This is a genomic window from Variovorax ureilyticus (genome assembly GCF_037889935.1).
Lineage (GTDB): Bacteria > Pseudomonadota > Gammaproteobacteria > Burkholderiales > Burkholderiaceae_C > Variovorax > Variovorax ureilyticus.
Genome location: NZ_JBBKZU010000001.1, coordinates 841,736 through 897,543, shown reverse-complemented (window position 1 = coordinate 897,543; position 55,808 = coordinate 841,736). Strand labels below are relative to the sequence as shown.

At 67.4% G+C, this 55,808-nt stretch carries 54 protein-coding genes (2 of these 54 running past the window's edge); 40 read left to right on the top strand and 14 right to left on the bottom strand.

Translation table 11 applies throughout. The annotated features are described in order from the left end of the window. On the bottom strand, window positions 1-172 hold the 5' portion of the coding sequence (locus WKW77_RS04300) for a glycosyltransferase family 4 protein (RefSeq protein WP_340355567.1). 932 nt of this gene lie to the left of the window's left edge; the window shows 172 of its 1,104 coding nt (coding positions 1-172); it begins with the start codon at window positions 170-172; its stop codon lies beyond the left edge, outside the window. Window positions 173-335: 163 nt separating this feature from the next. Between WKW77_RS04300 and cydD the strand changes: the two genes are divergently transcribed. From cydD to cydX, 5 genes are read left to right on the top strand one after another with little or no spacing between them, the layout of a single operon-like run. Next, complete coding sequence (gene cydD, locus WKW77_RS04295; protein WP_422823123.1) at window positions 336-2,021, top strand: thiol reductant ABC exporter subunit CydD; 1,686 nt, start codon at window positions 336-338, stop codon at window positions 2,019-2,021. Further along, the gene (cydC, locus tag WKW77_RS04290) at window positions 2,018-3,706 is read left to right on the top strand and encodes a thiol reductant ABC exporter subunit CydC (RefSeq protein WP_340355565.1); all 1,689 of its coding nucleotides are present in this window, start codon (window positions 2,018-2,020) and stop codon (window positions 3,704-3,706) included. Before cydD ends, cydC begins: the two co-directional genes overlap by 4 nt. A 34-nt stretch (window positions 3,707-3,740) precedes the next feature. Continuing rightward, a complete protein-coding gene (locus tag WKW77_RS04285; protein WP_340355564.1) occupies window positions 3,741-5,342 on the top strand; it encodes a cytochrome ubiquinol oxidase subunit I in 1,602 nt (533 codons plus the stop codon). A gap of 16 nt (window positions 5,343-5,358) precedes the next feature. Then, window positions 5,359-6,513 carry a cytochrome d ubiquinol oxidase subunit II gene (gene cydB / locus WKW77_RS04280; RefSeq protein ID WP_340355563.1) on the top strand — a complete coding sequence of 385 codons (1,155 nt, stop codon included), beginning with the start codon at window positions 5,359-5,361 and terminating at the stop codon, window positions 6,511-6,513. 32 nt (window positions 6,514-6,545) lie between these two features. Continuing rightward, on the top strand, window positions 6,546-6,677 hold the full coding sequence (gene cydX, locus WKW77_RS04275; RefSeq protein WP_340355562.1) for a cytochrome bd-I oxidase subunit CydX: 132 nt from the start codon (window positions 6,546-6,548) through the stop codon (window positions 6,675-6,677). Here cydX and WKW77_RS04270 read toward each other — a convergent pair. Continuing rightward, window positions 6,674-7,246: a GbsR/MarR family transcriptional regulator gene (locus tag WKW77_RS04270; RefSeq protein WP_340355561.1), complete on the bottom strand. Its 573-nt coding sequence runs from the start codon at window positions 7,244-7,246 to the stop codon at window positions 6,674-6,676. The genes cydX and WKW77_RS04270 overlap by 4 nt on opposite strands. Before the next feature lie 49 nt (window positions 7,247-7,295). Then, a complete protein-coding gene (locus WKW77_RS04265; RefSeq protein ID WP_340355560.1) occupies window positions 7,296-7,715 on the bottom strand; it encodes a cupin domain-containing protein in 420 nt (139 codons plus the stop codon). Between the two features lie 99 nt (window positions 7,716-7,814). Between WKW77_RS04265 and aroC the strand changes: the two genes are divergently transcribed. The 3 genes from aroC (at window position 7,815) to WKW77_RS04250 (ending at window position 11,792) form a co-directional block, all read left to right on the top strand. Continuing rightward, a complete protein-coding gene (aroC, locus tag WKW77_RS04260) occupies window positions 7,815-8,936 on the top strand; it encodes a chorismate synthase (protein WP_340355559.1) in 1,122 nt (373 codons plus the stop codon). Beyond that, on the top strand, window positions 8,936-10,102 hold the full coding sequence (locus WKW77_RS04255) for an MFS transporter (RefSeq protein WP_340355558.1): 1,167 nt from the start codon (window positions 8,936-8,938) through the stop codon (window positions 10,100-10,102). The genes aroC and WKW77_RS04255 overlap by 1 nt, the downstream gene beginning before the upstream one ends. A gap of 280 nt (window positions 10,103-10,382) precedes the next feature. Continuing rightward, window positions 10,383-11,792, top strand: coding sequence for an MFS transporter (locus WKW77_RS04250; protein ID WP_340355557.1), 1,410 nt, complete (start codon window positions 10,383-10,385; stop codon window positions 11,790-11,792). Window positions 11,793-11,991: 199 nt separating this feature from the next. Here the strand turns inward: WKW77_RS04250 and WKW77_RS04245 are convergent, their stop codons facing one another. Then, on the bottom strand, window positions 11,992-12,777 hold the full coding sequence (locus WKW77_RS04245; RefSeq protein ID WP_340355556.1) for an IclR family transcriptional regulator domain-containing protein: 786 nt from the start codon (window positions 12,775-12,777) through the stop codon (window positions 11,992-11,994). Between the two features lie 167 nt (window positions 12,778-12,944). Between WKW77_RS04245 and WKW77_RS04240 the strand changes: the two genes are divergently transcribed. The 10 genes from WKW77_RS04240 to WKW77_RS04195 all read left to right on the top strand — a co-directional run bounded on the left by WKW77_RS04240 (window position 12,945) and on the right by WKW77_RS04195 (window position 22,811). After that, a complete protein-coding gene (locus WKW77_RS04240; protein ID WP_340355555.1) occupies window positions 12,945-13,868 on the top strand; it encodes a shikimate dehydrogenase family protein in 924 nt (307 codons plus the stop codon). 30 nt (window positions 13,869-13,898) lie between these two features. Beyond that, window positions 13,899-14,780, top strand: a complete 882-nt coding sequence (locus WKW77_RS04235) for a sugar phosphate isomerase/epimerase family protein (RefSeq protein ID WP_340355554.1) — start codon at window positions 13,899-13,901, stop codon at window positions 14,778-14,780. Between the two features lie 67 nt (window positions 14,781-14,847). Further along, entirely contained in the window at window positions 14,848-16,011 is a 1,164-nt protein-coding gene (locus tag WKW77_RS04230; RefSeq protein ID WP_340355553.1) for an ABC transporter substrate-binding protein, read from the top strand. 22 nt (window positions 16,012-16,033) lie between these two features. Continuing rightward, window positions 16,034-16,909 carry a branched-chain amino acid ABC transporter permease gene (locus WKW77_RS04225; RefSeq protein WP_340355552.1) on the top strand — a complete coding sequence of 292 codons (876 nt, stop codon included), beginning with the start codon at window positions 16,034-16,036 and terminating at the stop codon, window positions 16,907-16,909. Beyond that, window positions 16,906-17,901: a branched-chain amino acid ABC transporter permease gene (locus tag WKW77_RS04220; RefSeq protein ID WP_340355551.1), complete on the top strand. Its 996-nt coding sequence runs from the start codon at window positions 16,906-16,908 to the stop codon at window positions 17,899-17,901. The genes WKW77_RS04225 and WKW77_RS04220 overlap by 4 nt, the downstream gene beginning before the upstream one ends. A 58-nt stretch (window positions 17,902-17,959) precedes the next feature. Continuing rightward, window positions 17,960-18,706, top strand: coding sequence for an ABC transporter ATP-binding protein (locus WKW77_RS04215; RefSeq protein ID WP_340355550.1), 747 nt, complete (start codon window positions 17,960-17,962; stop codon window positions 18,704-18,706). 74 nt (window positions 18,707-18,780) lie between these two features. After that, window positions 18,781-19,470 (top strand): ABC transporter ATP-binding protein, encoded by a 690-nt coding sequence (locus WKW77_RS04210; RefSeq protein ID WP_340355605.1) that lies wholly within the window; start codon window positions 18,781-18,783, stop codon window positions 19,468-19,470. A gap of 21 nt (window positions 19,471-19,491) precedes the next feature. Then, window positions 19,492-20,325 (top strand): shikimate dehydrogenase family protein, encoded by an 834-nt coding sequence (locus tag WKW77_RS04205; protein ID WP_340355549.1) that lies wholly within the window; start codon window positions 19,492-19,494, stop codon window positions 20,323-20,325. Window positions 20,326-20,338: 13 nt separating this feature from the next. After that, on the top strand, window positions 20,339-21,550 hold the full coding sequence (locus tag WKW77_RS04200) for a lyase family protein (RefSeq protein ID WP_340355548.1): 1,212 nt from the start codon (window positions 20,339-20,341) through the stop codon (window positions 21,548-21,550). A gap of 34 nt (window positions 21,551-21,584) precedes the next feature. After that, window positions 21,585-22,811, top strand: a complete 1,227-nt coding sequence (locus WKW77_RS04195) for a multidrug effflux MFS transporter (protein ID WP_340355547.1) — start codon at window positions 21,585-21,587, stop codon at window positions 22,809-22,811. On the opposite strand, the gene uraH (WKW77_RS04190) is transcribed toward WKW77_RS04195, so the two are convergent. The 4 genes from uraH (WKW77_RS04190) to WKW77_RS04175 form a co-directional block, all read right to left on the bottom strand. Then, a complete protein-coding gene (gene uraH, locus WKW77_RS04190) occupies window positions 22,808-23,161 on the bottom strand; it encodes a hydroxyisourate hydrolase (protein ID WP_340355546.1) in 354 nt (117 codons plus the stop codon). The genes WKW77_RS04195 and uraH (WKW77_RS04190) overlap by 4 nt on opposite strands. Window positions 23,162-23,311: 150 nt before the next feature. After that, entirely contained in the window at window positions 23,312-23,800 is a 489-nt protein-coding gene (gene uraH / locus WKW77_RS04185; RefSeq protein WP_340355545.1) for a hydroxyisourate hydrolase, read from the bottom strand. Between the two features lie 12 nt (window positions 23,801-23,812). After that, window positions 23,813-24,343, bottom strand: coding sequence for a 2-oxo-4-hydroxy-4-carboxy-5-ureidoimidazoline decarboxylase (uraD, locus tag WKW77_RS04180; protein ID WP_340355544.1), 531 nt, complete (start codon window positions 24,341-24,343; stop codon window positions 23,813-23,815). Then, a complete protein-coding gene (locus WKW77_RS04175) occupies window positions 24,343-25,680 on the bottom strand; it encodes an MFS transporter (RefSeq protein WP_340355543.1) in 1,338 nt (445 codons plus the stop codon). Before WKW77_RS04175 ends, uraD begins: the two co-directional genes overlap by 1 nt. A 145-nt stretch (window positions 25,681-25,825) precedes the next feature. On the opposite strand from WKW77_RS04175, the gene WKW77_RS04170 reads away from it, so the two are divergent. Further along, complete coding sequence (locus WKW77_RS04170) at window positions 25,826-26,764, top strand: LysR family transcriptional regulator (RefSeq protein ID WP_340355542.1); 939 nt, start codon at window positions 25,826-25,828, stop codon at window positions 26,762-26,764. A gap of 58 nt (window positions 26,765-26,822) precedes the next feature. Then, window positions 26,823-27,506: a DsbA family oxidoreductase gene (locus WKW77_RS04165; RefSeq protein ID WP_340355604.1), complete on the top strand. Its 684-nt coding sequence runs from the start codon at window positions 26,823-26,825 to the stop codon at window positions 27,504-27,506. Window positions 27,507-27,521: 15 nt separating this feature from the next. On the opposite strand, the gene WKW77_RS04160 is transcribed toward WKW77_RS04165, so the two are convergent. The 5 genes from WKW77_RS04160 to WKW77_RS04140 all read right to left on the bottom strand — a co-directional run bounded on the left by WKW77_RS04160 (window position 27,522) and on the right by WKW77_RS04140 (window position 31,365). Further along, a complete protein-coding gene (locus WKW77_RS04160; protein ID WP_340355541.1) occupies window positions 27,522-27,887 on the bottom strand; it encodes a hypothetical protein in 366 nt (121 codons plus the stop codon). A 46-nt stretch (window positions 27,888-27,933) separates the two neighbouring features. Then, window positions 27,934-28,923: a M35 family metalloendopeptidase gene (locus tag WKW77_RS04155; protein ID WP_340355540.1), complete on the bottom strand. Its 990-nt coding sequence runs from the start codon at window positions 28,921-28,923 to the stop codon at window positions 27,934-27,936. A gap of 157 nt (window positions 28,924-29,080) precedes the next feature. After that, complete coding sequence (locus tag WKW77_RS04150; RefSeq protein WP_340355539.1) at window positions 29,081-29,566, bottom strand: RidA family protein; 486 nt, start codon at window positions 29,564-29,566, stop codon at window positions 29,081-29,083. Window positions 29,567-29,572: 6 nt separating this feature from the next. After that, window positions 29,573-30,019, bottom strand: a complete 447-nt coding sequence (locus WKW77_RS04145; protein ID WP_340355538.1) for an SRPBCC family protein — start codon at window positions 30,017-30,019, stop codon at window positions 29,573-29,575. Next, window positions 30,016-31,365: an NAD(P)/FAD-dependent oxidoreductase gene (locus WKW77_RS04140; protein ID WP_340355537.1), complete on the bottom strand. Its 1,350-nt coding sequence runs from the start codon at window positions 31,363-31,365 to the stop codon at window positions 30,016-30,018. Before WKW77_RS04140 ends, WKW77_RS04145 begins: the two co-directional genes overlap by 4 nt. Before the next feature lie 170 nt (window positions 31,366-31,535). On the opposite strand from WKW77_RS04140, the gene egtB reads away from it, so the two are divergent. The 19 genes from egtB (at window position 31,536) to WKW77_RS04045 (ending at window position 54,867) form a co-directional block, all read left to right on the top strand. Continuing rightward, on the top strand, window positions 31,536-32,783 hold the full coding sequence (gene egtB, locus WKW77_RS04135) for an ergothioneine biosynthesis protein EgtB (protein ID WP_340355536.1): 1,248 nt from the start codon (window positions 31,536-31,538) through the stop codon (window positions 32,781-32,783). Next, the gene (gene egtD, locus WKW77_RS04130; protein WP_340355535.1) at window positions 32,783-33,763 is read left to right on the top strand and encodes an L-histidine N(alpha)-methyltransferase; all 981 of its coding nucleotides are present in this window, start codon (window positions 32,783-32,785) and stop codon (window positions 33,761-33,763) included. The genes egtB and egtD overlap by 1 nt, the downstream gene beginning before the upstream one ends. 66 nt (window positions 33,764-33,829) lie before the next feature. After that, window positions 33,830-35,362 (top strand): DUF3300 domain-containing protein, encoded by a 1,533-nt coding sequence (locus WKW77_RS04125; RefSeq protein ID WP_340355534.1) that lies wholly within the window; start codon window positions 33,830-33,832, stop codon window positions 35,360-35,362. Between the two features lie 128 nt (window positions 35,363-35,490). Further along, on the top strand, window positions 35,491-35,670 hold the full coding sequence (locus WKW77_RS04120; RefSeq protein ID WP_340355533.1) for a hypothetical protein: 180 nt from the start codon (window positions 35,491-35,493) through the stop codon (window positions 35,668-35,670). Further along, the gene (locus WKW77_RS04115; RefSeq protein ID WP_340355532.1) at window positions 35,657-36,772 is read left to right on the top strand and encodes an AraC family transcriptional regulator; all 1,116 of its coding nucleotides are present in this window, start codon (window positions 35,657-35,659) and stop codon (window positions 36,770-36,772) included. The genes WKW77_RS04120 and WKW77_RS04115 overlap by 14 nt, the downstream gene beginning before the upstream one ends. 171 nt (window positions 36,773-36,943) lie before the next feature. After that, entirely contained in the window at window positions 36,944-38,308 is a 1,365-nt protein-coding gene (locus WKW77_RS04110; protein WP_340355531.1) for a DcaP family trimeric outer membrane transporter, read from the top strand. Window positions 38,309-38,339: 31 nt separating this feature from the next. Then, window positions 38,340-40,604, top strand: coding sequence for an Orn/Lys/Arg family decarboxylase (locus tag WKW77_RS04105; protein WP_340355530.1), 2,265 nt, complete (start codon window positions 38,340-38,342; stop codon window positions 40,602-40,604). Window positions 40,605-40,607: 3 nt separating this feature from the next. Next, the gene (gene speC, locus WKW77_RS04100) at window positions 40,608-42,983 is read left to right on the top strand and encodes an ornithine decarboxylase (protein ID WP_340355529.1); all 2,376 of its coding nucleotides are present in this window, start codon (window positions 40,608-40,610) and stop codon (window positions 42,981-42,983) included. 50 nt (window positions 42,984-43,033) lie between these two features. After that, complete coding sequence (gene potE / locus WKW77_RS04095) at window positions 43,034-44,365, top strand: putrescine-ornithine antiporter (protein ID WP_340355528.1); 1,332 nt, start codon at window positions 43,034-43,036, stop codon at window positions 44,363-44,365. A gap of 15 nt (window positions 44,366-44,380) precedes the next feature. Continuing rightward, window positions 44,381-45,286, top strand: a complete 906-nt coding sequence (locus WKW77_RS04090) for an amino acid ABC transporter substrate-binding protein (RefSeq protein ID WP_340355527.1) — start codon at window positions 44,381-44,383, stop codon at window positions 45,284-45,286. Window positions 45,287-45,305: 19 nt separating this feature from the next. Further along, complete coding sequence (locus tag WKW77_RS04085) at window positions 45,306-46,529, top strand: arginine deiminase (RefSeq protein WP_340355526.1); 1,224 nt, start codon at window positions 45,306-45,308, stop codon at window positions 46,527-46,529. Window positions 46,530-46,898: 369 nt separating this feature from the next. After that, the gene (locus WKW77_RS04080) at window positions 46,899-47,903 is read left to right on the top strand and encodes an ornithine carbamoyltransferase (protein ID WP_340355525.1); all 1,005 of its coding nucleotides are present in this window, start codon (window positions 46,899-46,901) and stop codon (window positions 47,901-47,903) included. Window positions 47,904-47,905: 2 nt separating this feature from the next. After that, window positions 47,906-48,859 (top strand): carbamate kinase, encoded by a 954-nt coding sequence (gene arcC, locus WKW77_RS04075; protein WP_340355524.1) that lies wholly within the window; start codon window positions 47,906-47,908, stop codon window positions 48,857-48,859. Window positions 48,860-48,910: 51 nt separating this feature from the next. Further along, window positions 48,911-49,552: a VIT1/CCC1 transporter family protein gene (locus tag WKW77_RS04070; RefSeq protein ID WP_340355523.1), complete on the top strand. Its 642-nt coding sequence runs from the start codon at window positions 48,911-48,913 to the stop codon at window positions 49,550-49,552. A gap of 16 nt (window positions 49,553-49,568) precedes the next feature. After that, on the top strand, window positions 49,569-50,705 hold the full coding sequence (locus tag WKW77_RS04065; RefSeq protein WP_340355522.1) for an AI-2E family transporter: 1,137 nt from the start codon (window positions 49,569-49,571) through the stop codon (window positions 50,703-50,705). Window positions 50,706-50,709: 4 nt separating this feature from the next. Next, on the top strand, window positions 50,710-52,272 hold the full coding sequence (locus WKW77_RS04060) for an efflux transporter outer membrane subunit (protein ID WP_340355521.1): 1,563 nt from the start codon (window positions 50,710-50,712) through the stop codon (window positions 52,270-52,272). A gap of 115 nt (window positions 52,273-52,387) precedes the next feature. Beyond that, entirely contained in the window at window positions 52,388-53,494 is a 1,107-nt protein-coding gene (locus WKW77_RS04055) for an HlyD family secretion protein (RefSeq protein WP_340355520.1), read from the top strand. A 9-nt stretch (window positions 53,495-53,503) separates the two neighbouring features. Then, a complete protein-coding gene (locus WKW77_RS04050; protein ID WP_340355519.1) occupies window positions 53,504-54,538 on the top strand; it encodes a DUF2955 domain-containing protein in 1,035 nt (344 codons plus the stop codon). Continuing rightward, a complete protein-coding gene (locus WKW77_RS04045) occupies window positions 54,535-54,867 on the top strand; it encodes a potassium channel family protein (RefSeq protein WP_340355518.1) in 333 nt (110 codons plus the stop codon). Before WKW77_RS04050 ends, WKW77_RS04045 begins: the two co-directional genes overlap by 4 nt. Before the next feature lie 33 nt (window positions 54,868-54,900). Here WKW77_RS04045 and WKW77_RS04040 read toward each other — a convergent pair whose 3' ends face one another. Next, window positions 54,901-55,269, bottom strand: a complete 369-nt coding sequence (locus WKW77_RS04040) for a YXWGXW repeat-containing protein (protein ID WP_340355517.1) — start codon at window positions 55,267-55,269, stop codon at window positions 54,901-54,903. 74 nt (window positions 55,270-55,343) lie between these two features. Here WKW77_RS04040 and WKW77_RS04035 point away from each other — a divergent pair, with 74 nt between their 5' ends. Further along, window positions 55,344-55,808, top strand: partial view of a DUF6502 family protein gene (locus WKW77_RS04035; RefSeq protein WP_340355516.1) — the 5' portion only. It continues 393 nt past the right edge of the window; 465 of the gene's 858 nt are visible here — the first part of the coding sequence; the start codon lies at window positions 55,344-55,346; its stop codon lies beyond the right edge, outside the window.

The following is a 55,808-nucleotide window of genomic DNA, read 5'->3' as shown; positions in this document are numbered from 1 at the left end:
AGACGTCGATGCCGTCGATGCGGTTCACGGAGAAGGCCGCGTGCTTCGGCGACACGTAGGCCACGTCCACCTGCATGCCATGGGCGGAAATGCGGGTGGCCAGCTCTCGGACCACGGACTCGATCCCGCCCACTTCAGGGAAGTACGTGGGCGTGATGGAAAGGACCTTCATTGCGTTTTCTCCGTCGATAGCGCCTGGGGTGAACACGCTAGCTTAGCCGTTGCGTCATGGGGATTTGTCATCCTGCAGGCCGACTTTGGCTTCAAGATCTGCGCTGCAGAGCGACTTCTCTTATGATTGCCGAGTTTTCAGTAATTACTGAAATTGCAAAATAATCGTGAAATCACCTGTTCCGCCAACCACCGGCTTGCGTTCGATCGACACCGATGGGGTCGGGAATCTGGTTCAAGGCGTCGCCGCGCTGTTCTGGCTGCCGCAGGCGGCGTTGCTGGCATGGGCGGTGCAGCGCCTGGGTGATGGAGAAGGATTCCCGGCGGTCGTGGTGCCGGCCGCGGGCATCCTGCTGCTGGGCCTGTTGCGTGCCGCATGCGAGGCCTGGGGGGCGCGGCGGGTGTACGCGGCGGCGCGTCGCGGGCTGTCCGCAGTGCGCACGGACGTGGCGGCCGCGCTTGCCGCACGCTCGCCGATCGACCGCGCGCGCCCGGCCTCGGGCCTGGCCGCCAGCGTGATCGCCGAGCAGGCCGAGGCGATGGTGCCTTATCTCGTGCGGTACGGGCCCGCCCGGTGGCGCGCCATGGTGGTGCCCGTCGTGATCGTCATCGCGGTGGCGAGCCAGTCGTGGATCGCCGCGCTGATCCTGCTGATCGCGGCCCCGCTGATCCCTGTCTTCATGGCGATCGTCGGCTGGCGTGCGCAGGCGGCAAGCGAAGCGCAGATGGTGGAGGTGGGCGGCATGAACGCCTTCCTGCTCGACAGGCTTCGCGGGCTCGCGACCCTGCGCGCTCTCGATGCGGTCGACGCCACGGGCAAGCGCATTGGCGAAGCCGCGGAGAGTCTGCGCGTGCGCACGATGGCGGTCTTGCGCATCGCCTTCCTTTCGTCGGCCGTGCTCGAACTGTTCTCGGCGCTGGGCGTCGCGATGGTGGCCGCCTACGTGGGGTTCCATCTGCTCGGCATCTTCGAATTCGGCATCTGGGGCCGGCGCCTGACCCTCGGCGAAGGGATGTTCGTTCTGCTGCTCGCGCCGGCGTTCTTCGAGCCTTTGCGCGAACTCTCCGCCGTATGGCACGACCGGGCGGCGGGCGAGGCGGCCCTGCGTTCGCTCGATGAGCTTTCGGCGGAAGGCGTGCCCTTGCCCGGAGCGACAGCGTCTGCGCCATCGCAGCCGAGGGCCGTCGATGCTGCCCCGTCGCTGCGCATCCGCGATCTGCACTACGCGCAACCGGGCGGCGATGTCCTCTTTGAAAGCTACGACCTGCGCGTGGCCGCAGGCGAGCACGTCGCATTGATGGGCCCGAGCGGTTCCGGCAAGACAGCGCTGCTGAGCCTCATCGCCGGGCTGGTGCAGCCGCAGAACGGAGAGATCGCGATCGGCGGCACGCCGCTGACCGACCGCACCGCGGCGGCATTGCGCACCCGCATCGCCTGGATGGGCCAGAAGCCGCATGTATTCGCCGGCTCGGTGCATGCCAACGTCGCCCTGGGACGTGCCGGCGTGGATGCAAGGGATGTCGATGCCGCGATGCAGTTCGCCGTTCTGCAGGATGTGGCGCAGGCCCATCCGGGCATGTCGCTCGGCGAAGGCGGCAGCGGACTCTCCGGGGGCGAGGCGGTGCGACTGGCGCTCGCGCGCGTCGCCGTGCATGCGCGGGCCGATCTGCTGCTGGTGGACGAGCCGACCGCGCACCTCGATACCCGGACCGCCGAGCGCGTCGCCGATGCGCTCATCGAACTTGCGCGCGGCAAGACGCTCATCGCCGCCACGCACGATCCCATCCTGGCGGCGCGCATGCATCGCACGATCCGGCTGGACGCCGCGCCCCGCCAGGAGGCCGCATGAAGCTCTGGCGCGACCTTCGCCCGGCCCTGGTGCCGTTCCTCACGGCGCAGCCGAAGCGGCTTGCACTGGGGGCCGCTCTCGCCGCGCTCACCGTGCTGATGGGCATGGCGCTGCTCGGCCTCTCGGGCTGGTTCATCACCGCCACCGCGCTGGCAGGGCTGAATGCGGCGACCGCGATCCGCTTCGATGTGTTCATGCCTTCGGCCGGCATCCGCCTTCTGGCGCTGGGGCGGACCGCTTCGCGCTACGGCGAACGGCTGGTGACCCACGATGCGACCTTCGGTGTGCTGGCGACGTTGCGCGAGCGACTGTTCCGCGGCTGGGCGCAGCCGGGCGCTGCGAGGCAACTGCTCGCGCGGCCGTCGCGCCTGCTGTTTCGCCTGACGGCGGACATCGATGCGCTGGAAGCGTTCTACCTGCGCATGCTGGTGCCCGCGGGTGCGGCGCTCGCGGCCGCGATGCTCGCAGGCGTGGTGCTCGGCGCGACGCGCGCGTGGATGGGCATCGTGCTGGCACTGTGGCTGGTCGCCGCGGGCTGGGGAATCGCTGCCGTGACCGCCGCGCGCGCACGTCCCGCCGCGGTCCGCCGGGCGCAGGCGATGGAGGCCTTGCGCGCCCGTACGGTGGACCTGGTGGCGGGCCAGACCGAACTGGTCATGGCTGGCCGGATCGATGCGCAGCGCGAGTCGCTGGCCGCTGCCGATCGCCATCTCGCACAGGCCGACATGCGGCTCAACCGGCTCGAAGCCGGCGCCGGTGCGGCCTACGGCATTGCGGGCACGCTGACGCTTGTCATGGTGTTGCTCGCTGTGGGTTGGCTGGCGGGTGAGGGCGTCATCGGTGCGCCCGGTGCGGCGCTGGCGCTGCTGGTCGCGCTCACCGCGATGGAGCCTTTTGCCGCATTGCGCCGCGGTGCGCTCGATGCCGGGCGCGCATGGCTGGCCGGGCGCCGTCTCGCGCCTCGCATGGCGATGCCCGATACGGACACGCCGGTTCACGCCCGCGACGACGAAGCGGCGCTCCGGCTGCAGGACGTGCATGCAACCCATGCCGGCAGCCGCGTGCCCGCGCTCGATGGCGTCTCGCTGAGCGTCGCACCTGGCGAGCGCATCGCGCTGGTCGGCGCATCCGGCGCCGGCAAGTCGACGCTGCTGTCCGTCATCGCAGGCGACCTCGCGCCCGAGACGGGGGAGGTGCATGCGCAGGCTCACTGCCTCCTGACCCAGCGCACAGAACTCTTCCAGGACAGCCTGCGGGACAACCTGCGCCTCGCCGATCCTGCCGCGAACGACGCGCGCCTTCTTGCTGCCTTATGGGCAGCCGGCCTTGCGCAGGACGTGCGCGCGATGAAGGGCGGCCTCGACACGCGGCTCGGCGAAGGCGGACTCGGACTTTCCGGCGGCCAGTCGCGCCGCCTCGCGCTGGCCCGGCTTTTGCTGCGCAACGTGCCCATCTGGCTGCTCGACGAACCGACGGAAGCATTGGACACCGCGACCGCGCACGACGTATTGCAGCGCCTCGAAGCCCAGGCCAAGGGCCGCGTTCTCCTGATCGCGACCCACCTGCGCCGCGAGGCAGCGCTCGCGGATCGATTGATCTGCATGCAGCAAGGCCGCGTCGTGGCCGACCTCGCGCGCGGCACGCCGGCATTCGACGCGGCGCTGCGCGCGCTGCGGCCCGACTGAGTTCAAGGCTTCGCAAGAACACGAAAGGAACCCCATGGACCTCGACATCGTCGCTCTCTCGCGATTGCAGTTCGCCTTGACGGCGCTGTATCACTTTCTCTTCGTTCCCTTGACGCTCGGACTGTCCATCCTCGTCGCGATCATGGAGACGGTGTATGTGATGACCGGCCGCACGATCTGGCGCGACATGACGAAGTTCTGGGGCCTGCTCTTCGGCATCAACTTCGCGATGGGCGTGGCGACGGGCATCGTCATGGAGTTCCAGTTCGGCATGAACTGGAGCTACTACAGCCACTATGTCGGCGACGTGTTCGGCGCGCCGCTCGCCATCGAAGGGCTGATGGCCTTCTTCCTCGAAGCGAGCTTCGTCGGCCTGTTCTTCTTCGGCTGGGAGCGCCTGTCCAAGGTGGCGCACCTGATCGTCGCGTGGCTGGTCGCGATCGGCTCGAACTTCTCGGCGCTGTGGATCCTGATCGCGAACGGCTGGATGCAGAACCCGGTCGGCGCTTCGTTCAATCCGCAGACGATGCGCATGGAGGTGACCGACTTCTTCGCGGTGCTGACCAACCCGGTCGCGCAGGCCAAGTTCGTGCACACGGTGTCGGCGGGCTACGTGGTGGCCTCGATCTTCGTGCTCGGCGTGTCGGCGTGGTACGTGCTCAAGGGCCGGCACCTGCAGTTGGCCAAGCGCTCGATGACCGTCGCCGCCTCGTTCGGTCTCGCGGCCTCGCTGTCAGTGGTGCTGCTCGGCGACGAATCGGGCTATCTCTCCACCGAACACCAGAAGATGAAGGTCGCCGCGCTCGAAGCGATGTGGAAGACCGAGCCCGCGCCGGCCGCGTTCACCGCCTTCGGCTTCCCCGACCAGCGCACCCGCGAGACGCACTTCGCGGTGCATATCCCCTGGCTGCTGGGACTGATCGGCACGCGCTCGCTGACCACCGAGATCCCCGGCATCGACGATCTCGTTCACCGTGCGGAGCTCAACATCCGCGTCGGCATCTCGGCCTACGACGCGCTGCAGAAGATCCGCGAGGCGGGCAGCAGCGGCGCGGTGCCCGAATCGGCCAAGACCATCTTCGAGGAGAACGGGCCTGCGCTCGGCTATGCGCTCCTGCTCAAGCGCTACGTCGACGATCCGCGCAAGGCAACGCCGGAGCAGGTCGCGCAGGCTGCGCTCGACACCATCCCACCGGTCTGGCAGCTCTACTGGTCCTTCCGGCTCATGGTCGGCCTCGGCATGTTCTTCATCGTGCTGACAGCGACCTTCTTCGTGCTCTCCGCGAGACGCAGGCTCGATGCGCATCCGTGGCTGCTCAAGGTGGCGGTGTTCGCGATTCCGTTGCCGTGGATCGCGGCGGAACTGGGCTGGATCGTCGCCGAGGTCGGCCGCCAACCGTGGGTGATCGAAGGCGTGCTGCCCACGGCGGTGGCGGTCTCGAACCTCGGCGCGGCCACGGTGCTCGCGACGATCGGGGTCTTCACGCTCATCTACTCGGTGCTTTTCATCATCGAGATGAAGCTGATGCTGGGCGCGATCCGCAAGGGGCCGATCGAGCACGGGACGCCCAGCCGCCCCGGAACCGACGCCCGAGCGGCCTCCGCACTGCGGCGTTCATCGCTGGCCGCCGAATGACCCCCGGAGCACGAACATGATCCTGCACACACTCCTTTCCTACGAATTCCTGCGTGTCGTCTGGTGGCTGCTGCTCGGCGTGCTGCTGGTCGGCTTCGCGGTGATGGACGGCTTCGACCTCGGCACCGGCATGCTGCTGCCTTTCGCCGGACGCAACGACCTGGAGCGACGCGTGATCATCAACAGCGTCGGACCCGTCTGGGAGGGCAACCAGGTCTGGCTGATCCTCGGCGGCGGCGCGATCTTCGCGGCCTGGCCGCAGCTGTACGCGGTGTCGTTCTCTGGCTTCTACGTCGCGATGTTCGCGATCCTCGTCGCGCTGATCCTGCGGCCGGTCGCCTTCAAGTTCAGGAGCAAGCGCGAGGACGCGGCGTGGCGCGGACGCTGGGATGCGGCGCTGTTCATAGGTGGCTTCGTGCCGTCGCTGATCTGCGGCGTCGCGATGGGCAATGTGCTCCAGGGCGTGCCGTTCCGCTTCGGGACCGACATGCACATCTACTACGACGGGACCTTCTTCGGCCTGCTCAATCCGTTCGCGCTGGTGTGCGGCCTGGTGTCGGTGGCGATGCTCGCGATGCACGGGGCCGCGTGGCTGCAGTTGAAGACGGAGGGTGCGGTGGCGGACCGCGCGCGCAGCTACGGGAGCATCGCCGCCTTGCTGACGGTGGCCCTGTATGCGGTGGCCGGCTTCCTGCTGTGGAAGTTCGTCGACGGCTATCGGGTGACCAGTTCACTGCCGCCCGACGGTCCATCGAATCCGCTGCTCAAGACGGTCGAGACCCACGCGGGAGCCTGGTTCACCAACTACGCGGCCCATCCCGTGCTGTACGTCGTTCCGGGCCTGGGGCTTGCCGGTGCGCTACTGGCGTTCATCGGCTTTCGCGCGCGTGCGGAACTGATGACCCTGCTGGCCAGCGCGCTCGGCATCGCCGGCATCATCCTGAGCGTCGGCGTGTCGATGTTCCCGTTCATCCTGCCTTCATCGGCGGATCCGCGCGCGAGTCTCACCGCATTCGACTCGTCGTCGAGTCATCTCACGCTGTTCATCATGCTGGCGGTGACGGCGATCTTCATTCCGATCATCGTGGCCTACACCGGCTGGATCTATCACGTGCTGCGCGGCAAGGTCGATCGCGACGCCATCCGCGAAGAGCGCGGACACGCCTACTGACCGAATCCAAGAATCAACGAGGAACGAATTCCATGTGGTACTTCGCCTGGATCCTGGGGCTGCCGCTGGCAGCGACGTTCGCGGTGCTCAACGCGATGTGGTACGAACTGATGGATGACGAGGCCACCCGGCACGACAAGCTGGACACGCCGCACGGCGGCTAGCCCGGCGTCTTCTTGCGCGCCGAGCCGGTGATGCGGTCCTTGAGGCCGAGCACCTTCGTCACGGTCGAACCCATGCCCATGAGCTGCATCGCGGTCTCGGGCGCGAGGCGCTGCACGTCGTCGAACCACTTCATGAGGCGGTCGATCAGGTCGTGCATCTCGCGCATGCGCTGCTGGGCATGGCGCTCCTCGTCGGAGGAGGGCTCTTCGAGCATCGCATTGCGCAACATCGAGAGCGTGGGCTCGATCTCGCGGCGGCGGCGCTCCTCGGCGAGCACGCGGAAGATCTCCCACACATCGGACGGGGCCTCGAAATACTCGCGCCGGTCGCCGGGCTGGTGCCGCAGGTGCACCAGCCGCCACGACTGAAGCTCCTTGAGGCCCATGCTGACGTTCGAGCGCGAGAACTCCAGCAACTCGGCGATCTCGTCCGCGTTGAGTGCGCGTTCGGAAATGAAGATCAGCGCATAGATCTGCCCGACCGTCCGGTTGATGCCCCATTTGCTTCCCATCTCTCCGAAGTGGGCGACGAACTGGCGGCTGAGCGGCGGCAGGGTGGATGCAGGCATCCGGCGATTTTCGTGCCGAAATGCTGCACGTTCAGGAAATACTGAAAACTCACCAGGCCGTCGGCGGCGGCACCTCGCACACCGGGTCGACGTCCACGCTCTTGAAGTCCGCAGGCGAGACGATCTCGAGGTACTCCATGTCGGGCGAGTAGTCGAAGAGGTAGTGCCGGATGCCCGGGCGCTGGTGCACCACGTCGCCGGCCTCGACGAGGGTTTCCTTGTCCTCGTACATGAAGCGGGCCCAGCCCTTCACCATGATCACGATCTGGAAGTCCGCTTCGTGGCGGTGCCATCCGGTGCCCGCTTCCGGTGCCATGTTGGCCTTGACGAGGTGCGCGATCACCTTGCCGTGGGTGGCCTCGGCGATTCCGAGATCGCGGTAGAGGAAGAAGTCGCGCAGGCCGCCCGAGACGTACTCGGTATCCGTCGGCTTGACATGGGAGAACTTCGTGTCGGTCCGATCCAGCATGAGCGTTCCTTTGAAGAGGGGATGCTGCGCCGCAGCATGCATAAAGCGTTCCCGTGGGGCCGCCGGCTCGGCGGTGCCGACGCTGGGATAATCCGCGCCATGAGCGGCAATACCTTCGGCACCCTTTTCGCAGTCACCAACTTTGGTGAATCCCATGGCCCCGCGATCGGATGCGTGATCGACGGCTGCCCGCCCGGCATGGCCCTCACCGAAGCGGACATCCAGGGAGACCTCGATCGCCGGCGCCCCGGCACCAGCCGCCACGTCACCCAGCGCAACGAGCCCGATGCGGTGCAGATCCTGAGCGGCGTGTACGAAGGCAAGACCACCGGCACGCCGATCGCCCTCCTGATCCAGAACACCGACCAGCGCAGCAAGGACTACGGGCAGATCGCGCAGCAGTTCCGCCCCGGCCACGCCGACTTCACCTATTGGAAGAAGTACGGCATCCGCGATCCGCGCGGCGGCGGGCGTTCGTCGGCACGGCTCACCGCGCCGATGGTCGCGGCGGGCGCGGTGGCCAAGAAGTGGCTCTTCGAGAAGTACGGCACCGTGTTCCGCGGCTGCATGTCGCAGATCGGCGAGATCGCGATTCCCTTCGAAAGCTGGGAGCATGTGCCGAACAACCCGTTCTTCGCCCCGATTGCCGACGTCTCGCACCTCGAGGCATACATGGATTCGCTGCGGAAGGCCGGCGACTCCTGCGGCGCGCGCATCCGCGTGACCGCGTCGAACGTGCCCGTGGGCCTCGGCGAGCCGCTCTTCGACAAGATGGATGCCGACATCGCCTGGGCCATGATGGGCATCAATGCAGTGAAGGGCGTCGAGATCGGCGCCGGCTTCGCGAGCGTCGCGCAGCGCGGCACCGTGCACGGCGACTCGATCACGCCCGCGGGCTTCGAGACCAACAACGCCGGCGGCGTGCTCGGCGGCATCACGACGGGGCAGGACCTCGACGTGAGCATCGCGATCAAGCCCACCAGCTCGATCATCAGCCCGCGCCAGTCGATCGACGTGAACAACCAGCCAGTCGAGGTCGTCACCAAGGGCCGCCACGATCCGTGCGTGGGCATCCGCGCGACGCCGATCGCGGAGGCGATGCTGGCGCTGGTCGTCATCGAGCATGCCTTGCGCAACCGCGCGCAGTGCGGTGATGTGAATACGTCGGCGGACAAGGCGAGCGCCTCCGAACCTTCGTCGCCCCAGGCGTCCTTCCTGTAATGCAGGTGGCCGGTGGCAAGGGCCATCTGCTGGCCTTTGCCGGGCTGTCGGCGAGCTACTTCGCCCACATCGGCTTCTTCAACCCGTACCTTCCGCTCTGGCTGAAGGATCTGGGGCTGCCGATCTTCGTCATCAGCCTGCTGACATCCGTACAGTCGGTGACGCGCGTCTTCGCGCCGTATGCGTGGGGCGCCTTGAGCGACCACACGGGCGAGCGCGTCAAGCTGCTGCGCTTCAGCGCGGCCGTGGCGCTGGTGTCGTCGTTCGGTCTCTGGTGGAACGGCGGGCCGTGGTGGCTGGGCCTCGTGCTGCTCGTGATGTTCACGCACACCAGCTCGATGATGTCGCTCACCGAGGCCGCGATGGCGCATCTGGTGGCCGGCGACTGGGGCCGCTACGGGCGCATCCGGCTGTGGGGCTCGGCGGGATTCCTGGTCACGGTGTTCTTCGCGGGCGAGTGGTTCGAACGCTTCGGCATGCGGCACTTTCCCGCCTGGGCGGCCGGCACGCTGGCGGTCGTGCTGGTCGCGACGCTGCGCCTGCCCGACGTGCGCGAACCGGTCACGGCGCATTCGCACGAGAAACTGCCGGTCGGTCCGGTGCTGCGCATTCCGGCCGTGCGGTGGTTCTTCGCCTCGCTGTTCTTCCACGTGATGTCGCACTTCGCGGTCTACGGCTTCCTGTCGCTGTACCTCGATTCGCTGGGCTACGGCAAGGGAACGATCGGGCTGCTGTGGGCGCTGTCGGTGGTGGCCGAGATCGCTTGGTTCTTCCTCCAGGGCCGGCTGCTGGGGCTCTTGGCCATGCCCCGGTGGCTGGTGCTGTGCGGTGTCGCGACGGTGCTGCGCATGGGCACCACCGCCGGGCTGGGCCAGTGGATCTGGGCGCTGGTGGTGGCGCAACTGCTGCATGCGCTTTCGTTCGCGGCGCACCACACCACCTGCATCGCGATGGTGACGCGGCACTTTCCGGGCCGGCTGCGCGGCCGTGGGCAGGCGCTCTTCACGGTGATCGGCTACGGCTTTGGCGGTGTGCTCGGCGTGCTCGCCGGCGGTGCGATCGCACAGCGCTTCGGCTATGTCGTCATGTTCGGGGTGGCCACGGCGCTGGCCGTGGTGGCCAGCTTCTGCGCGTGGCGGGCGCAGAAGCTCGAAAAGGCGGTTTGATCGTCAGTCCGGCCCGGCGCTCGCGGCGTCCGGATGGATGCCGTGGAAGCCGCCGGGAAGAAAAAACGCGCTGACTGCGAGATTCAGGAGAAACCCGTAGAGCGTTCGATCATCGATCGCGCCAGTACGATCATTGATCCGTATCGCCAGATTCTGCTGGGCCGGGTCGGGGGCCGCGCTCTACATTCACCCTGCGCACCGCGAACTGCGCGATAGCCGAACGACACCGGCCGGACCCGTCCCAAGTCCGCCGCCCCTCGACCACCATCCGGAGAGACAAATGAGCAACCCCCAGGACTCGGAACCGAAAGGCCGACACCAATCCAAGAAGGCGGCCGCCAGCGGCTGGATCGGCTCGGCATTGGAGTATTACGACTTCTTCATCTACGCGACCGCCGCGTCGCTGATCTTTCCCCAGATCTTCTTCCCGAAGGGCGACCCCACGATCGCCATCGTCGCCTCGCTGGCGACCTACGGCGTCGGCTACGTGGCGCGGCCCATCGGCGCCTTCGTGCTCGGGCACTGGGGCGACACCAAGGGCCGCAAGCACATGCTGCTGATCTGCATGTTCCTCATGGGCTTCTCGACCATCGCCGTCGGCCTGCTGCCGACCTACGACCAGGTCGGTCTGCTGGCGCCGGTCCTGCTGGTGCTCCTGCGACTGATCCAGGGCTTCGCGGTGGCCGGTGAGATCTCGGGCGCCAGTTCGATGATCCTGGAGCACGCGCCGTTCGGCCGACGCGGCTTCTTCGCCAGCTTCACGCTGCAGGGCGTGCAGGCCGGGCAGATCCTGGCCGCCGCCGTGTTCCTCCCGCTCGCGCACTACATGCCCGACGACGCCTTCCTGAGCTGGGGCTGGCGCATTCCGTTCATTCTGAGCTTCGTGGTGATCGTGGCCGGCTACATCATCCGCCGTGAAGTGGACGAGACGCCCGCGTTCACCGAAGAGGTCGGCACCGAAGCCGCGCCGAAAGCCCCGGTCATCGAGGCTTTCACGCAGAGCTGGAAGGACATGCTGCGCGTGGTCTGCGCCGCGCTGATGAACGTGATCCCTGTCGTCGCCACCGTGTTCGGCGCCGCCTACGCGGTGCAGCCGGCCTACGGCATCGGCTTCCAGAAGGACATCTACCTGTGGATTCCGGTGCTCGGCAACATCCTCGCGGTGATCGTCATCCCGATGGTGGGCAACCTGTCGGACAGGATCGGCCGCAAGCCGCCGATCGTGCTCGGTTCGCTCGGCGCGGGTCTGCTGTCGTTCGGCTATCTCTATGCGATCAGCATCCACAACGTGCCGCTCGCCATCGTGATGTCGCTGCTGATGTGGGGCATCGTGTACCAGGGCTACAACGCGGTCTTCCCGAGCTTCTATCCCGAACTCTTCCCGACCCGCACCCGCTGCTCTGCGATGGCGATCTCGCAGAACCTCGGCACTGCCATCACCGCGATGCTGCCGGCCCTGTTCGTTGCCGTTGCGCCTCCCGGTGCGGCCAACATCCCGATGATCATCGGCGCGCTGACCCTCGGCATCACCGCCATCGCTGCCATCGCCGTGATGAGTGCCCGCGAAACCTACCGCATCCACCTCAACGATCTCGGCAAGCCGAACGCGGTGCCCGTCCCGAAGGACGAATACGACCGCCTGCGCGCCCAGACGCTCGCCGAAGCCTCGCTGACCAAGGCCGTCGCCTAAGCCGCAGGCAACCCAGAAACCCCACGGAACCGGCTTAGCCGGGCCGTTGGGGTTGCCCCCTGAAAGGGGGTGCAGAGCCACACGAAGTGGGCGAGGCTGGGGGTGAGTCAAGTGACCCCACGGAACCGGCTTTGCCGGGCCGTCGGGGTTGCCCCCTGGAAGGGGGTGGAGAGCGACACGAAGTGCGCGAGCCTGGGGGTCAGATCAGATTCCGCATGGCCTGCGCGGTTTCTCGCAGTACGGGGAGGACGCGGGCGACCGCGTCCTCGCTGCTTTCATGGCCCATGGGCATCGTCACGTTCAAGGCGCCGACCAGTTCGCCGTGACGATCCCGCAGCGGCACCGCGATGCCGCGTGAATTCAGATCCAGTTGCTGCTCGGACAGCGCCCACCCCTGCGCCCGAATGCGTGCGAGTTCGAGCTTCATGCGCTCCTTGCTCGCAATCGTGTGCGACGTGAACACCGCCAGTTCGTGCGTCGCGAGCCATGCGCCCAGTTCCTCGTCGGTGCGCATCGCCAGCATCAGCATCCCCGATGCCGTCACCTGCGCCGGCACCCGGGCGCCGAGCACATAACCGGTGCTCATGCTCCGGTTCGGGCCGTTGCGTGCGATGTAGACCACTTCGTCGCCGTCCATCACGCTCAGGTAGGCGATCTCGTGCGTGCCGGCCGCCACCCGCTGCAGGAAGGGCTGCACGATCCGCGGCAGCCGCGCGGATTCCAGGTACGACTGCCCGAGGCGCAGCACGCGCGGCGTGAGCCAGAAGAGCTTGCCGTCGCTCGCCACATAACCCATGTGCTGCAGCGTGAGCAGGTAGCGCCGCGCCGCGGTGCGCGTCATGCCGGTGCGCTGGCCGGCTTCGCTGGCGGTCATGCGCTGGTGCGCGTCGTCGAAGGCCTCGATGATCGAGACGCCGCGCTCGAGGCCGGCGATCCAGTCGCGCTTGTCGAGGCCGGGCGGCGTGGGGGATGCCTCGCTGTCCATGGTGTTTGTGGGACAAACCCTCAATTCGTTCGATGATCGAACAGTGTAGTTCGATAATCGTTTTTCCACACCTTCACTTGCTACGATCCATTCACATCGACCGCTACATTAGCGGCGCCTCGTCAGTGATTCGGTCGATAGTCGAACAACTTGAAGCGAGACACGCCATGTTTCCATCCATCGTCGGCAGCACGTCCCTCTACCTCCTTCCGGGCGATCCGGTCACGAACGTGCGCCTGCCGCGGATGTTCAACGCGGTGTTCGAGCGCTGCGGCATCGATGCGGTGATGGCACCGGTGCAGGTGGGAAGGCGCGACCTCGCCGTCTTCGTCAAGGCGGCGTTCCTCGCGAGGAACGTGCGCGGCATGGTGATCGCGCCGCCGCACAAGCCGTCGCTGGTCGATCTGCTCGACGGCTGCGGTCTTTTCGGCCGGGTCGCAGGTTCCGCCAATGTGGTGCGCCGCATCGAGAACGGCGAACTCGAAGGCGACCTCTTCGACGGCGAAGGCCTGATCGGCGCGCTCGACCGCTACAACATCCCGTTCCGCGGCAAGCGCGTGCTGATCCTCGGCGCGGGCGTCAGCGCGGCGGCCATCGGCGTCGCGCTGGCTGAGGGCGGCACGGTCAACGGCGCCGAGCACATCGCTTTCTACGACGTGGCGGCGGGCAAGGCGGCCGGCGTCGCTGCCAAGCTCGACGCCTTCTTCGATGCGACGACGGTCGCCGTGGACAGCAACGATCCCGCCGGCTACGACCTCGTCGTCAACGCCACCTCGCTCGGCCTGAAACCCGAGGACCCGCTGCCTGTGGACGTCGCCCGCATGGATTCGCATGCCGCGCTGTTCGACATCCTCCTGCGCGGCCAGCCCACGCCCATCGTGCGCGCGGCGCGCGAGCGTGGCCTGAATGCGCAAGCCGGCTTCGAGATGCTGATCCAGCAGATGCCGCACTACCTCGATTTCTTCGGCCACAAGGACGCCGCCAACGCGCTGCGCCATGACGCCAATTTCCTGCGCGAGCTGATCTACCCGGCCTCCATGGCCGGCGAGATCCATGCGCCGCTGCGCTATCACTCGGCCAGCGTGGCCTGACGCGCGGCCAACCTTACGACAGAGACTCCCATGGCCATCGCCCTCGACCGCTTCGGCTTCAACACCGTCACCATGGGGGGCGAGCTCGGCCACAAGCTGGAGTGCATGAAGGCGGCCGGCTTCTCGGGCGTGGAGCTCTGGGCGCGCGATCTCATCAACCATCCGGCCGGCGTCGAGAAGGCGGCGCAGCTCGTGAAGCAGAGCGGCCTCAAGGTCACCGACTTCCAGCCGCTGCGCGACTTCGAATGCGCGCCCGACGCCATGCGTCCGCACCGGCTCGAAATGGCCCGTGAGCAGCTTCGCCAGATGGCGCTGGTCGGCACCGATCTGCTGCTGTGCTGCTCGACCACCTCGCCGCTGGCGATCGACGACCCGGACCGTGCCGCGGAAGACCTGCGCACGCTCGCCACGCTGGCGACGCCGCTGGGCATCCGCATCTGCTACGAGGCGCTTTCGTGGGGGCGGCACACCAACCGCTGGCACCAGGCGTGGGACATCGTGCGCCGGTGCGACCGCGAGAACGTCGGCCTCAACCTCGACTTCTTCCACATGTCCGTGCACGGCGACGACACGCCCGAGACGCTCAGGCAGCTTGCCGATGTGCCGGTGGAAAAGATCTTCCTCGTGCAGCTTGCCGACTACTTCTTCGAATACAGCGACCGCCAGTCCGACATGATCGAACTGGCCCGCCACCAGCGCCTGTTCCCGGGCGAGGGCCTGCACGACGCGCGCGACATGGTGCAGCTCCTCGAAGACAAGGGCTACCGCGGCCACTACACCTTCGAGGTGTTCAACGACGACTACGTGAACTCCGACCCGATGGTGGTCGGAGAGCGCGCCATGAAGAGCGCGCGCTGGCTCAGCGAGTCGCATGTCGCGGACGGCGAGCCGGCCCGCGCACCGAACGCCTGAGGCAAGGCGTTCGTCGGATCGATCGACACGAATCACGAACCAATCAACCACCAAAGAGGAGACTTCGATGACCATTCTTCAAACCCGCAAGTTCGCGATCCGCCTGGCTGCGGCGTGCGCGCTGGCCGCCTGCGCAAGCGGTGCCTTCGCCCAGAACACCATCCAGGTGGCCAACATCCAGGAGCTGTCAGGCACGGGCGCCACGGCGGGCACGAACTTCAGGAATGGCGTCGAGCTCGCGATCAAGGAAATCAACGCCTCCGGCGGCATCCTCGGCAAGAAGATCGAAAGCGCGATCAGCGACACGCAGTCCAACCCCGGCGTCGCCAAGGCGATGGCCGCCAAGGCGGTCGACAACGGCGTGATCGCTGTGTTCGGGCCCGGCTTCTCGGGCTCGATGATCGTCAGCATGGCCGAGACGCGCCGCGGCGAAACGCCGAACTTCACCGGCGCCGAGGCCACCGCGATCACCGCGCAGGGCAATCCCTTCGTCTTCCGCACGAGCTTCTCGCAGGTCAACGCGATGCCCAAGCTGGCGCGCTACGTGGCCGCCAATCTCAAGGCCAAGACCATCGCCGTGATCTTCGTCAACAACGATTTCGGCAAGGGCGGGCGCGATGCGTTCATGAAGTCCGCCGAAGCGAACGGCATCAAGATCGTCGCCGACATCTCGACCGAGCCGGGGCAGGTCGACTGGTCCGCGCCGGTACTCAAGGCCAAGCAGAGCAATCCGGACGCGGTGTTCGTCTACACCAACGAAGAAGAGTCGGCGCGCGCGCTGCGCGAGCTGCGCAAGCAGGGCTGGACCAAGCCGATCCTCGGCGAGACGGTGCTGCCGAGCCAGAAGGTGATCGAGCTGGCCGGTGAATCCGCCAACGGCATCCTGGCGCACGTGGGCCTCACGGTCGACGCGCCGATCCCGAGCATGCGGGCCTTCCGCGCGAAGTTCGAGAAGGAATACAAGTACATCCCCGACCACAACGGCATCAAGGGCTACACCAGCGTCTACATGTTCAAGGCCGGCGTCGAGAAGGCGGGCAAGCTCGACCGCATCGCGATCGCCAAGGCGCTGCACGGCCTGACGATTCCGGTGGCGAAGGAGCCCGGCGTGCTGATGGACGTGACCATCGACGACAAGGGCGATCTCGACCGCGAGAGCTTCATCGTCGAGGTGAAGAACGGCAAGCAGGAAGTGAAGGAAATCCTGCCCGCACTGGGCAAGAAGCAGTAAGCGCCGCAGCAAGCAAGGTCCCATGACCGACTTCCTGCAGCTCTTCTTTTCCGGGCTCGCCACCGGCGCGATCTATGCGCTGGCGGCGCTCGGCTTCACGCTGCTCTGGCAGGCCAGCGGCACCATCAACTTCGCCCAGGGCGAGTTCGTGATGCTGCCGGCCTTTGCCATGCTGGCGTTCATGTCGTTCGGTGCGCCGCTGGCGGTGAGCTTCGTGCTCACCATCGCGGTGGCGGTGGGGGTGCTCGGCTGGGCCTTCAAGCGCGGCCTCGTCGATCCACTCCTCAAGTACGGAATGATGCCGATCGTGGTCGCCACCATCGGCCTCTCGATCGCCATGCGCAACGGCGTGCGCGCAGCCTACAGCGCCGAGGCGCAGCCCTTCCCGAGCCTGTTCCCGGACAAGCTCTTCAACGTGGCCGGCGTGACGATCACGATGGGCGACCTCGGCACCTTCGTGCTCGCGGTGGCGATCGTGCTGGCGACGCAGGCCTTCCTCGTGAAGACGGTCACGGGCCGCGCGATGCAGGCCGTGGCGCAGAACACCGAAAGCGCCAGCGTGCTCGGCATCAACGTGCCGCGCATGGTGTTCTACACCTTCGCGATCAATGCGGCGCTCGCGGTGGCGGCGGCGCTGCTGGTCACGCCGACCTACCTCGCCAAGTTCGACATGGGCGAAAGCCTCGGCAGCAAGGCGTTCTTCGCGGCCATCATCGGCGGCTTCAACAATTCGCGCGGCGCGCTGGTGGGCGGGCTGATCGTGGGCGTGGCGGAGAACCTCGCGGCGGCCTACATCTCGCCGGCCTACAAGGACGCGGTGGCATTGGTGATCTTCATGGTCGTGATCCTCTTCAAGCCGCAAGGCCTCCTCGGGAAGAAGGAGGAACGGAAGGTATGAAAAAGCTCAATGCCTTCTTCATCGCCGCCGCGCTGGCCGCGATGCTCGTGGCGCCGCAGTTCCTGAAGAACTACGGCGTGTACCTCTTGAGCTACTGGCTGATCTTCATCATCGCGACGATGGGGCTCAACCTCACGGTCGGCTATGCGGGGCAGAAGTCGCTCGGCCACGCGGCCTTTCTCGGCATCGGGGCGTACACCATGGCGCTGGTGCTCAAGGCAGGGTTCAGCTTCTGGCTGGGGCTGCCGCTCGCGGCAGTGCTGTGCTTCGCGGTCGGGCTGGTGCTCGGCTTCCCGGCGCTGCGGGTGCAGACCATCTACCTCGCCTTCGCCACGCTGGGCTTCAACACCGCGATCTGGCTGGTGATGCGCAACGAGGAATGGCTCACCGGCGGCACCTTCGGCATCAACAACGTGGCGCGGCCATCGCTCTTCGGCCTCTCGCTGGAGGGCAACCGGCCCTACTACTACCTGGTGCTGGCGATCGCGGTGGTGCTCGCGCTCGCGCTCGGGGGCCTCCTGCGTTCGCCGTGGGGCAAGGCCTTCACCGCGCTGCGCGACAACCCGATCCGCGCCGAGAGCCTGGGCATCAGCGTGCGCGGCTACACGCTGCTGAGCTTCGCGATCGGCGCCGCCTACGCGGGCGTGGCGGGCGGCCTGTTCGCCTCGCTGGTGCAGTTCATCGAGCCGGCGCCGTTCACGGTGGCGGCGTCGATCATGATGTACCTCATGGTCGTGGTCGGCGGGCCGGGCTACTTCTGGGGGCCGGTGCTGGGCGCGGCGGTCGGCGTGGTGCTGCCGGAATGGCTGCGCGACGTGCCGGGCGTGTCCGACTGGTATCTGCCGATGTTCGGCGCGGCCGTGGTGCTGCTGATGGTGTGGCTGCCCGATGGGCTGCTGTCGATACCCGATCGCATCAGGGCGCGACGCGAATCGCGCGAGGCATCGCGGGCACGCGCCGCCATGGCGCAGAAGGTGGGGGTGGTGCAATGAGCGCCGCCCGGCCGCCCGAAGGCGCTCGCGCCGCAGCGCGAAGCGCGGAGGTTTCCCTATGAGCACGCCTGTCCTTCGCGTGACCGACCTGCGCAAGTCCTACGGCGCGATCCAGGCCGTCGGCGGCGTGAGCTTCGAGGTCCGTCCCGGCGAGATCTTTGGCGTCATCGGCCCCAACGGCTCCGGCAAGACCACGCTGTTCAACTGCATGCTCGGGCAGATCACGCCCGATGCCGGACGCATCGAACTCAATGGCGACGACGTCACGAAGCTCGGGCCGCTGGAACTCAACCGGCGCGGCGTCGGCCGCACTTTCCAGACGCTGCAGGTCTTCGGCAAGATGACCGTGCGCGAGAACCTCATCGTCGCCGCGCAAGAGCACCAGGGCACGATGTGGAGCCGCATGTTCGCGCCCGGCGATTCGGGACTCGGCCCCAAGGCCGATGCGCTGATCGACCAGTTCCGCATCCGCCACGTCGCCGACAAGAAGGCCGGCACGCTGTCCTACGGCCAGCAGAAGCTGGTGGACATCGGCATGGCCTTCATGAGCGACCCGGACCTGGTGCTGCTCGACGAGCCCTGCGCCGGCGTGAACCCGAGCCTGGTGAGCGGCCTGTCGTCGCTGCTGAAGGACCTCAACCGCACGCGCCGCGGCAGCTTCGTGGTGATCGAGCACAACATGGACTTCGTGATGGACCTGTGCCACCGCATCATGGTGATGGTCGAAGGCAAGGTGATGGCCATCGGCACGCCCGCGGAGATCCGTGCCAACAAGCAGGTGCTGGACGCCTACCTGGGGAATTGACCGTGACGAACCTCGCCAACAATTCCGATACCTGCATCGAGTTCGACAACGTCGTCGCGGGCTACAAGGATTTCATGATCCTCAACAACCTGTCGTTCAAGGCGAAGCGCGGCAGGATCACGCTGCTGCTCGGGCCCAACGGCGCGGGCAAGTCCACGGTGCTGAAGACGATGTTCGGCCTGCTCAAGGTGCGGCAGGGTGCGATCCGCCTCGACGGGCAGGACATCACCGGCGCCAGCGCGCGCGACCTGCTCGTGAAGCACGGCGTCGCCTTCGTCCCGCAGGGGCGCAACCTGTTCGGCCAGCTCACCGCCTTCGAGAACCTCGAACTCGGCGGCATCACGCTGGGCATGAAGACCACGCGCGAGCGCATTCCCGAGGTGCTGGAGTTCTTCCCGCGCGTCAAGGAACGCATGCACAGCGCGGCGGCGTCGCTCTCGGGCGGCGAGCAGAAGCAGCTCGAAGTGGGCCGTGCGCTGCTGCTGCGGCCCAAGGTGATCCTGATCGACGAGCCTTCGATCGGGCTGTCGCCGATCGTGGTGCAGGATGTGTTCAAGCTGCTGCGCCGGCTGGCGGACGGCGGCACCACGGTGCTGATGGTCGAGCAGAACGTGAAGAGCGCGCTGCGCATGGCCGACGAGGCGATCGCGCTCGAATCCGGCCGCCTCGTGCTGCACAAGCGGGCCGACGAGCTTCTGGCCGACCCGAACATCGAACGACTTTTCCTCGGCGGCGCCCATGCGGCGGCAGCGGCGACCGCGTGATTCATCCATAGGACCACTGCAATGATTTCCGGCAAGACCACCCTCATCGCCCATCTGGGCTACCCGACCGAGAGCTTCAAGGCTCCGATGATCTACAACCCCTGGTTCGACAAGCAGGGCATCGACGCGGTCGTCATCCCGATGGGCGTGAAGCCCGAGGACTACCCGGAAGTGTTCGCCTCGGTCTTCAAGTTCACCAACCTTCGCGGCGCGCTCGTGACGATGCCGCACAAGATCACGACGATGTCGCTGGTCGACGAGGTCACGCCCACCGCGATGATCGCAGGTGCGTGCAATGCGGTGCTCAAGCGCGCCGACGGCAAGCTGGTCGGCGACCAGTTCGACGGCGCGGGCTTCGTGCGCGGCGTGCAGCGCAAGGGCCGTTCGCTCGACGGCGCGCGGGTGCTGGTGTCGGGTAGCGGCGGCGTCGGGTCGGCCATCGCGGCCTCGCTGGCGGCCGCCAACGTCGCGGAGATGGGGCTGTTCGACATGAACGGCGCGTCGGCCGATGCACTCGCGCAGCGGCTGCGCACTCATTACCCGAAGCTCAAGGTCACGACCGGCTCCAACGACCCGGCGGGCTTCGATCTGGTGGTCAATGCCACGCCGCTCGGCATGAAGGAAGGCGATCCGCTGCCCTTCGACATCGACCGCATCGCGCCCACCACCTTCGTCGGCGAAGTGGTGATGAAGAGCGAATACACGCCGCTGCTGCGCGCCGCCAAGGAAAAGGGCTGCGCGGTGCAGGTCGGCACCGACATGCTCTTCGAGATGATCCCGGCCTATCTCGAATTCTTCGGCTACGGCACCGCCACCGCCGAAGAGCTTCGAGCCGTCGCCACGCTGGCCTACTGAAACCCCGAGCGCCATGAGCGTCTTCGAAGGATTCCTCTCCACCTCCGAAACGCTGGCCGCGTTCAGCGAACACCACTTCGTCGATGCGATGCTGCGCTTCGAGGCCGCACTGGCACGGGCGCAGGCGCAGGTCGGACTGATTCCCGAATCGGCCGCGCAGTCGATCGTCGGCAGCTGCAAGGTCGAGCTCTTCGACGTCGCGAAGATCGTGCGCGACAGCGGCCGCGCCGGCAGCGTCGCGCTCCCGCTCGTGAAGAGCCTCAAGGAGGCCGTGGGCCTCTTCAACGCCGACGCGGTGGCCTACGTGCATTTCGGCAGCACCAGCCAGGACGTGATCGATACCGCCATGGCACTGGTCACGCGCGAGGCGGTGTCGCTGGTCCAGGCCGACCTCGCCAAGGCTGCGCAGGCGCTGCTGCGACATGCCGAGATACATGCGATCACGCCGATCCTCGCGCGCACGCTGATGCAGCCCGCCTCGGTCACCAGCTTCGGACTCAAGTGCGTCGGCTGGGCGGCGCCGCTGGTGCGCAGCCGCGATCGAATTTCGCAGGCCGCCCGATGCGCGCTGAACGTGCAACTCGGCGGCGCCGTGGGCACGCTGGCGCAGATGAAAGGGCAGGGCTCCCAGGTACGCCGCCACATGGCCGAGGCACTGGGACTCGGCGATCCGGGCGCGACCTGGCACACGCAGCGCGACGAATGGGTCGCGCTCGGCTGCGAACTCGGCATCATGGTCGGCAGCCTCGGCAAGATCGCGAAGGACATCTCGCTGATGGGCCAGTGGGAAGTCGGCGAACTGGCCGAGCCGAGCGAGCCCGACCGCGGCGGTTCGTCGGCGATGCCGTACAAGCGCAACCCGGTCGCCGCCATGGCCGCGCTCGCCGCGGCCGAGCGCGCGCCGCAGCGTGTCGCCGCATTGCTCCAGGCGATGTCGCAGGAGCACGAGCGGGCCCTCGGCGCATGGCAGGCCGAACTCGGCGAATGGCCGCAGTTGCTGATGGCGGCGCATGGCAGCGTGCGTGCGCTCGCAGGGGCTTTGCCGGGCCTGCAGGTGGACGCGGCGCGGATGCGGTCCAATATCGACCGGTTGCGCGCCGAACTCCCCCGCGATGCCGCCGACGAATGGTTCGATCCGGCGCTTGCCGTCCCTGCCGGCGAGATCGCGTTGGCGCAGGCGCTGGTGCTGCAGGCCCGACTCAATCCACCCCAACTCGCCAGATGACCTCATCTTCGATGCCGCCCGCGGACGCACCCACGTGAGCGGGCAGTCCTCCCGGAGCGGCCTCTCGTTCGTGCTCCTGCTGCCGCTGCTTCTGGCGGCGCAGCCCGTCGCCACCGACAGCTATCTCCCGGCCTTGCCGGCCATCGCGCGCGAGCTGGGCGCGGCCAGTTCGAGCCTCACCGTCTTCGTGCTCGCCTTCGGCCTGGGCCAGTTGCCTTGCGGGCCGCTGTCGGACCGCTTCGGCCGCCGTCCGGTGCTGCTGGTCGGGCTCGCGCTCTACATGGCCGCCGCGCTCGGCGGTGCGCTGGCGACCGGCATCCCGATGCTGGCGGCGTGCCGCGCGCTGCAGGGCTTCTCGATGGCCGCGATCCTCGTCTGCGCACGTGCGGCTGTGCGCGACCTGTACCCGGCGCATGAAGGTCCGCATGTGATGGCGCGCGGCCTCACCGGTCTCGGCGTGGTGGCGCTGATCGCGCCGGTGGCCGGAGCCTATGCGGTGCAGGCCACCGGCTGGCGCTGGGTGCTCGGCGGCATGGCGGTCTATGCGCTGATCCTGTGGGGACTGTGCCTGCGCGGCTTCCATGAGACGCGTGTGCCCGCTGCGGCGTCCGGCGTGCAGGCAGCCAAGGGACGCGTGCGCGACGTGTTCGCGAGCCCCAGCTTTCGCGCGTGGGCCAGCGTCGCCGCCGCGACCTACGGCGGCATCTTCTGCTTCCTGCTTCTTTCGCCGATGGTCTACATCAGCTACCTCGGTTTTTCGCCCGCGTGGTATGGCTGGATTCCCGCCTTGGGCTCGCTCGTCTACATCTTCAGCACCATGCTGTGCCGCCGGTTGCTCACGCGCGTGGGTGCCGTTCGCGCGGTGCAGCGGGCGTCGCTGCTCAGCCTGGCGGGGCCGTTGGTGCAGGCGCTCGGTTGCTGGCTCCTGCCGCACGCGGCGTGGCCGCTCCTTCTCGGGCACGCGATCTACTGCGTGGGCCACGGCATTCATCAGCCGTGCGGACAGGCCGGCGCGCTGGTCGACCTGCCGCATCTGGCCGGCCGCGCCGTCTCTTGGTCGGGATTCGGGATGATGGCGGTCGCGTTCGTGGTCGGGCAACTCGCGGCGAGCTTCGTCGATCCGCAGCTCAGCAACGGTGCTTGGCCGATGGTGGCGCCGATGGCGCTGGCGGGCGTGGCGCTGGTGTTGATCGCCTTCCTCTGGCTGCCGCGCCTGCGGACCGCGTGCTCAAGGACTTCGGGCGGAGCCTCTGGAGACTAGCTTCCGCGGTACGTCGAGCAGCTCCACGGCGTGCACAGCATCGGTACGTGGTAGTGCTGCTGCGTATCGAAGATCGCGAAGCGCACCGGCACGGTGTCGAGGAAGGGCGGATCGCCTTCGCCGCCCGGCTGCTTGCGGAAGTAGTCGCCGACGTGGAACAGCAACTCGTACTGCCCGACCTTTGCCGCATCGGGCGCGAGCACCGGCTGGTCCGTGCGGCCGTCTGCGTTGGTGGTGACGGTCTTCACGAGTTTCCAGCCGTCGCCGTCGCGAACGGAGAAATCGATGCGCATGCCCGCGCCGGGGCGGCCCGTGCCGCTGTTGAGTACATGGGTGGAAATGCCGGCCATGTGTTGTCTCCTTGATGATCGATGAAGCCCAGGGTGGCACCGCAGGCCCTTTCGCAGGCACCCGCGGAACCGGCTCGGCCGGGCCGCAGGGGTGCGCCCCTTGAGGGGTGCAGAGCCACACGAAGTGGGCGAGGCTGGGGGGAGCCTTGGTCAGCTGCCGCGGTAGTACGAGTAACCCCAGGGGGTGAACAGGATCGCGAGGTGGATGCGTTCCGCCGGGTTCGTGATGCGAAAGCGCACCGGCACCTGCGAGAGGAAGTTCGGCTTCGGCAACGGCGTTCCGCGTGCGGCGAAGTAGTCCTCGAACTGCAGCAGCAGCTCGTAGCGGCCGGGTTGATAGCTCGCATCGACCAGCAGCGGCTCGTCGGTACGGCCGCCCTTGTTGGTCTCGAAGCGCCGCAGCACGCGCAGGTCGTCGCCGTCGTATTTCGACAGCTGCACCTTCATGCCGGCGCCAGGCGAGCCGTTGTGCGTGTCGATCGCGTGCATCGTGAGGCGCGGGCTCAGGTTGAGCTGGGAGACGGGCGCGGTCGTGAGTGCGGCCGGCGCGTTCTGCGCCACCGCGGTGCCGGCCGCGATGCTGCCGAGTGCAAGGCCCGCGGGCAGGAAGGCGCGGCGGGTGAGGATGGGCGTGGTCATGGGGTCGCTCCGTCAATGGGCTAGCAATCTGCCGAGGCGCAGGCGCGTGATGATGGATATCTGCTCGATAGCCGCATCGAGCTCCGTATCGGTGTCGCGCCCGGTGCGCGTGCGCAGCGCCTCGAAGATCTGCGAACGGGTGTTCTTGAGCACCGCGATGATGAAGGGGAAGCCATGCTTCGCCGCGTACTCCGCATTGAGCCGGCGCAAGGTCTGCAGCTCGTCGCGTGTCAGCGCATTGAGGCCGGCCTGTTCGGCGGTCGAATGGTCCGTCATCGTGCCGGCCTGCGCTTCCTTGCCGGCCAGCTCCGGGTGCATGCGCAGGAAATCGATGCGTACCTCGCGGGAGGTCGCGCGCACCACGCCGATCATCGTGCGATGCAGGTGGTCGATGCTCGCGAAAGGCCGCTCGGCCCACGCCTGCGTCGCGACCCAGGGCGAGTGCTCGAACACGCCGCCCAGCGCGGCGACGAAGCGCACGCGGTCGAGCTGGTTGATGTCGGCCAGCGTGAGCGCATCGTGGGAAGAAAGCACCGCGCTCATCACTTCACCGCCTTCTTCACGAAGCGGGGGACGAAGGCAATGATCAGCACCGTTGCCAGGACCTCGATGGCCGCCACGATGAACAGGCCCGGCGACAGCAGCCCGGTCGACGTCTTGATCGCGCCGAGCATGAACGGTGCGCCGAAGCCTGCGAGGTTGGCGATCGAGTTGATCAGCGCCACGCCGCCCGCGGCCGCCGCACCGGCGAGGAAGCGGCCCGGCAGTTGCCAGAACACCGGGATCGCGCTCATCGTGCCGACGATGGCGAGCGTCTGCGCGGCCAGCGCGATCATCGGGCTCTGCTTCATGAAGAGCGCGGTCAGCGCGAGGCCGGCTGCGCCGAGCGCCGCCGCGATGGCGCAGTGCAGGCGGCTTTCCTGGTGCCGGTCGGAGCGCAGGCCGTTGTAGACCATGCCGATGGCGCCGCAGAGGTACGAGAAGGCCATGATCCAGCCGACCGTCGCGGGATTGGTGAAGCCCACTTCCTTGACCACCGACGGGCCGAAGAAGGTCAGCGACGAGTTGGCCGCGATGATGCAGAAATAGATCAGGATGAGCAGCCAGATGCGGCCGTCTTTCAGTGAAGCGAGCAGGCTCTCTTCGCGATGTCCGAGCGACTTGGCATCGCGCGCCATGTCCTCATGCACGAGCCGGCGCTGTTCGGCGGTGAGCCACTTGGCCTGCTCGGGCCGATCGGTCAGGTAGAACCAGGTCACGAGACCGGCGATCACCGACGGCACGCCTTCGATGAGGAACACCCACTGCCAGCCCGACCAGCCGTTGACGCCGTGCATGTTGTTCATGATCGTGCCGGCCAGCGGGCCGCCGATCACGCCGGCGATCGCCGAGGCCGACATGAACATGCCGAAGGCCTTCGCGCGCCGCTCGCTCGGATACCAGTAGGTGAGGTAGAGGATGATGCCGGGATAGAAGCCGGCTTCGAACACGCCCATCAGGAAGCGCAGGAAATAGAACATCCCGGCCGTCTTCACGAACATCGTCGCGATGCAGACGAAGCCCCAGCCGATCGTGATGCGCATGATGGTCTTCTTCGCGCCGATCTTCTGCAGCAGCAGGTTCGAGGGCACTTCGAAGAAGAAGTAGCCGAGGAAGAAGATGCCGGCGCCCAGGCCGTAGATCGCTTCGCTCCAGCCGAGCTCGTCGAGCATCGTGAGCTTGACGAAGCCGACGTTGACGCGGTCGACCCAGGCCAGGACCCAGAGTACGAAGATGAAGGGAATGATGCGCCAGGTGATGCGGCTGTAGGCCGCATCGAGCGCGCTGGCCGGCGGCGCTTCAGGCGCAACGGCGGTTTGAGGGACTTCCAGGGTGGCCATGCAACAAACTCCTTGGCGGTTCACGAGGGTGTCATCGAAAGGTGTCTGGATTGGGCCAGCCGACCCCCTGCGCTGTCGATAGCGGGGCGGCATGTGAATCGCTATAGACTGCATCGGGCATAGCGATAAGACTAGGGAAAACACCATGCAACGTGGCGCCGATCTGCTCGACGGACACCTGCTGCGCGTGCTCGCGACCTTGGTGGAGGAGCGCAGCGTCTCGCGTGCCGCGGCACGCCTGCGGCAGACGCAGCCGGCCGTGAGCGGCTCCCTCAAGCGGCTGCGCGAGATCTTCGGCGACGCACTCCTGGTGCGCGACGGCACGACGATGGTGCCCACCGCGCGCGCCGCCGGCCTCGCCGTGCAGGCGCGTCGCGCGCTCGGCGAGATCGAGGCGCTGCTGGTGCAGCCGGAGACTTTCGTCGCCGCCGATGCGGAGCAGCGTTTCCGCATCGCATCGCCCGACTACATCGCGCCGTCGTGGATCGCACGGCTCGCGCAGCATGTGAGCATCGAGGCGCCGCGCTGCCGCATCGAGCTTCGTGCGCTCGGGCCGACCTTCGACTTCGAGCGCGCGCTGGCGGACGACGAACTCGACCTCGTCATCGGCAACTGGCCTTCGCCGCCCGAGCACCTGCACATCTCGCTGCTGCTGGAAGACGAACTGGTTTGCGTGATGGCGCGCGACCACCCGCTCGCACAGGCGGGCGCGACGCAGGTCGGCGAGGCGGACTATCTCGCCGCGGGCCATGTCGTGCCGGTGCCCTATGCCATGGGGCAGCGCGGCGTGGTCGAAACCTATCTGGGCGAACGTCGCCTCGCACGCGATGCGCGGGTGCAGGTGCCGTACTTCGGCCTCGCGCCGTCGATCGCCGCCAGCACGGAGCTGGTCTTCACCACCGCGCGGCACTTCGCCGAATACCACGCGAGCCTGCTGCCGCTGGCGGTGCTCCAGGCGCCCGAGGGCTTCCCGCGCATGCGCTTCTACCAGCTATGGCACGACCGCGTGCACCATTCGGCCGCCCATCGCTGGCTCCGCGGGCTGGTGGCGCAGCTTGGACGCAAGTTGGCCGAACCCCGATGACGTAGCGACCGTGGGGTGATCGCGCGCGCCGGTTGAAAGTTGCGCGTCCGGCCCCATGATGCTGGGCATGCCTACCCGACTCCATATCGATTTCGTGTCCGACGTCTCGTGCCCCTGGTGCGCCGTCGGCCTTGGCTCGCTCGAAGCCGCGTTGAAGAACCTCGCGCCGGAGATCACCGCCGAGCTTCGCTTCCAGCCCTTCGAGCTGAACCCGGCCATGCCGCCCGAGGGCCAGGACGCCTTCGAGCACCTGAATCAGAAATACGGCAGCACGCGCGAGCAGCAGGCCCAGGCGCGCGAAGCGATTCGCGCGCGCGGCGCCTCGGTCGGCTTCGAGTTCCGCGCCGAAGGGCGCTCGCGCGTCTACAACACCTTCGACGCGCACCGGCTTCTGCATTGGGCCGAGCGCGAAGACGTTGCCAGGCAGGTCGCGCTGAAGAAGGCGCTGCTCAAGGCCTGCCACACCGACGGCGAGAATCCCTCGGATCACGACGTGCTGGTGCGCCTCGCGACCGAAGCCGGGCTCGATCCGCAGCGTGCGCGCGAGATTCTCGAAAGCAACGAATTCGCCGCCGAGACCCGTGCGCGCGAGCGGCTCTACACGGAGGCCGGCATCCATTCGGTGCCGGCCATCATCATCGACAACAAGCACCTGATCTCGGGCGGCCAGCCGGTCGAAGTGTTCGAGCGTGCGCTGCGGCAGATCGCCGGCGCCGCGCCGCCGAGCGTGGCGGTGGCGTAACCACAGCGTAGAGCATCACCTCACTGGGACCGGATTCGGGCAATCAGGAACTTCTCTGGGGTAGAGCTGTATTGCCGCATAGTCGGTCTTCGACGTAGCAGTCGTCCTGGGGTACGTGCGCGACATCACTCGAACAGGAAGTCCGGCGTACAGGGCACGGAGCGCTTTGGTCGCGGCCTCGGCGCGGCCTGCTGCGAGCTCTTGGCCATTGGCAGCCGATTCGTCGGCGACGCCTTCCACGTCTGCCTCCTCGTACTGCGCGCGGGTCCTGAGATCGGCCAGCCAATTAGCCAACCGGACTATCTGCTCACTGTCCAACTCGACGGAATCTTTGCGGAAGTCCAAGGAAATCTGAATAGGCTGCACGCAGGCCTGTGCCATGCCGCATCCCAATATTGCGGCGACTATGAGGGCGGCTGAGATTCGCTTAGTTTCCATACATCACATACCCAGTGATGCTGTCGACGTTCGTGCGTGCCTTGCTCGGGTTTTCCGGCATCCACTTCAATGCCTCTCGCATGTGATAGACGGTGTCCACCGAAGAGAACGTATCCACGAAGTGCGTCACTTCATGAATGAGCGTCCCGAGTTTGGAATCGATTGAAAAAGAGATATCCGGCAGGGTGCAGAACTCCAGTCCGATGCCGATAGTCCGGGTCTTCAGATCCGGACCGCATACCTCCGCGGCAAGCCCGGCACCGCTCTGGTTACCTGACGGCGTACACCCGACGTTCCGCATCGCAGACTCGGAATAGCGCACGAAGTTGTCGCCAGTCAGCCCCTCCAAAACCCTGATGCAGGCTTTAAGGCCGTTGCTCAAGTATTGGCGCAATTCCCCATCGCTCGCGCCGAACCAAGTCTTCACCCGCTGTTTTTCGGGGCTGCCCCAGCGCTCCAGGTCTCGTACTCGCTGAGAGATCAATTCGACAGCCTTGTCGCGCAGTTTGAGAATTAATTCAACGAATTGCTCATTGCTCATGTTGGGGCAGATGTCCTCGTCATCTGCGCTTTCATGAGGATGCTTCACTTGCGAATCAACCAGCATCTTGCTAGATGCGATCGCTTGAGAGTCGTGCTGAAACCATCCCCTGGCTAGCGTATTGGCATCGAAGGCTGCGCTTCCTCCTGCCATGTCGTCAAAGGTTGATGTGTGCTGCAAAGTTGCGATCAGAGGTTGCGGGAATGGACACTCGCAGACAACGACGTCGCCTTCCAGAGCCGCTTCGGAGATGAACTGCAATCGCCGGGCACCGCCGGCTTTCGCGATGACGCCGATGGTTCTGCAGGCTTGGCAATACGCCCGACCGCCAATGAGTGCAACCTGGTGGCCGTGAATGGTGAATTCCCGACCAACGTAGGGCAATATGCGCCCTCCGTTCGCTGGTGGGTCGCCCACGACGACGTACTTACGCTCCATCTTGTCTCCCTGGCTTGCTAGTTGAAGGAGATCGAAGCGTAGCAATGGACTTCCGCTCGGCTAGGGAAGAGTGCAGATGGGAAATTCTCCGCGGAATGGTGAATTCGCGATATGCGGTCTTGGATTTGTCACAGATCGTCCAACAAGCTCGAAGGAGTTACGCCGCGAGTTCCACCTCGCCCTCGATCTCCACCGGAATGTCGAAGGGCAATTCCGCCACCCCGATCGCGCTGCGCGCGTGCGCGCCGGCATCCGGGCCGTAGAGCTGAAGAATCAGGTCCGAGAAGCCATTGATCACCGCCGGCGTGCGGTTGAAGCCCGGCGCGACGTTCACCATGCCGAAGACGCGCACCCACGCGGTGATGCGGTCCAGGTCGCCGATGGCCCGCTGCAGGCTCGCGAGGATGCCCAGCGCGGTCAGCCTCGCGGCTTCGTAGCCTTGCTCCCCCGTGAGGTCACGCCCCACCTTCCCGAGCGGCTGCGCAATGCGGCCGTCTCTCGCCTGCGGCCCGTGGCCCGAGATCAAGGCCCGCCGGCCGACGACGCGAACCCACGGGAACGGCAGCACCACGCCGGGCGGCATCGCCAGTGGTGGCGGCAGCACGAGGCCGAGCGATTGGAGTTTGCTTTCGATGCGTGACATGGGCGTTCAGGGCATGGCTGCCAGTTCGTCTTCGAGGCGATCGAGGTTCTGTTCGTTGGCCGGCTCGATGAAGACACGCACGCGCTCGCATTCCGCGGCCTCGTCGAAGACCTGGCGCCAGCCGATGCGGGTGCCCGTGCCTTCGGTATCGAGCGAAATCGTGAGCGTGAAGCGATGGCCCGAAAGATGGCGGATGACGACGCGTTCCGGCCCGACCTCGATGAACTCGCTCTCGTTCGGATAGTGCTGGCCATCCGGTCCATGCATCGTGAAGCGCCAGGCGCCGCCGGGGCGCACGTCGATCTCGCGGAAGCTGTTCGTGAAGCCCGCGGGGCCCCACCAATGGGCGAGGTGCGTCGGATCGGTGATCGCGTGAAGCACCCTCGATGGTGCATGAGCGACCACGCGCGTGGTGAAGGCTTCGGGGTTCGGTGCCACGGCTGGTTGGCTCATGGTTGCTTTCCCTTGGCGGTGGCATCGGCCACCACGCGCGCATAACGCTGGAAGCTCCAGTACGCACTGGCCCAGTCCAGCAGCACAACGAAGCGGTTGCGGAAGCCGATCAGGAAATACACGTGCGCGAACAGCCAGAACAGCCATGCCGACTTGCCCGAGAAGCGCAGCGGGCCGAAGGGTGTGCCCAGATCCACCACCGCCGAGTTGCGGCCGATGGTCGCGAGGTTGCCGTAGTCGCGATAGCGGAAGGGTTCGGTCGCCTGTCCGGCGATGCGGCGCAGGATGTTCGCGGCGGCGGCGCGGCCCATCTGCTTGGCGCCGGGCGAGACGCCGGGCACCGGCTTGGGCTCGTGGCCAGGACGGTGGCTCATCGCGGCCGCGAGGTCGCCCACGACGCTGATGTTCGGGTGACCGGGCAGGCTCAGGTCGGGCTGCACTTTCACGCGGCCGGCGCGGTCGGTCTCGGCGCCGGTGGCGCTGGCCAGCATCCTGCCCAGCGGCGATGCGGCGACACCGGCCGCCCACACCACGCAGTTGCACGGAATGTGATGGGTGCCGACGCCGGCCCCGCCGTCGCTGAAGGGCGATTCGACCTGCAGGCCATGGGGTTCCACCGAGGTCACGCGCGCATTCAGCCGCACCTGCACGCCGAGCTTCTGCAACTGCTCCAGCGCGCGCTGGCTGAGCGATTCGGGCATGGCCTGCAGCACGCGCGGGCCGCCCTCGATCAGCAGCACCTCGGCGCTGGCGGGATCGATGCGGCGGAACTCGCCCGACAGCGTGTGTCGCGCGATCTCGGCCAGCGTGCCCGCCATCTCGACCCCGGTCGGCCCGCCGCCGATTACCGCGAACGTCAGAAGCGCGCGGCGCTTCGCCGGATCGGTCTCGACCTCCGCCTGCTCGAAGCTCAGGAGCACACGGCGCCGGATCTCGAAGGCGTCGGCGAGCGTCTTCAGGCCGGGCGCAGCCTGCGCCCACTGGTCGTTGCCGAAATAGCTGTGCGTGGCGCCGGCCGCGACGATCAGGTGGTCCCACGAGATCAACGTGCCATCGGCCAGCCGGACCTGCTGCGCCTTCGGGTCGATGTCGGTGACTTCGCCCAGCAGCGTGGTGATGCTGGGCCGGCCCCTGAACAGCACTCGCACCGGTGCCGCGATGGCCGGCGCCGCCAGCCCGGCAGTCGCCACCTGGTAGAGCAGGGGCTGGAAGAGATGGTGATTGGTCTTGTCGATGACGGTGACATCGACGTCGGCGCTCTGCAGCTTGCGCGCCGCCTCGAGGCCGCCGAATCCGCAGCCGACGATGACGATGTGCGGACGGCCGGAAGAGGGGGGCGTGCTCATTCGCCGGATCATACGCAGGGTCATGCAGCGGCCAGCGACTTGTGCCACAGTGCAACGTTCCGCCGCGCCGGCGTTCCGGTTGCCCCGTCCGTCAACGGGCGGGGCCTTGTCCTACGGCGTCCTGTTGTGTGCATGGGCTAAAAAACTACCAACCCGTCACTGGAGACCCCATGAACCTGATTCAGCCGGCCGCGCCTGCGGCGGAGGAACTGCGCGAGCGTTTCCGGGCGGTGCGCGCCCACACACTCGAACTGGCGGCGCCTCTTTCGGCCGAGGACCAGTGCATCCAGTCCATGCCCGACGCCAGTCCCACCAAGTGGCACCTGGCGCACACCACCTGGTTCTTCGAGACGGTGTTGCTCCAGCCGCACGCCAGCGGTTACCGGTTGTTCGACCAGCGGTTCCCGTATCTCTTCAACTCCTACTACGAAGCATTGGGCCCGCGGCATCCGCGGCCGCAGCGCGGCCTGCTCACGCGACCGGCCCTCGATGAAGTACACGCCTACCGCCGGCACGTGGACGAGGCGGTGCTCGCATTGCTCGGCACCGCCAGCGAAGCCGACTGGCCGGCGATCGAGCCCGTCGTCACGCTGGGCCTGCACCACGAGCAGCAGCACCAGGAGCTGATCCTCACCGACATCCTGCATGCGCTGTCGTGCAATCCGGTGCTGCCGGCATACCGTCCGGCCTCCGGTCCGGCGCTGCGCCTCGCATCGGTCCCGCCGCCGGTGCGATGGATCGAGCGGCCCGGCGGTGTCGTGGAAGCGGGGCACCCGGGGCCCGGCTTCGCGTTCGACAACGAAACGCCGCGCCACGCCACGCTGCTGCGTCCCCATGCGATCGCGGACCGGCTCGTGAACTGCGGCGACTACGCGCAGTTCATCGCCGACGGCGGATACCAGCGGCCCGACCTGTGGCTGTCCGACGGCTGGGCCACGGTCCAGGCACAGGGCTGGCGATGCCCGCCGTACTGGCTCGGGCCCGACGATCCGCGCCTCGTGCATCACGGCGCGGCGGGCGGCTGGCAGGTCTTCGGCCTGCACGGCGTGCGGCCGATGGAGCCCGAGGCGCCCGTTGCGCACTTGAGCTTCTACGAAGCCGCCGCCTACGCCGAATGGGCCGGCGCGCGATTGCCCACCGAATTCGAATGGGAAGCCGCGCACGACGCGCCCGGCATCTCGCAGATGCACGGCCAGGTATGGCAGTGGACGCGTTCTTCGTACGACCCTTACCCGGGCTTCCGCCCGCTCGCGGGCGTCGCGGCCGAATACAACGGCAAGTTCATGGTCGGCCAGATCGTGCTGCGGGGCAGCAGCGTCGCGACGCCCGCAGGGCATGCGCGGCCGAGCTACCGCAACTTCTTCCCGCCGGCCGCGCGCTGGCAGTTCTCGGGGCTGCGGCTCGCGAAGGATCTCTGATGCGAACACATGCGTTCAACGTCCACGCCTTTCGCGCCGCGCAGCGCGCGGCACCGCTGTCGGACTTCGCGCGCGAACTGAACGCGGGCCTCTCCCAGCCGCAGCGCAGCATCTCGCCGAAGTTCTTCTACGACGCGGCGGGCTCGCAGCTCTTCGACCGCATCTGCGAGCTGCCCGAGTACTACCCCACGCGCACCGAGGTGCGCATCCTCACCGAATGCGCGCCCGAGATCGCGGCGCAGATCGGGCGTGACGCCGAGATCGTCGAGTTCGGCGCGGGATCGCTCACCAAGGTGCGGCTCCTGCTCGATGCGCTCGAGTCGCCGCGGCGCTACGTGCCGATCGACATCTCCGGCGAGCACCTCGAAGCGGCCGCCGAACGCTTGCGCACGGACTACCCCCGGCTCGCGGTGCAGCCGATGGTGGCCGACTACACCATGCCGCTGGTGCTGCCTTCGCGCGAGAAGGGTGCGGGGCAGCGCGTGGGCTTCTTCCCGGGTTCGACGCTGGGCAACTTCAGCCCCGAGGAGGCGCTCGCGTTCCTCCAGCTCGCATGCCGGCTGCTGCGCGGCGGCGGGTTGCTGATGGGCGTCGATCTCGTCAAGGACCCGGCCTTGCTGCATGCCGCATACAACGATGCGCAGGGCGTGACCGCGGCCTTCAACCTCAACCTGTTGCGGCGCGCCAATCGCGAACTCGCCACCGACTTCGAGCCCGACGGCTTCACGCATGCGGCGTTCTACAACGCGCCCTTGCAGCGCATCGAGATGCATCTGGTGAGCCGCCGCGCGCAGGCCGTGACGCTCGACGGACAGCGCTTCGCCTTCGACGAGGGCGAGACGATCCACACCGAGAACTCGTACAAGTTCACCGTCGACAGCCTGCGCGCGCTGGCCGTCGAAGCGGGCTTCCGGCCCGCCGCGGTGTGGACCGATCCGGATCGACTCTTCAGCGTTCACTGGCTCCAGGCGAGGGATTGAGGCGGGCGCTTGCGCCGACGGCAAAGGCGCGCGAGCATGCGTGCCCGAACCCGTCAGGAGTCCGTCATGCTTGCTTCGGCCCGTCGGCTCGCGCGCTTGTTCTTCTTCACGCTTGTCTGCTTGTGCCTGCCGGTGCTGGCCGCGGCGCAGCAAGCGGCCGCTCCGTCGTTCAGCCGCGAGCAGATCGACCAGATGATGGCGCCCATCGCGCTGTATCCCGACTCGCTGCTCTCGCAGGTGCTGATGGCAGCGACCTATCCGGCCGATGTGGCCGACGCGGCGAAATGGTCCAGGTCCCACGCTGACAAGAGTGGGGACGCCGCGGTGAAGGCGGTGCAGAACATGCCCTGGGACCCGAGCGTGCAGTCGCTGGTGGCCTTCCCGCAGGTGATCCAGATGATGGGCGAGCAGCCCGACTGGGTGCAGAACCTCGGCGATGCCTTCCTCGCGTCGTCCAAGGACGTGCTCGATTCCGCGCAGCGCCTGCGCGGCAAGGCACGGGAGCAGGGCAGCCTGAAGAGCAACGAGCAGCAGAAGGTGATCGTCGAGCAGGAGCCGCAGACGCAGCAGAGCGTGATCAGCATCGAGCCCGCGAATCCCGAGGTGGTCTACGTGCCGACCTACGACCCTACCGTGGTGTACGGCACCTGGCCCTATCCGGCCTATCCGCCGTACTACTACCCGCCGGTCGGCTACGGCGCCTGGTATCCGGGCTGGTACCCCGGCGCGGCGCTGGCCACCGGCATCGCGTTCGGCGTCGGCGTGGCGGCGGTGGGTGCGCTCTGGGGCAACTGCAACTGGGGCGGGGGCAACGTCAACATCAACGTCAACCGCTACAACAGCATCAACGCCAACCGGCAGCTCGCGGCGGGGCAGAACAGGTTCCAGCACAACGCGGCCAACCGGCGCGGCGTGCCGTACCGCGACCAGCGCAGCCAGCAGCAGTTCGGCCGCAACGTGCCCGGCGCCGAGAACCGCGCCGATTTCCGTGGCCGCGACAACGCCGCACGCAACGCGGAGCGCCAGCGCGCGCAATCGGCCTTGCAGCAGCGCGGCATGGATCCGGCGCAGGGCCGGCAGAACCTGCGCAACGACCCGGCGACGCGTCAGCGCGCCCAGCAGGCGGCGGGCAACTTCGACCGCGGCGGTCGCGCCGGCGACCAGGCCGGCCTGCGTGCGGGCGATCGCGCGGCGGGCCAGGCGCGGGCGGGCGATCGGGGCTCGCAGTTCGCGGGCGGCGATCGCGGCGGGCAACTCGGCGGGGGCAACCGAAGCCAGGGCCTGCAACAGGTGCAGAGCCGGCCATCCACCGACAACGCGTTCAGGGGCGCGGGCGGTGGCTCGCCGCAGACGCGGCAGCAGGTCGATCGCGGGGCGGCCAGCCGGCAATCGATGTCCAACTACGGTGGGGCGCGGGGGGGCGGACAGGCGAACGTGAGCCGGCCGTCGGCCAGCCAGGGTGCAAGCCGCTCGGGCGGATTCAGCGGCGGCCACAGCGGCGGATTCAGCGGTGCCAGCCGGGGTGGCGGCGGGTTCTCCGGCGGCGGTGGGCGAGGAAGTGGTGGGGGCGGCGGGCGCGGGGGCGGGGGGCGCCGATGATCCGGGCGCACCGCCGAATTGCACCAAGGGGCAATGTTCGGCGCTGCAACGCTTGTCAATAATGGAAAGAGCCGGAAACCGCCCGGCGTGGGTCGAGATCCGAGACGACAGGCCGCCGAGCAGGACCCGTGACCGCCGGCGAGCCGATGCAGGCCGAACGTCTGCGGCGCCGCGGCAGGGCGCACGTCGATGTCGAGCAACGGATGGAGGCAGACATGAACGCTTCGATCGTGAAGCGGGCCGCGTCGTGCGTGCCCGTGTTGCAGGTTTCGGTGAACCCCGAAGGGGGTGCGCATGCGTCGCCTTGATGTCCTCGAACTGCGCGACGAGAAGGCGCAGACCGCGGGCCATCTGACCCGGGGCGCGACCCTCACCGGTTACGACGCCCTGGCGCGCTCGCTCGGGCTCGATCCCGCGCGCATGATGAAGTCGGCCGGCCTGCCGATCGCGACGCTCTCCGACAAGGACACCCTGATCGGCGTCGACTCGGTCGCGACGCTGCTCGAGGAATCGGCGCGCGAGTCGGGGCAGGAGGCCTTCGGGCTGCTGCTCGCCGAGACGCGCCGCTTCAGCAACCTGGGGGTGCTGGCCGCGGTGCTGCGCGAGGAGCCGACGCTGCGCGCCGCGCTGGAGTCGCTGGCCCGCTACCAGTGCACGCAGAACGGCGGCCTGCGTCTTTGGATGGACGACATGGGCCAGTTCACGATGGTTTTCCTGGCACTCAGGCTGCAGAAGAAAGGCGCCTCGCGCCAGGGAATCGAGATGGCGGCCGGCGTTACGCTGCGAACGCTGCGTGCGCTGGCGCGCGACGAATTCCAGCCGGTCGGCTTCTGCTTCAACCACGGGCGGCCGGACAACCTCGACGTGCACAAGCGCGTACTGGGCGCGCCCATCGATTTCCTGCACCCGTTCAACGCCATCGTCTGCCGCAGCCGGGACCTCGACATGCCGATTCCGGCGGCCGACCCCGAACTCGGCGATGCACTCAAGCGATGGCTGGACCAGCAGCTCGCCGAATCGAAGGACGAACCGCTCGACCGGGTGCGGCAAGTGGTCCGCGTGCTGATCCCCAGCGGCACCTGTTCGGTCGAGCGTGTGGCGGATCACCTGGGCACGCACCGGCGCACGCTGAACCGCCAGCTGGCGGTCGCGGGCGAAAGCGTGTCGACCGTGATCGAAGGCGTACGCGCCGAGATGGCGCAATCGCTTCTCACCGGCGGCGTGCGGACCTTCTACGAAGTCGGCAACCTGCTCGGCTTTGCATCGGGTGCGGAGTTCTCGCGCTGGTTCCGCGGGCACTTCGGCATGACGGCTTCGGAATGGATGGCGGTGCGCGGCCTGGGGCGCGCCCATGACGCACCGCACAAGGCATCGCACGGTGCAGCGCAGAAGGCGGCGCAGACGCACTGAAGCCGCGCCGGGTGCACCGACGTGGCGGGTATGCAAAGTAGGCCGCGCTGTCCCAATCCGTCAACAAATTGTCCTGCCTCGCTAATGACTGCCGAGTTGCGGTTCCTATGATCGCAACCGGCAAGCGTTGGTCGACATGCGAGTTGTCAACTCCACATTGAAGGGGGTGTCATGAGGAAATCGCTCTGGACTCTGGCGGTCGTCGCAAGCGCGCAGGCCGTGCCCTTGGCCCACGCGGCGGACCCGCAGGTCGATGAACTGAAGGCCCAGCTCCAGCAGGCCCTGAAGACGATCGAGGACATGCAGCGGCGTGTCGAGACGCTGGAGCGGCAGCAGCAGGCGCAGCCTGCGCCGGCCGCGCAGCCCGCGGCGGCCGCGGCGCCTGCAGGCGCCGTCGTCATCGCGCCGCGATCGGTCGCCGACGACAACGCACCGGACAAGGACAAGGCCCGCGTCGAGTTCTACGGGCAGGTGATGCTCGATGCGATCTACGACGCCAAGCGCATGAACCCGCAATGGGCCGCGACGCTGCGGCCCTCGCAGATCCCAGTGAACTGCCCGGGCGATCCGGGTTGCGGCAAGGACGGAGCGACGACCTTCAGCGTGCGGCAGTCGAGCCTCGGCTTCAAGTCGTTCATCCCGACCGCGTACGGCCAGATCAAGACCGACGTGAGCTTCGACCTCTTCGGCACCGATGGCGGCACCAACGTGCACTGGCTGAACGTGTGGGGCGAGCTCGGTGCGTTCGGCGTCGGCCAGTACTACTCGAACTTCATGGACATCGACGTGTTCCCGAACACGATCGACTACTGGGGACCGAGCGGCATGATGTTCCTGCGCAACCCGCAGTTGCGCTACACGCCGCTCGATCGCGACGGCATGAAGCTCGCACTGTCGCTCGAAGCGCCGAACTCCGCGCTCGACACCGGCAAGCTCACGGAGGTGGACCCGGCCTTCGGCACCGGCGTGCAGCCCTGGAACCGCACGCCCGACGCCATCGCGTCGTTCAGGTTCGATCGCGACTGGGGCCATGTGCGCGCGGCCGGCATGGTGCGGCAAGTGGGCTACCAGTTCGTCAACACTCCGGGCGCCAACCCGTCGGGCCACCAGACCGGCTATGGCGCGAACCTCTCGGGCGCGTTCAAGTTCTTCGGTGGCAAGGATTCGCTGACCTGGCAGGCGGCCTACGGCAAGGCGATCGCGAGCTACGCGAACGACGGCGGCGTGGACCTCGCGCCGAATGCCGCCCTGCGTGCCGAGACCGTGCCGTCTACCGCATGGCTGGTCTACTACAACCACGCGTGGAACGCGCAGTGGACCAGTGCGATCGGCTACAGCGAGCACCGCCAGAGCAATACCGCCGGCCAGCTCGGCAGCGCCTTCCGCAAGGGCAGCTACGCGTCGGCCAACATCCTTTTCAACCTGCAGAAGAACATCACGACCGGCCTCGAATACATCTGGGGCCGGCGCGAGAACAAGGACGGCGCGTCGGAACCTGACTCGCGTCTGCAGTTCTCGACCAAGGTCACCTTCTAGCCGCAGAACAGAAGAAAGGGAGACGAAGACCATGCAGTTCCAGTCCAGCTTCCCGATCCTCATCGCCCATCGGGACGTCGGTGCGCCTTCGGTCGCAGGCGTGCGCATCCGCCAGATCCAGGACGAGCTGGAGCGGCATGGCTGGAAGACCATCGCGGTCGCGGGCCAGTCCGACGCCGGCATCGTCGCCGGTGCGCACAAGGGGCTGTCCGCGATCGTGCTGAGCGCCGAGCCGGCACGCGGCGACGCGGAGTTGCTCAAGCGCCTCGTCGAAGAGATGCAGAAGGTGCACCAGCGCGCGCCCCTGCTGCCAGTGATCGCGCTCGGCGAAACGGCCGCGCTGGAGAAGGGCTCGGCGGCGGTCGTGGAGGCGCTGCGCCACCTGCACAGCATCATCTATCTCTACGAGGACACGGTGCCTTTCCTGGCGCGGCAGATCATGCGCGCCGCGACGGAATACCTGGAGAACCTGCTGCCGCCGTTCTTCAAGGCGCTGGCGAATCATGCGGAACGTTCGGCCTATTCATGGCACACGCCGGGGCACGCGGGCGGCATCGGCTTCACCAAGTCGCCGGTGGGTTTTGCGCTGCACGAGTTCTTCGGCGAGAACACGATGCGCTCGGACCTCTCGGTCTCGGTGCCCGAACTCGGCTCCCTGCTCGACCACACCGGCCCGGTGAAAGAGGCCGAAGCCTATGCCGCGAGCGTGTTCGGCGCGGACCACACCTACTTCGTCACCAACGGCACCTCGACCGCCAACAAGATCGTCTGGCATTCGATGGCGGGGCGCGGCGACCTCGTCGCGGTGGACCGCAACTGCCACAAGTCGCTGCTGCATTCGCTGATCATGACCGGCGCCACGCCGGTGTACTTCATGCCGTCGCGCAACGACTACGGGATCATCGGCCCCATCGGTCTCGACCAGTTCACGCCGGAGGCCATGCGCCGCCGCATCGCGGCCAGCCCGATCGCGCGCGGGCACAAGGGGCAGGTGCGCATCGCGGTGGTGACCAACTCCACCTACGACGGGCTTTGCTACAACGCCGAGATGATCAAGGCGAAGGTCACCGACCAGGTCGATGCCTTGCATTTCGACGAGGCCTGGTACGCCTACGCGGCCTTCCACGAGTTCTATTCGGGCCGCCACGCGATGGGCGTGCCGCGCGGCCATCCGCGCGCGGACCACACGCTGGTCTTCGCGACGCAGTCCACGCACAAGCTGCTCGCCGCGTTCTCGCAGGCGTCGATGATCCACATCCAGGAGTCCGACAAGCGCAAGATCGACGCGACCCGCTTCAACGACGCCTTCATGATGCACGGGTCGACCTCGCCGCACTACGGGATCATCGCCTCGCTCGACGTCAGCGCCGCGATGATGGAGGGCCCGGCCGGCCGATCGATCGTGCAGGAGACGCACGACGAGGCGATGAACTTCCGCCATGCGCTCGCGTCGGTCGGCGAGGCCTTCGGCAAGCGCGACTGGTGGTTCCAGATCTGGCAGCCCGAGAAGCTCGACCTGAAGAAGCCGCCGAAGACCTCGGACTGGGTGCTCGCGCCGAATGCGGCCTGGCATGGCTTCGGGAAGGTCGCGCCCGACTACATGATGCTCGACCCGATCAAGGTCACGCTGCTGACGCCGGGCCTCGGCGCGGGCGGCAGGCTCGGCAAGACCGGCATCCCCGCATCGATCGTCACCAAGTACCTCTGGGAGCGCGGCCTCGTGGTCGAGAAGACCGGGCTCTACAGCTTCCTGATCCTCTTCTCGCTCGGCATCACGCGCGGCAAGTGGACCACGATGGTCGATGCGCTGGTCGATTTCAAGACCGACTACGAGAACAACACGCCGTTGTCGCGTGTGCTGCCCAGCGTGAGCGCGGCGGGCGGTGCCACCTACAAGGGCATGGGCCTGCGCGATCTTTGCGAAGCGCTGCATGCCTGCTATCGGGACAACGACACCGCACGCGCGATGAACGCGATGTACACCGAGCTGCCCGAGCCCGCGATGATCCCTGCCGAGGCCTACGACCGGCTGGTGCACGGCCGTGTCGAGCCGGTGGCGATCGAGTCGCTGAAGGGTCGAGTCGCCGCGGTGATGCTGGTGCCCTATCCGCCGGGCATTCCGCTGATCATGCCGGGCGAGCGCTTCGGAACGGACTCGATCGTCGAGTACCTGAAGTTCGCGCGGGATTCGGAACAGCGGTTCCCGGGCTTCGAGGCGGACATCCACGGGCTTCGGTTCGAGGTCGACCGCAACGGAGGAAAGCGCTGGCTGGTCGATTGCGTCAAGGAGGGCTAGAGCATGAGCCGCTACGCCAGCTATTCGCTGCAGCCGCAGGCGATCCCGATTCCGCTGCACAAGTACCTGAGGGTCGTCGCGCTCGTCGATGCCGCGAACGTGCAGACCAAGGAGCTCCTGGCCTGCATTGCGGCGAACGGACTCCAACTCGAGGTGTCGGGCACTTACGAGCGCGACGTGGCCGAAGACGCAGGCGTCGGTGCGTACATCCTCTGGATCGATGGCGAGATGCTGGCGAAGGCGCGCACGCTGCTGCGCGAGTTGCGCGGCATCGGCTTTCGCACGCCGGTGTGGATCCTCGCGGACTCGCAGCGCATTTCCGACGTGCCTGTGGTGAGCGGCCTCGGCGAGGTCGAAGGCTATGTCTATCTCGGCCAGCAGTCGCCCGAGTTCTACGCCAAGCAGATCGGCGCGAGCCTGGTGAAGTACGGCATGTCGCTCCTGCCGCCGTTCTTCGGCAAGCTGATGGCCTACGACGGCAAGGCGACGATCGCCTTCGATTGCCCCGGGCACCAGGGCGGGCAGTTCTATCGCAAGTCGCCGGCGGGGCAGCTGTTCTTCAAGCACTTCGGCGAGGCGATCTTCCGCAACGACCTGTGCAACGCGGACGTGGAACTGGGCGACCTGCTGATCCACGAAGGCGCCGCCGACGAGGCGCAGCGGCATGCGGCGCAAGTCTTCGGCGCGGACCGCACCTACTTCGTGCTCAACGGCACGAGCACCTCGAACAAGATCGTCGCCAATGCACTCTTGCGGCGCGGCGACCTGGTGCTGTTCGACCGGAACAACCACAAGTCCATGCACCAGGGAGCCCTGGTGCAGGCGGGCGCCGTGCCGGTCTTCCTGCCGACCGCGCGCAACGCCTTCGGGATGATCGGCGCCGTCGATTGGGATGCCTGGGACGAAGCCTCGCTGCGTGAGCGAATCCGTTCGCATCCGCTGGTGGAGGACAAGTCGATCGCCGATCGGCAGCGTCCGTTCCGCCTGGCCTGCATCCAGCTCGCGACCTACGACGGCACCGTCTACAACGTGCGCAAGGTGCTGGAACGCATCGGCCACCTGTGCGACTACGTGCTGTGGGACGAGGCCTGGATCGGCTACAACGCCTTCCACCCGCTGTTCACCGACCACAGCCCGATGCGGCTCGGCGAGCTGGCCGAGGACGCGCCGGGGCTGTTCTCCACGCAGTCGGTGCACAAGCAGGGCGCGGGCTTCTCGCAGGCCAGCCAGATCCACAAGCGCGACGATCACCTGATCGGACAGCAGCGCCATGTGAACCACCAGCGCTTCAACGAGTCGTTCCTGATGAACGCCTCGACCTCGCCTTTCTACCCGCTGTTCGCTTCGCTCGACGTGAACGCGAAGGTGCACGAAGGCAAGGCCGGCGAGATGCTCTGGGACCATTGCATCGAGCTCGGCATCGAGGCCCGCAAGAAGTTCCGAGAGTTCGGCCGCCACTTCGTGCGGACCGGGCGCAGCGCGGCCGAGCAGTGGTTCTTCGATCCCTTCGTGCCTGATCGGGTGACCATCAAGGGCTCGCCCTTCACCGGCGACGTGAGCGACGTGCCGTGGGAAAGCCTCGCGACCGACGTCATCAAGCGCGAGCAGCAGTGCTGGAACTTCGACCCGGACGCCCGCTGGCATGGCTATGCCGGCTATGTGAACGGCTATGCCATGGTCGATCCCAACAAGCTGATGCTGCTCACGCCGGGCATCGACCGCGCGAGCGGCGAGTACCTCGACTTCGGCGTGCCTGCGACCGTGGTGGCGAACTACCTGCGCGAGCAGCGCATCGTGCCGGAGAAGTGCGACCTCAACAGCATCCTCTTCCTGATGACGCCGGCGGAGGACGAGAGCAAGCTCAACAGCCTCATCGCCAAGCTCGTGAAGTTCAAGAGCCTGTGGGACGAGGACGCGATGCTGCAGGAGGTGCTGCCGTCGCTCTACGCCGCGAACGCCGAGCGTTACGCGGGCTACACGCTGCGGCAGGTCTGCAACGAGATGCACGCCTTCTACCGCGACGCGAACATCAAGGGCCTGCAGGGGCAGTGCTTCCGCGCCGACAACTTCCCGGAGCTCGCGATGCTGCCGCAGGACGCCTATCGCGCGCTGGTCGGCAACGAGGTCGACTACGTGCCGCTCGCCGAGGCGCAGGGACGCATTTCGGCCACGCTGGCTCTGATCTATCCCCCGGGCATCGGCATCGTGGTGCCGGGCGAGCGGTGGGACGAACGAGCGAAGCCGATGCGCGACTACTTCTGCGCGTTCGAGGCGTCGTTCAGCCGATTCCCGGGCTTCAACTACGAAGTGCAGGGTGTTTACCAGGAGCGAGGAACCGACGGGCGCATCCGCTTCCATACCTACGTGGTGCGCGAATAGCGAACCCGCCGGTGGAGCGGACCCCGCGGACAAAACCAAAGGAGACGACGATGGCTGCCGTTCAGGAAAAGAAGATGGGCGTGATGCAGTTGACCTTCATCGTGACGGTCAACATGATGGGCTCCGGGATCATCATGCTGCCCGCCAACATGGCGCAGGTCGGTGCGATCTCTCTGCTGTCATGGGTCGTGACCGCGCTGGGTTCGCTCGCGATCGCCTACAGCTTCGCGCAGGCGGGGGTGTTCAACCAGCGCTCGGGCGGCATGGCGGCCTACGCCGAGGATGCCTACGGGAAGGACGGCTACTTCAACGTCTTCTTCCTTTACTTCCTCTCGCTGGCGATCGCGAACGTGGCGGTGGCGAGTTCGGCGCTGGGCTATCTCGCAGCGTTCTTCCCTGTCCTCACGAGTTCCGCGATTTCCACGTGCGTCGGCGTCATCGCGCTGCTGTGGATCACCACGGTCGCGAACTTCGGCGGCCCCAAGCTGACCGGGCGCATCGGCTCCATCACGGTGTGGGGCGTGATCCTGCCGGTGGGCTTCATCTCGATCGCGGGCTGGTTCTGGTTCAGCAGCCAGACTTTCTCGGAGGCGTGGAACCCGAAGGGATTGAGCCTCGGCGAAGGCATGGGCTCCAGCATCTCGCTGACGCTGTGGGCCTTCCTCGGCATGGAGTCGGCATCGCAGAACGCCTCGGCGGTCGAGAACCCGAAGCGCGACGTGCCGCTGGCCTGCATGTTCGGAACGCTCGGCGCGGCAGTGGTCTACATCCTCTCGACCACCGTGATCCAGGGGATCGTTCCGAACGCCGAACTGGCCAAGTCCACGGGGCCGTTCGGCCTGGCCTACACGCAGATGTTCAGCCCCGCCGTCGGCCAGACGGTGATGGCGCTGGCGGCGATGGCCTGCGTCGGCTCGCTGCTCGGCTGGCAGTTCACCCTCGCGCAGACCGCCAAGGATGCGGCCGACACCCAGATGTTCCCGTCGATCTTCGGCAAGGCCAGCGCGGCGGGTGCGCCCATCGCAGGCATGGTGATCATGGGCGTCGTGCAGTCGGTCATGGCGCTGTCCACGATTTCGCCGGACCTGAGCAAGCAGTTCGCGGCGCTGGTGAACCTGGCGGTGGTGACCAACGTGGTGCCCTACATCGTCTCGCTCTCGGCGCTGTTCGTGATCATGCGCAACGCGAATGTCGATCCGGGCGTCTACAAGCGCAATGCGGTCATCGCGGTCATCGCGATGCTGTACTCGGTGTATGCGCTCTATGCCTCGGGCAAGGACGCGGTGCTCGGCGGCATGCTGGTGATGGCGATCGGCTTCATCATCTACGGCTTCATCGCGCCGCGCTTCGCGAGCCGGCCCGCCGGCGTCCGCGCCGCGTGAAGAGGAGGGGAGACCATGCGATACATCGAACCGCGCAACATCCTCCTCGCGCTGATCGGCGCCACGCTGCTGCAGGCCGGCGCGGCATTCGCGGCGGGCACGCTCGACAAGCTGCGCGAATCGGGCAAGTTCGTCGTGGGCTACGTCTCCGACGGCTCGTCGCTCACGCAGAAGGACGCGACCGGCAAGGTCACCGGCTATGCCATTGCGCTGTGCACCAAGGTCGGCGAGGCGGCCCGGCAGGAACTGAAGCTGCCGTCGCTCGCGACCGAGCTGGTGCAGGTGTCGATGACGGAACGCTTCAGCGCCGTGGCCCAGGGCAGGATCGACATGCTGTGCGGCGCGGTGCCCACGCTGGAGCGCCGCGCGCAGGTGAGCTTCTCGATCCCGGTGGGCTTCGTCGGCGTGAACGCGGTGGTCCGCTCCGACGCGCCGGTGCGGCTCGTTCAGGTGCTGACGGGACAGGAGCCGCCCCGCGCGGTGATCTGGCGCGGCACCAACGCTCCCGAGCGGCGCGCGCTCGCGGTGGTCAGTGGCACCGTGGTGGAAAGCGCACTGGTCGAACGCCTGGCGCAGCGGCGCATCGCGGTCGACGTGGTCTCGGTGAAGGACACGGCCGAAGGCGTGCAGGCCGTGCTGGACCGTCGCGCCGATGCGTTCTTCGACGGGCGCCCGCTGCTGCTCGACGCGGTGGCGAAGAGCCCCGCGAAGTCCAGCCTCGTGGTGCTCGACCAGCTTTTCCGCCGCGAGCTGCTGGCCTTCGCGATCCGTCGCAACGACGACGACTTCCGCCTCGCCGTGGACCGCGCGCTGAGCCGCATCTACCGCTCGCCCGAACTGCCCGCCATCTACCGGACCTACCTGAAGGAACCGGACCGCGAGACGCTCGAGTTCTTCGAATTGATGGCGTTGCCCGAATAACCCAGACAGGAGGTTCATCATGCAAAAGCTCGGAGTGCACAGCGAAGTCGGCAAGCTCAGGACCGTGATGGTCTGCCGACCGGGACTCGCCCATCAGCGCCTGACGCCGGGGAACGCGGCGGATCTTTTGTTCGACGATGTGCTGTGGGTGCACGAGGCCCAGAAGGACCACTACGACTTCGTCCTCAAGATGCGCGAGCGCGGCGTGGAGGTGATCGACCTGCACGACATGCTGGCCGAGACGCTCAAGGATGCCGAGGCACGCGCATTCGTGCTCGACCGGCGCATCACGATCAACGACGTGGGGCTCGGGGTTGCGCCGCTGCGGGCGTGGCTCGACGAGATGCCTGCCGAGAAGCTGGCCGAGCACCTGATCGGCGGCATCGCGATCCTCGACGTGCCCAAGAGCGAATGGTCGACGCTGCTCGAAGAGGCGATGGGCGGCACCGACTTCCTGCTGCCGCCGATCCCGAACACGCTGTTCCAGCGTGACCCCTCGTGCTGGATCTACAACGGCGTGACCTGCAACCCGATGTACTGGCCCGCGCGCAAGCCGGAGACGCTGCTGCAGCGCGCGGTCTACAAGTTCCATCCGCGGTTCAAGGGTGCGGACTTCAAGATCTGGTGGGGCGATTCCGACGAGCCTTTCGGCGCCTCGACCATGGAAGGCGGCGACGTGATGCCGGTCGGCAAGGGCGTCGTGCTGATCGGCATGGGCGAGCGCACCACCCGCCAGGCGGTGTTCCAGGTCGCGCAGCAGTTGTTCGCGAACAAGGCCGCCGAGCGCGTGATCGCCTGCCTGATGCCCAAGAGCCGCGCGGCAATGCATCTGGACACCGTGTTCAGCTTCTGCGACCGCGAGGTGGTGACCGCATTCCGCGAAGTGTCCGACCAGGTGCGCTGCTACAGCGTGCGGCCGGGGGAGGGGGACGCGCTCGACATCCGCGCGGACAAGGGACACATGTTCGATGTCGTGAGGGAGGCGCTGGGCATCCCGAAGATGCGCGTGGTCGACACCGGCGGCAACGCCTGGCAGGCGCAGCGCGAGCAATGGGACGACGGCAACAACGTGGTGGCGCTCGAACCCGGCGTGGTGGTGGCCTACGACCGCAACACGCACACCAACACGCTGCTGCGCAAGGCGGGGATCGAGGTGATCACCGTGCGCGGCGCCGAACTCGGACGCGGCCGCGGCGGCGGTCACTGCATGACCTGCCCCATCTCGCGCGACCCTGCGTACTAGGATGAAAGCGGTCTTGTCGGCTGGATGCAGATGCGGCGCTCGGGGGCGGGATCACGCCGACGGCGTACTCTGCTCCGCGGATGTTCCCCGGCCTTCGGCCTCCTCCTTTATTTCGCTGCGCAGAGCACGCCATCGGCGCGATCCGTCACGGCAGTCATTGATCGGCCGGCACGACGCGGCGGTCCCCGTGGCGAGGATGCCGGGTGGTCCCCGCAGCGAAATAAAGGAGGAGGCGAAGCCGGGGGACATTCGCGGAGGGGACCACCCGGCGTCCTCGCCACGCCCCCCCCAACCAGCACACCAAGCACACCCAGCACCCTCCGATCGCCCTTTCTGCGCTCCTCCCGAGCGCACATTCAGGAGATTCACATGAGCTTCAATCTGCGCAACCGTTCCCTGCTGACCGTGCAGGACTACACCCAGCGTGAGTTCCGCTACCTGCTCGACCTCGCGCGCGACCTCAAGCGTGCCAAGTACGCCCGCACCGAGCAGCGGCATCTGCTCGGCAAGGAGATCTGCCTGATCTTCGAGAAGACCTCCACGCGCACGCGCTGCTCATTCGAGGTGGCCTGCCACGACCAGGGCGCGAATGTGACCTACCTGGACCCGGCGGGCTCGCAGATCGGCCACAAGGAATCGTTCAAGGACACCGCGCGCGTTCTCGGCCGCATGTACGACGCGATCGAATACCGCGGCGCGAGCCAGACCGGGGTCGAGACGCTCGCGAAGTACGCGGGCGTGCCGGTCTTCAACGGACTCACCGACGAATACCACCCGACGCAGATGCTTGCCGACGTGATGACCATGCGCGAGCACAGCGACCGGCCGATCCACGAGATCAAGTACGCGTTCATGGGCGACACCCGCAACAACATGGGGCATTCGCTGATGATCGTCGGCTGCCTCATGGGCATGGATGTGCGCATCTGCGGCCCGAAGTCGCTCTGGCCCGCGGAGGAGTTCGTGAACATCGCGCGCGACCTGGAAAAGCGCTATGGCGGCAAGCTCACCATCACCGACGACCCGAAGGCGGCGGTCAAGGGCGTGGACTTCATCCACACCGACGTCTGGGTGTCGATGGGCGAGCCGAAGGAGGTCTGGAAGGAGCGGATCGACCTGCTGAAGGCCTATCAGGTCAACAGCGAACTGATGAAGGCCAGCGGCAATCCGCACGTCAAGTTCATGCACTGCCTGCCCGCGTTCCACGACAGCGAGACCGTGCTCGGCAAGCAGATCGCGGACACCTACGGCATCAAGAACGGGCTCGAAGTGACCGACGAGGTGTTCGAGTCCGAATACAACATCGCGTTCGAGCAGGCGGAGAACCGCATGCACACGATCAAGGCCATCCTGGTCGCGACGATGGGAGACTGACCATGCTCATCGTCACCGCGCTCGGCGGAAATGCGCTGCTGCGACGCGGGCAGCCCATGACGTCGGAGAACCAGCGCGAGAACATCCGCATCGCCGCCCGGGCGCTCGCGCCGGTCGCCCGGCAGCACGACATGGTGGTCGGCCACGGCAACGGCCCGCAGGTCGGCCTGCTCGCGCTGCAGGGGGCCGCCTATGCCGACGTCGAAACCTATCCGCTCGATGTGCTCGATGCGGAGACCGAAGGGATGATCGGCTACATGATCGAGCAGGAGCTGGGCAACGTGCTGCCTTTCGAGCGGCCCTTCGCGACGCTCCTGACCATGATCGAGGTCGACCCGAACGACCCGGCTTTCGCGAACCCGACCAAGTTCATCGGCCCCGTCTACACCAAGGAAGTGGCCGACCGGCTCGCGGCCGAGAAGTCCTGGGTCTTCAAGCAGGACGGCGACAAGTGGCGTCGCGTGGTCGCCTCGCCGGAGCCGAAGCGCATCTTCGAGCTGCGGCCGATCAAGTGGCTGCTCGAGCACAACACCATCGTCATCGCGGCGGGTGGCGGCGGCATTCCGGCGGCCTATGAGCCGGGCACCCATGCGCCGGGTGCGCATCGCAAGCTGGCCGGCATCGAATGCGTGATCGACAAGGACCTGGCCACCGAGCTGCTCGCGCGCGAGCTCAAGGCCGACCTGTACGTGATGCTCACCGATGCCGATGCGGTCTACGTGGACTGGGGCAAACCGACGCAGCGCGCCATCCGCCGTGCGTCGCCCGATGCGCTGTCGGCAATGAGCTTCGCGGCCGGGTCCATGGGGCCGAAGGTCGATGCGGCCTGCCGCTTCGCGAAGGCGACCGGCAAGACCGCCGCGATCGGCGCGCTCGGGGACCTCGAACGCATCATTGCCGGCGAGGCGGGAACCACGGTATCTTCGGCGGCGTCCGGCATCGTGCTTGCTAGATAGGGTGCCGTGACGGCCAGGTGCCGCCCGCACCCTTCGGGAGGAGGAATCCAGATGGAAAGCCGTGTTCTCGATCCGATCGACCGCAATTCGGAGATTCTCTTCGGCCTGTTCATGGTGTTGAGTTTCACCGGCACCCTGAGCGTGGCCACCGCCGGCCAGAAGGAGGTGCGCGAGATGCTCATCGCGGCGCTCGGCTGCAACCTTGCGTGGGGATTCGTCGACGCGGTGATGTACGTACTGCGCAACCTCGTCACCCGGGCGAGGCGGGCGCGGCTCTGGCGCGAGGTGGTCGCGGCGCCCGGCTCCGAGCCGGCCCATGGGCTGATCGCGCAGGAGCTCGGGCCGCTCGCAAGCGCCCTCGGCTCGGCCGATCTCGAACGCACCCGGCAGTGGATGGTCGCCCAGTCCGCCCATATGGCGCCCGCCGCGGGGCTCACGCGCCAGGACCTCATTGGCGCGCTCGGCGTCTTTCTGCTGGTCTTCGCGTCGACCTTCCCGCCGGTGCTTCCGTTCCTGTTCTTCAGCGAGGTGCGACCCGCGATGCGCATGTCGGCACTGATCGGGATCGCGATGATGTTCCTGTGCGGCCACGGGTGGGGACGCTACGCGGGCCTTCCGCCGTGGCGCGCAGCGTTCGTGATGGCCGCGCTCGGTGCCGCGATCCAGGCCGTGATCATCGCGCTGGGCGGTTGACTACCGGAGGACGAACATGCGTACGACTGACCCATCCGATGACGAGCTCGTGCGGCGCGGCTCGTCCGCCCTCATGGATGTGCTGATCCGCGCGGGCCTCATCGTGGTGCTCGCGCTGCTCTGCTATCGCGTCTTCTCGCCGTTCCTGACGTTGATCGCGTGGTCGGTGATCCTCGCGGTCACGCTCTATCCGGCGCAGCAGTCTCTCGCGCGCCGCATGGGCGGGCGCCAGGGGCTCGCGGCCACGGTGCTGGTGCTCGCGGGCATCGTGCTGATCATCGTGCCGACGGCGGTGCTCCTGAGCTCGGTCGGCGATTCGGTGCGGGGCTTGATCGCCGATGTGCAGAACAACACGCTGCGCCTGCCCCCGCCGCGTGACAGCGTCGCGACATGGCCGATCGTCGGGGAGAAAGTCTTCGCGATCTGGTCGCAGGCCCACGACGACCTGCCGGCGCTGGTGCAGAGCCTGCAGCCGAAGGTCGGCAATCTCGCGCGCACCGCGCTCGGTGCGGTCGCCGGCATCGGCGGCGCGCTCCTGATGTTCCTCGCGGCCATCATCGTCGCAGGCATCGTGATGGCCTTCGGCGAGGCGGGCAGCGGCGCCATGCAGGCGATCTTCGTGCGCATCATCGGGCCCGCGCGCGGTGTCGAGTTCGCGAAGCTCTCCACGGCAACCATCCGCGCGGTCGCGCAGGGGGTGATCGGCGTGGCCTTCATCCAGGCGATCATCGTCGGGGTGTGCCTGCTGATCGCGGGCGTCCCGTGGGCCGGGGTGCTCTCGGTGATCGTGCTGGTGCTCGGCATCGCACAGGTGCCGGCGGTCATCGTCACGCTGCCGGCGATCGCGTGGCTCTGGGCACGCAGCGATCACACCACCGGCATGAATGCGGCATACACCGTGCTGCTGCTGGTCGCGGGCATGGCCGACAACGTGCTCAAGCCGCTGATGCTCGGCCGCGGGGTCGATGCACCGATGCCGGTGATCCTGATCGGCGCGCTCGGCGGCATGGCGACCGCGGGGATTCTCGGGATGTTCGTCGGGGCCACCTTGCTGGCGCTCGGCTACCAGATCTTCATGGGCTGGGTCGCGACCAGTCCGAGTCGGTCACCAGCCGCGCCCGCAGCGCAGAGCGATCTGGCCGCCGGCGACTGAAGGCATGCCGGAAGCGACCCCGCGTTGGCGCCTTGCAGCCCTTGCGTGGTTCGCGAGCCTGTCGTTGGGCGGCTGCACCATGCTCGGGCCGGACTTTGCGCGGCCCAAGGTGCCGTGGCTCCAGGACTGGTCCGGCGATGCCGGGCGGACGCTCGCGACGGACGCGCCTGCCCGTGCGAAGCCCGTCAGCGACGACTGGTGGCGCAGCTTCGACGACCCCACGCTCGACGCGATCGTGGCCGAGGCCCAGCGGCGCAACCCCGGCGTGCGGCTTGCGGCGATGCGTATCCTCGAATCGCGCGCGCAGCTCGGCATCGCGGGCAGCGGCCTCTATCCGCAGGTGCAGCAGGTGAGCGCCAATGCTCTGCGTGCCGGCCAGCGCCAGTCGCGTGGCGCGAACACCACCTTCTGGAGCGCCGGCGCGGGTTTCGACATCGCCTGGGAGATGGACTTCTGGGGCAAGTACCGGCGCGGCATCGAGTCCGCCGATGCGGCCTACTTCGCGAGCATCGCGCAATACGACGACGTGCAGGTGCTGGTCGCGGCGCAGGCGGCCAGCCTCTACGGCAGCATCCGGACAACCGAGCTGCGCCTTCGCATCGCGCACGAGAACGCGGAGATCCAGAAGCGCAGCCTGCAGATCACCGAGCGGCTTTTCCGCAGCGGCAACGAATCGGAACTCGACGTGCAGCAGGCCCGGTCGCAATACCTGGGCACGCTCGCGACCATTCCGGAGTTCGAAGGCCTGTTGCGCCAGTCGCAGAACGCCCTCGCGGTGCTGCTCGGCCGGGCACCGGGCCCATTGCCCGAGATGTCGCAAGGGCAAGGCCGCATCCCGCGCGCCGAGCTCGGGCTGATCGCAGACGTGCCGGCGGACCTGCTGCGGCGCCGGCCCGACGTGCGCACCGCCGAGATGCAGCTCGCCGCGCAGTCCGCGCTGATCGGCGTAAGCGAGGCGGCGCTCTACCCCTCCATCGCGCTCGGCGGGACGCTCGGGCTGACCGCCACCTCGATCGCCGCGTCGTCGAACACCGCGAGCTGGGCCATCGGTCCGGCGCTGGTGTGGAACGTGTTCGACCACGGCAATCTCACGAACCAGGTGCTGGTGCAGGACGCGCGCTTCCGGCAACTGCTGGAGCAGTACCAGAACACGGTGCTGACCGCCGCGCGCGAGATGGACGACGCGGCGGCCGGCTTCGCGAGCAACCGGGCGCAGATCGACCTCCTCGAAGGCGCGGTGCAGGCGGCGCGCCGCTCGCTCGACATCGCGACGATCCAGTACCGCGAAGGGCTGGTCGACTTCCAGCGCGTACTCGATTCGCAGCGCACGCTGTTCGCCCAGCAGGAGCAACTCGTGAGCACGCAAGGCAGCGTGGTGCAGAGCCTCGTGTCCCTCTACAAGGCCATGGGTGGCGGCTGGCAGGCTGCGCGCGAGCAGCCGCTGCCGATGGACGAGGACACGCGCCGCGCCATGGCCGAGCGCCGCGACTGGATGCCACTTCTGAACGATCCCCTGCCGCCCCCCGGGGCAGAGCCGCCCTCGCGGCGACGGAGCGATACGCCATGAGCCGCCGGGCCGCCCCCAAGGCGAATACCGCAGCGCCGCTGCGCGGAGGTCACTCGATGAGCCGCCGGGCCGCCCCAAGGCGAATATCGCAGCGCTGCTGCGCGGAGGTCACTTGATGAGCCAGCAAACCGACCCCCCACCGCCCAGGGCGAGCACCGGCACGCGCATCGGCGCGCTCGTGCTGGCCGCATTGATCGTGGGCAGCCTCGTCATCTACTTCATCGGCGATCGCCTCACGCCCAGCACCTCGCAGGCGCGTGTGCAGGCCTTCGTGGTGCCGGTGGCGGCCGAGGTCGCGGGCAAGGTGCTGGCGGTGCACGTGCGCGACAACGAGGAGGTGCAGCCGGGACAGCCGCTGCTCGACATCGACCCGGAGCCCTTCCGCATTGCGCTGCGCCGTTCGCAGGCCGACTTCGAGTCCGTGCGGCGCTCCGTGCAGGGCTCGGTCGCCGGTGTGGACGCGGCGCGTGCCGCCTTGGGCGTTGCACAAGCCAATCGCGAGATGGCCGAGCGCGACGCCAGCCGCCAGGAAAGGCTGCACGACGAAGACCCCGGTGCGATCTCCGTGCGACGGCTCGAGATCGCGCAGTCGACTCGCGACCAGGCGCGCAGCCAGGCCAAGCGGGCGGAGGCGGACCTGCGCAAGGCGCAAGAGGCCGCCGGCGGCAGCGGGGATGAGAACGCACAACTGCAAAGCGCGAAGGCCGCCATGGAGAAGGCCGCACTCGACCTCGCACGCACCCGTGTCATTGCGCCGGCGCGCGGCAAGGTCACCGACCTGCGCACCGACGTCGGCCTCTTCGCGCAGCCGGGTGCGCCGCTGATGACGCTGATCGCAACGCACGACCTCTGGATCAGCGCCGAGATGACGGAGAACAACCTGGGCAACATCGAACCCGGCGACGAAGCGGCCGTCGTGCTGGACCTGCTGCCGGGGCAAGTGCTCAAGGGACGCGTGCGCAGCGTGGGCCGCGGCGTGAGCAGCGGCAAGCAGGGCTCGCCCGGCGCGCTGCCCACGGTGGAGAACAGCCGCGACTGGCTGCGGCAGGCGCAGCGCTTCCCGGTGGTGGTGGAGTTCGATCCGTCCGAGGTCGACCGCCTGCGCCGGGTCCAGGTCGGCGGTCAGGCCGACGTGCTGGTCTACACCGGCGACAACCCGGTGATGAATGCCCTCGGCGCGCTTTACATGCGCGTCGTGAGCTGGCTGTCGTATCTCTACTGAAGGCGATCCATGACGCGCGGTGACAAGGCAAGCCTGCGCCTGACCCTCGGGCTGGGCGTGGCCACGCTGCTGGCCTACGGGCTCGCGCTGAAGCTGCCGTTCGTGGTCTGCGTGATGGCGGTGCTGGTGCTGTGCAAGCCCGGCCCGCCGATGCCGCTGGTCAAGGGCATCGTCACTGCGGTGGTGCTCGCCGGGCTGATCGCGGCCGGGGTGCTGATGGTTCCGCTGCTGGAGCACTACGCGCTCGCCGGCGTGCTGCTGACCGGCGTGGTGCTCCACGCGGTGTTCCGCGCGGGGCAGCGCGGCGGTGGCGCGCTGACCGCCTTGCTGGTGATCTCCTTCGCGATGATGCCGGTCGCCGGCGTGGCGGAGCAGTCGCTGATCGCGGTGCTCAGCGTCACGCTCGCGGTCGGGCTGGGCGTCGGCACGCTGGTGAGTGCGTTGTCCAGCGCACTGTTCCCCGATCCGCCGCTGCAGCAGGCGAGGGCGCCTGCGCAACCCACGGCGGCGATCTCGGCCAACTGGATCGCGCTGCGCGGGACGATCATCGTCATGCCGGTGTTCGTGCTCGCGCTGACCAATCCTTCGTTCTACCTCGCCGCCATCATGAAGACGGCGACGCTGGCGCAGCAGGCCGGCGAGGCACAAGCGGGAGCGGCGAGCCGCGAGCTCGTGGGCTCGACCCTCATGGGCGCCTTCATCGGCATGCTGGTGTGGACGGGCCTGTCGCTGTGGCCGAGCCTCTGGATGCTGGCGTTGTGGCTGATGGCCGCGGCACTGTGGACCGGATCGGCCATGTTCGGCGTGCGGCGCACGCGCTTTCGGCCGTCGTTCTGGAGCAATGCGCTGGTGACCGCGCTGATCCTGCTCGGCCCCGCCATCGAGGACAGCGCGAGTGGCAAGAGCGTGCTCGAAGGCTCGGTCATGCGCGTCTGTCTTTTCGTGGGCGTGGCCTTCTACGCCTCGGCCACGGTCTGGGTGCTGGAGCGCTGGCGGGGCCGTGCACAGCGGTTGGCTTCTCGACCCGAGGTGAGCGCCAAATGAAGTCTTCCCGGATCTCAAGACGCCGGTTCTTCCTGGAGCTGTGGCGAGGGCTCGCCATTGTCTGGCCCGCCCTCTCGGGCTTGATGGTGTTGATGCCGTTGATCGGTCTGCTCGTCGCCAAGGTGGAAGGGTGGCCGCTGACCGACGGCCTCTACTTCGCGTTCGTCACCGGGCTCACGGTCGGCTATGGCGACCTCGTGCCCAAGTCGGGACTCGGCCGCGTGCTGTCCATGTCGCTCGGGATGGGTGGAATCATCCTGACCGGGCTCGTGGTGGCCGTGGCCGTGGAGGCACTTCGCGCGACCTTGCACAGCGAGGGTCGCGAATGACCTGCCTGCGATGAGGCAGGCCATGGATTCGCTTCAGCAGCGGCCCTTTTTTGCCTGGCCCGGCGGGCAGTGGCCGTTGCCGGGGCCGCCCCTGGACTTCCAGTCGCCCTCCACCCAGCGATATCCCCCGTCCGCACGCACCCAGCGACCGGGTGCGTAGTCGTAATCGGGACGTGCTTGCACCCAATGCCCCGAGCGCCATGCGTAGTCGTTGTTGGCCCAGTACCAATTGCCCTGAATCCAGACTTGGCCCGACCGCGGAGCGGGCACGGGCTCATAGCGCGGCGGCGGTGGTGCGACGGCGATGACGCCAGGCACATTGATGTTCACCGACACCTGCGCCGGCGCGGTCAGCGGGGCAACGATGGCAGCGAAGGCTGCGGATAGGACCAGAACGCGCATGGTGACTCTCCCGGAAGGTGCGCTTCGAAGAATGTTGAGTGATTTTGCCAGTGATTTGGGATAAATTTCCCAAAATGGATGTTCAGGCAAAGATGCATCAGGCTCTGGAGGGCGCAGTGACGAATGTCCTGCGCGCCCTGTTCCGCGTGCTGCTGCGCCAATCCATGTCTTATTCCGCTTTCGATGAGCTGGCCCGCCGTACCTATGTCGAGGTGGCCATGAGGGACTTCGCCATCGAGGGCAAGAAGTCCACCATCTCGCGCGTTTCCATCCTTTCGGGCCTCACGCGCAAGGAGGTGCGTCGCCTGCTTTCGCTGCCCGAAGGCGACCCGGTGGAGAACGGCGGCGATCGATACAACCGTGCCGCGCGTGTGCTCACCGGATGGGTACGCGACCCCGACTTTCTCGACCCAGCTGGCAGTCCGCGCGTGCTGCCGATGGACGGGCCGAAGGGCTTTGCCGCTCTCGTGCGGCGCCACAGCGGCGACATGCCGGCCCGCGCCGTGCTCGACGAACTGCACCGGGTGGGTGCCGTCGAG

What these genes read in the sequence shown, in the direction of transcription:
- WKW77_RS04155 (WP_340355540.1), bottom strand. Translation starts at nt 28,923, where the DNA reads ATGGAGCGTAAGTACGTCGTCGTGGGCGACCCACCAGCGAACGGAGGG.
- cydC (WP_340355565.1), top strand. Translation starts at nt 2,018, where the DNA reads ATGAAGCTCTGGCGCGACCTTCGCCCGGCCCTGGTGCCGTTCCTCACG.
- WKW77_RS04175 (WP_340355543.1), bottom strand. Translation starts at nt 25,680, where the DNA reads ATGGCCACCCTGGAAGTCCCTCAAACCGCCGTTGCGCCTGAAGCGCCG.
- WKW77_RS04165 (WP_340355604.1), top strand. Translation starts at nt 26,823, where the DNA reads ATGCTGGGCATGCCTACCCGACTCCATATCGATTTCGTGTCCGACGTC.
- WKW77_RS04265 (WP_340355560.1), bottom strand. Translation starts at nt 7,715, where the DNA reads ATGCTGGATCGGACCGACACGAAGTTCTCCCATGTCAAGCCGACGGAT.
- WKW77_RS04050 (WP_340355519.1), top strand. Translation starts at nt 53,504, where the DNA reads ATGACGCGCGGTGACAAGGCAAGCCTGCGCCTGACCCTCGGGCTGGGC.
- WKW77_RS04070 (WP_340355523.1), top strand. Translation starts at nt 48,911, where the DNA reads ATGGAAAGCCGTGTTCTCGATCCGATCGACCGCAATTCGGAGATTCTC.
- WKW77_RS04150 (WP_340355539.1), bottom strand. Translation starts at nt 29,566, where the DNA reads ATGTCACGCATCGAAAGCAAACTCCAATCGCTCGGCCTCGTGCTGCCG.
- egtD (WP_340355535.1), top strand. Translation starts at nt 32,783, where the DNA reads ATGCGAACACATGCGTTCAACGTCCACGCCTTTCGCGCCGCGCAGCGC.
- WKW77_RS04225 (WP_340355552.1), top strand. Translation starts at nt 16,034, where the DNA reads ATGACCGACTTCCTGCAGCTCTTCTTTTCCGGGCTCGCCACCGGCGCG.
- WKW77_RS04210 (WP_340355605.1), top strand. Translation starts at nt 18,781, where the DNA reads ATGATCCTCAACAACCTGTCGTTCAAGGCGAAGCGCGGCAGGATCACG.
- WKW77_RS04055 (WP_340355520.1), top strand. Translation starts at nt 52,388, where the DNA reads ATGAGCCAGCAAACCGACCCCCCACCGCCCAGGGCGAGCACCGGCACG.
- WKW77_RS04090 (WP_340355527.1), top strand. Translation starts at nt 44,381, where the DNA reads ATGCGATACATCGAACCGCGCAACATCCTCCTCGCGCTGATCGGCGCC.
- WKW77_RS04065 (WP_340355522.1), top strand. Translation starts at nt 49,569, where the DNA reads ATGCGTACGACTGACCCATCCGATGACGAGCTCGTGCGGCGCGGCTCG.
- WKW77_RS04125 (WP_340355534.1), top strand. Translation starts at nt 33,830, where the DNA reads ATGCTTGCTTCGGCCCGTCGGCTCGCGCGCTTGTTCTTCTTCACGCTT.
- WKW77_RS04270 (WP_340355561.1), bottom strand. Translation starts at nt 7,246, where the DNA reads ATGCCTGCATCCACCCTGCCGCCGCTCAGCCGCCAGTTCGTCGCCCAC.
- WKW77_RS04170 (WP_340355542.1), top strand. Translation starts at nt 25,826, where the DNA reads ATGCAACGTGGCGCCGATCTGCTCGACGGACACCTGCTGCGCGTGCTC.
- WKW77_RS04220 (WP_340355551.1), top strand. Translation starts at nt 16,906, where the DNA reads ATGAAAAAGCTCAATGCCTTCTTCATCGCCGCCGCGCTGGCCGCGATG.
- WKW77_RS04160 (WP_340355541.1), bottom strand. Translation starts at nt 27,887, where the DNA reads ATGGCACAGGCCTGCGTGCAGCCTATTCAGATTTCCTTGGACTTCCGC.
- uraH (WP_340355546.1), bottom strand. Translation starts at nt 23,161, where the DNA reads ATGGCCGGCATTTCCACCCATGTACTCAACAGCGGCACGGGCCGCCCC.
- aroC (WP_340355559.1), top strand. Translation starts at nt 7,815, where the DNA reads ATGAGCGGCAATACCTTCGGCACCCTTTTCGCAGTCACCAACTTTGGT.
- WKW77_RS04205 (WP_340355549.1), top strand. Translation starts at nt 19,492, where the DNA reads ATGATTTCCGGCAAGACCACCCTCATCGCCCATCTGGGCTACCCGACC.
- WKW77_RS04230 (WP_340355553.1), top strand. Translation starts at nt 14,848, where the DNA reads ATGACCATTCTTCAAACCCGCAAGTTCGCGATCCGCCTGGCTGCGGCG.
- WKW77_RS04250 (WP_340355557.1), top strand. Translation starts at nt 10,383, where the DNA reads ATGAGCAACCCCCAGGACTCGGAACCGAAAGGCCGACACCAATCCAAG.
- speC (WP_340355529.1), top strand. Translation starts at nt 40,608, where the DNA reads ATGAGCCGCTACGCCAGCTATTCGCTGCAGCCGCAGGCGATCCCGATT.
- WKW77_RS04240 (WP_340355555.1), top strand. Translation starts at nt 12,945, where the DNA reads ATGTTTCCATCCATCGTCGGCAGCACGTCCCTCTACCTCCTTCCGGGC.
- WKW77_RS04110 (WP_340355531.1), top strand. Translation starts at nt 36,944, where the DNA reads ATGAGGAAATCGCTCTGGACTCTGGCGGTCGTCGCAAGCGCGCAGGCC.
- WKW77_RS04140 (WP_340355537.1), bottom strand. Translation starts at nt 31,365, where the DNA reads ATGAGCACGCCCCCCTCTTCCGGCCGTCCGCACATCGTCATCGTCGGC.
- WKW77_RS04245 (WP_340355556.1), bottom strand. Translation starts at nt 12,777, where the DNA reads ATGGACAGCGAGGCATCCCCCACGCCGCCCGGCCTCGACAAGCGCGAC.
- WKW77_RS04040 (WP_340355517.1), bottom strand. Translation starts at nt 55,269, where the DNA reads ATGCGCGTTCTGGTCCTATCCGCAGCCTTCGCTGCCATCGTTGCCCCG.
- WKW77_RS04080 (WP_340355525.1), top strand. Translation starts at nt 46,899, where the DNA reads ATGAGCTTCAATCTGCGCAACCGTTCCCTGCTGACCGTGCAGGACTAC.
- WKW77_RS04255 (WP_340355558.1), top strand. Translation starts at nt 8,936, where the DNA reads ATGCAGGTGGCCGGTGGCAAGGGCCATCTGCTGGCCTTTGCCGGGCTG.
- cydX (WP_340355562.1), top strand. Translation starts at nt 6,546, where the DNA reads ATGTGGTACTTCGCCTGGATCCTGGGGCTGCCGCTGGCAGCGACGTTC.
- potE (WP_340355528.1), top strand. Translation starts at nt 43,034, where the DNA reads ATGGCTGCCGTTCAGGAAAAGAAGATGGGCGTGATGCAGTTGACCTTC.
- egtB (WP_340355536.1), top strand. Translation starts at nt 31,536, where the DNA reads ATGAACCTGATTCAGCCGGCCGCGCCTGCGGCGGAGGAACTGCGCGAG.
- uraH (WP_340355545.1), bottom strand. Translation starts at nt 23,800, where the DNA reads ATGACCACGCCCATCCTCACCCGCCGCGCCTTCCTGCCCGCGGGCCTT.
- WKW77_RS04285 (WP_340355564.1), top strand. Translation starts at nt 3,741, where the DNA reads ATGGACCTCGACATCGTCGCTCTCTCGCGATTGCAGTTCGCCTTGACG.
- cydB (WP_340355563.1), top strand. Translation starts at nt 5,359, where the DNA reads ATGATCCTGCACACACTCCTTTCCTACGAATTCCTGCGTGTCGTCTGG.
- WKW77_RS04060 (WP_340355521.1), top strand. Translation starts at nt 50,710, where the DNA reads ATGCCGGAAGCGACCCCGCGTTGGCGCCTTGCAGCCCTTGCGTGGTTC.
- WKW77_RS04115 (WP_340355532.1), top strand. Translation starts at nt 35,657, where the DNA reads ATGCGTCGCCTTGATGTCCTCGAACTGCGCGACGAGAAGGCGCAGACC.
- WKW77_RS04215 (WP_340355550.1), top strand. Translation starts at nt 17,960, where the DNA reads ATGAGCACGCCTGTCCTTCGCGTGACCGACCTGCGCAAGTCCTACGGC.
- WKW77_RS04200 (WP_340355548.1), top strand. Translation starts at nt 20,339, where the DNA reads ATGAGCGTCTTCGAAGGATTCCTCTCCACCTCCGAAACGCTGGCCGCG.
- uraD (WP_340355544.1), bottom strand. Translation starts at nt 24,343, where the DNA reads ATGAGCGCGGTGCTTTCTTCCCACGATGCGCTCACGCTGGCCGACATC.
- WKW77_RS04105 (WP_340355530.1), top strand. Translation starts at nt 38,340, where the DNA reads ATGCAGTTCCAGTCCAGCTTCCCGATCCTCATCGCCCATCGGGACGTC.
- WKW77_RS04085 (WP_340355526.1), top strand. Translation starts at nt 45,306, where the DNA reads ATGCAAAAGCTCGGAGTGCACAGCGAAGTCGGCAAGCTCAGGACCGTG.
- WKW77_RS04045 (WP_340355518.1), top strand. Translation starts at nt 54,535, where the DNA reads ATGAAGTCTTCCCGGATCTCAAGACGCCGGTTCTTCCTGGAGCTGTGG.
- WKW77_RS04145 (WP_340355538.1), bottom strand. Translation starts at nt 30,019, where the DNA reads ATGAGCCAACCAGCCGTGGCACCGAACCCCGAAGCCTTCACCACGCGC.
- WKW77_RS04235 (WP_340355554.1), top strand. Translation starts at nt 13,899, where the DNA reads ATGGCCATCGCCCTCGACCGCTTCGGCTTCAACACCGTCACCATGGGG.
- arcC (WP_340355524.1), top strand. Translation starts at nt 47,906, where the DNA reads ATGCTCATCGTCACCGCGCTCGGCGGAAATGCGCTGCTGCGACGCGGG.